At 66.8% G+C, this 54,921-nt stretch carries 58 protein-coding genes and 6 pseudogenes (2 of these 64 running past the window's edge); 34 read left to right on the top strand and 30 right to left on the bottom strand.

Annotation, left to right across the window (positions count from 1 at the left end; translation table 11 throughout):
* The 3 genes from G8760_RS11570 to G8760_RS11560 all read right to left on the bottom strand — a co-directional run.
* Positions 1-1,884, bottom strand: partial view of a GNAT family N-acetyltransferase gene (locus G8760_RS11570; protein WP_166351006.1) — the 5' portion only. The gene continues 192 nt to the left of window position 1, outside the view; 1,884 of the gene's 2,076 nt are visible here — the first part of the coding sequence; its start codon is at positions 1,882-1,884; the stop codon falls past the left edge of the window.
* 70 nt (positions 1,885-1,954) lie between these two features.
* On the bottom strand, positions 1,955-2,347 hold the full coding sequence (locus tag G8760_RS11565; protein WP_166351004.1) for a hypothetical protein: 393 nt from the start codon (positions 2,345-2,347) through the stop codon (positions 1,955-1,957).
* Positions 2,348-2,403: 56 nt separating this feature from the next.
* Entirely contained in the window at positions 2,404-2,775 is a 372-nt protein-coding gene (locus G8760_RS11560) for a transposase (RefSeq protein ID WP_166351002.1), read from the bottom strand.
* A gap of 83 nt (positions 2,776-2,858) precedes the next feature.
* Between G8760_RS11560 and G8760_RS11555 the strand changes: the two genes are divergently transcribed.
* The 4 genes from G8760_RS11555 (at position 2,859) to G8760_RS11540 (ending at position 4,174) form a co-directional block, all read left to right on the top strand.
* On the top strand, positions 2,859-3,080 hold the full coding sequence (locus G8760_RS11555) for a hypothetical protein (RefSeq protein ID WP_166351000.1): 222 nt from the start codon (positions 2,859-2,861) through the stop codon (positions 3,078-3,080).
* Entirely contained in the window at positions 3,077-3,484 is a 408-nt protein-coding gene (locus G8760_RS11550) for a type II toxin-antitoxin system VapC family toxin (RefSeq protein WP_166350998.1), read from the top strand. The genes G8760_RS11555 and G8760_RS11550 overlap by 4 nt, the downstream gene beginning before the upstream one ends.
* A 109-nt stretch (positions 3,485-3,593) precedes the next feature.
* Positions 3,594-3,902 (top strand): transposase, encoded by a 309-nt coding sequence (locus G8760_RS11545; RefSeq protein WP_166350996.1) that lies wholly within the window; start codon positions 3,594-3,596, stop codon positions 3,900-3,902.
* Positions 3,899-4,174: a hypothetical protein gene (locus G8760_RS11540; protein WP_207782252.1), complete on the top strand. Its 276-nt coding sequence runs from the start codon at positions 3,899-3,901 to the stop codon at positions 4,172-4,174. The genes G8760_RS11545 and G8760_RS11540 overlap by 4 nt, the downstream gene beginning before the upstream one ends.
* 103 nt (positions 4,175-4,277) lie before the next feature.
* On the opposite strand, the gene G8760_RS11535 is transcribed toward G8760_RS11540, so the two are convergent.
* Positions 4,278-5,240, bottom strand: coding sequence for a phosphotransferase (locus G8760_RS11535; RefSeq protein ID WP_166350994.1), 963 nt, complete (start codon positions 5,238-5,240; stop codon positions 4,278-4,280).
* Positions 5,241-5,806: 566 nt separating this feature from the next.
* Here G8760_RS11535 and G8760_RS11530 point away from each other — a divergent pair.
* A complete protein-coding gene (locus G8760_RS11530; RefSeq protein ID WP_166350992.1) occupies positions 5,807-6,199 on the top strand; it encodes an MBL fold metallo-hydrolase in 393 nt (130 codons plus the stop codon).
* A gap of 2 nt (positions 6,200-6,201) precedes the next feature.
* Here the strand turns inward: G8760_RS11530 and G8760_RS31100 are convergent.
* Positions 6,202-6,429 (bottom strand): annotated as a pseudogene (locus G8760_RS31100) (Fic family protein); the annotation flags it as partial.
* A 49-nt stretch (positions 6,430-6,478) separates the two neighbouring features.
* Between G8760_RS31100 and G8760_RS11520 the strand changes: the two are divergent.
* Positions 6,479-7,195 carry a VOC family protein gene (locus G8760_RS11520; protein WP_166350990.1) on the top strand — a complete coding sequence of 239 codons (717 nt, stop codon included), beginning with the start codon at positions 6,479-6,481 and terminating at the stop codon, positions 7,193-7,195.
* 157 nt (positions 7,196-7,352) lie between these two features.
* Here the strand turns inward: G8760_RS11520 and G8760_RS11515 are convergent, their stop codons facing one another.
* From G8760_RS11515 to G8760_RS11505, 3 genes are all read right to left on the bottom strand, one after another.
* Positions 7,353-7,622, bottom strand: coding sequence for an antitoxin VbhA family protein (locus tag G8760_RS11515; RefSeq protein WP_166350988.1), 270 nt, complete (start codon positions 7,620-7,622; stop codon positions 7,353-7,355).
* A 568-nt stretch (positions 7,623-8,190) separates the two neighbouring features.
* Complete coding sequence (locus G8760_RS11510; protein ID WP_166350986.1) at positions 8,191-8,637, bottom strand: MarR family transcriptional regulator; 447 nt, start codon at positions 8,635-8,637, stop codon at positions 8,191-8,193.
* Between the two features lie 184 nt (positions 8,638-8,821).
* The gene (locus tag G8760_RS11505; RefSeq protein ID WP_166350984.1) at positions 8,822-9,115 is read right to left on the bottom strand and encodes a putative quinol monooxygenase; all 294 of its coding nucleotides are present in this window, start codon (positions 9,113-9,115) and stop codon (positions 8,822-8,824) included.
* Between the two features lie 423 nt (positions 9,116-9,538).
* On the opposite strand from G8760_RS11505, the pseudogene G8760_RS11500 reads away from it, so the two are divergent.
* Positions 9,539-9,961: pseudogene (locus tag G8760_RS11500) on the top strand (PIN domain-containing protein).
* Between the two features lie 193 nt (positions 9,962-10,154).
* Positions 10,155-10,298, top strand: a pseudogene (locus G8760_RS30805) (polysaccharide deacetylase family protein); the annotation flags it as partial.
* Positions 10,299-10,332: 34 nt separating this feature from the next.
* On the opposite strand, the gene G8760_RS11490 reads toward G8760_RS30805, so the two are convergent.
* A complete protein-coding gene (locus tag G8760_RS11490; protein ID WP_166350982.1) occupies positions 10,333-10,701 on the bottom strand; it encodes a MerR family transcriptional regulator in 369 nt (122 codons plus the stop codon).
* A 50-nt stretch (positions 10,702-10,751) separates the two neighbouring features.
* Here G8760_RS11490 and G8760_RS11485 point away from each other — a divergent pair, with 50 nt between their 5' ends.
* Positions 10,752-11,837 (top strand): alkene reductase, encoded by a 1,086-nt coding sequence (locus tag G8760_RS11485; protein ID WP_166350980.1) that lies wholly within the window; start codon positions 10,752-10,754, stop codon positions 11,835-11,837.
* Positions 11,838-11,851: 14 nt separating this feature from the next.
* On the opposite strand, the pseudogene G8760_RS11480 reads toward G8760_RS11485, so the two are convergent.
* The 3 genes and pseudogenes from G8760_RS11480 to G8760_RS11470 form a co-directional block, all read right to left on the bottom strand.
* Positions 11,852-11,992, bottom strand: a pseudogene (locus tag G8760_RS11480) (transposase); the annotation flags it as partial.
* A gap of 12 nt (positions 11,993-12,004) precedes the next feature.
* Positions 12,005-12,180: pseudogene (locus G8760_RS30800) on the bottom strand (tyrosine-type recombinase/integrase); the annotation flags it as partial.
* Positions 12,181-12,196: 16 nt separating this feature from the next.
* On the bottom strand, positions 12,197-13,123 hold the full coding sequence (locus G8760_RS11470; protein ID WP_166350978.1) for a helix-turn-helix transcriptional regulator: 927 nt from the start codon (positions 13,121-13,123) through the stop codon (positions 12,197-12,199).
* On the opposite strand from G8760_RS11470, the gene G8760_RS11465 reads away from it, so the two are divergent.
* Together G8760_RS11465 and G8760_RS11460 are read left to right on the top strand one after the other, a co-directional pair.
* Positions 13,122-13,433, top strand: a complete 312-nt coding sequence (locus tag G8760_RS11465) for a putative quinol monooxygenase (RefSeq protein WP_207782250.1) — start codon at positions 13,122-13,124, stop codon at positions 13,431-13,433. The two genes, G8760_RS11470 and G8760_RS11465, sit on opposite strands and share 2 nt — an antisense overlap.
* Before the next feature lie 5 nt (positions 13,434-13,438).
* Complete coding sequence (locus G8760_RS11460) at positions 13,439-13,759, top strand: putative quinol monooxygenase (protein WP_166350976.1); 321 nt, start codon at positions 13,439-13,441, stop codon at positions 13,757-13,759.
* A gap of 420 nt (positions 13,760-14,179) precedes the next feature.
* On the opposite strand, the gene G8760_RS11455 is transcribed toward G8760_RS11460, so the two are convergent.
* The 8 genes from G8760_RS11455 to G8760_RS11420 form a co-directional block, all read right to left on the bottom strand.
* On the bottom strand, positions 14,180-15,802 hold the full coding sequence (locus G8760_RS11455; RefSeq protein WP_166350974.1) for an ABC transporter permease: 1,623 nt from the start codon (positions 15,800-15,802) through the stop codon (positions 14,180-14,182).
* A 6-nt stretch (positions 15,803-15,808) separates the two neighbouring features.
* Positions 15,809-16,726, bottom strand: a complete 918-nt coding sequence (locus G8760_RS11450; protein ID WP_166350972.1) for an ABC transporter ATP-binding protein — start codon at positions 16,724-16,726, stop codon at positions 15,809-15,811.
* 2 nt (positions 16,727-16,728) lie between these two features.
* A complete protein-coding gene (locus G8760_RS11445) occupies positions 16,729-17,118 on the bottom strand; it encodes a hypothetical protein (protein ID WP_166350970.1) in 390 nt (129 codons plus the stop codon).
* A gap of 91 nt (positions 17,119-17,209) precedes the next feature.
* Positions 17,210-18,367 carry a sensor histidine kinase gene (locus tag G8760_RS11440; RefSeq protein ID WP_207782249.1) on the bottom strand — a complete coding sequence of 386 codons (1,158 nt, stop codon included), beginning with the start codon at positions 18,365-18,367 and terminating at the stop codon, positions 17,210-17,212.
* Between the two features lie 99 nt (positions 18,368-18,466).
* Positions 18,467-19,132: a response regulator gene (locus G8760_RS11435; RefSeq protein WP_166350968.1), complete on the bottom strand. Its 666-nt coding sequence runs from the start codon at positions 19,130-19,132 to the stop codon at positions 18,467-18,469.
* Between the two features lie 79 nt (positions 19,133-19,211).
* The gene (locus G8760_RS11430; protein ID WP_166350966.1) at positions 19,212-19,550 is read right to left on the bottom strand and encodes a hypothetical protein; all 339 of its coding nucleotides are present in this window, start codon (positions 19,548-19,550) and stop codon (positions 19,212-19,214) included.
* 29 nt (positions 19,551-19,579) lie between these two features.
* On the bottom strand, positions 19,580-20,851 hold the full coding sequence (locus tag G8760_RS11425; RefSeq protein ID WP_166350964.1) for an MFS transporter: 1,272 nt from the start codon (positions 20,849-20,851) through the stop codon (positions 19,580-19,582).
* Positions 20,852-20,962: 111 nt separating this feature from the next.
* On the bottom strand, positions 20,963-21,574 hold the full coding sequence (locus G8760_RS11420) for a TetR/AcrR family transcriptional regulator (protein WP_166350962.1): 612 nt from the start codon (positions 21,572-21,574) through the stop codon (positions 20,963-20,965).
* Positions 21,575-21,659: 85 nt separating this feature from the next.
* Between G8760_RS11420 and G8760_RS11415 the strand changes: the two genes are divergently transcribed.
* From G8760_RS11415 to G8760_RS11375, 11 genes are all read left to right on the top strand, one after another.
* Entirely contained in the window at positions 21,660-22,565 is a 906-nt protein-coding gene (locus tag G8760_RS11415; protein WP_166350960.1) for an LLM class flavin-dependent oxidoreductase, read from the top strand.
* A gap of 54 nt (positions 22,566-22,619) precedes the next feature.
* Positions 22,620-23,066, top strand: coding sequence for a YybH family protein (locus G8760_RS11410; protein ID WP_166350958.1), 447 nt, complete (start codon positions 22,620-22,622; stop codon positions 23,064-23,066).
* Position 23,067: 1 nt separating this feature from the next.
* The gene (locus G8760_RS11405; protein ID WP_166350956.1) at positions 23,068-25,086 is read left to right on the top strand and encodes a hydantoinase/carbamoylase family amidase; all 2,019 of its coding nucleotides are present in this window, start codon (positions 23,068-23,070) and stop codon (positions 25,084-25,086) included.
* A complete protein-coding gene (locus tag G8760_RS11400; RefSeq protein WP_166350954.1) occupies positions 25,083-26,276 on the top strand; it encodes a M20 metallopeptidase family protein in 1,194 nt (397 codons plus the stop codon). Before G8760_RS11405 ends, G8760_RS11400 begins: the two co-directional genes overlap by 4 nt.
* Positions 26,273-27,136, top strand: a complete 864-nt coding sequence (locus tag G8760_RS11395; protein ID WP_166350951.1) for a DUF1028 domain-containing protein — start codon at positions 26,273-26,275, stop codon at positions 27,134-27,136. The genes G8760_RS11400 and G8760_RS11395 overlap by 4 nt, the downstream gene beginning before the upstream one ends.
* On the top strand, positions 27,133-28,017 hold the full coding sequence (locus G8760_RS11390) for a dimethylarginine dimethylaminohydrolase family protein (protein WP_166350949.1): 885 nt from the start codon (positions 27,133-27,135) through the stop codon (positions 28,015-28,017). The genes G8760_RS11395 and G8760_RS11390 overlap by 4 nt, the downstream gene beginning before the upstream one ends.
* A gap of 474 nt (positions 28,018-28,491) precedes the next feature.
* On the top strand, positions 28,492-30,051 hold the full coding sequence (locus G8760_RS30255) for a hypothetical protein (protein ID WP_246222506.1): 1,560 nt from the start codon (positions 28,492-28,494) through the stop codon (positions 30,049-30,051).
* Positions 29,988-30,125, top strand: a complete 138-nt coding sequence (locus G8760_RS31095; protein ID WP_425502312.1) for a response regulator transcription factor — start codon at positions 29,988-29,990, stop codon at positions 30,123-30,125. The genes G8760_RS30255 and G8760_RS31095 overlap by 64 nt, the downstream gene beginning before the upstream one ends.
* Positions 30,126-30,307: 182 nt before the next feature.
* Positions 30,308-31,669, top strand: a complete 1,362-nt coding sequence (locus G8760_RS11380) for an FAD-binding oxidoreductase (protein WP_166350945.1) — start codon at positions 30,308-30,310, stop codon at positions 31,667-31,669.
* Complete coding sequence (locus G8760_RS29820; RefSeq protein WP_207782248.1) at positions 31,666-31,803, top strand: hypothetical protein; 138 nt, start codon at positions 31,666-31,668, stop codon at positions 31,801-31,803. The genes G8760_RS11380 and G8760_RS29820 overlap by 4 nt, the downstream gene beginning before the upstream one ends.
* Before the next feature lie 85 nt (positions 31,804-31,888).
* A complete protein-coding gene (locus G8760_RS11375) occupies positions 31,889-32,875 on the top strand; it encodes a class I SAM-dependent methyltransferase (RefSeq protein WP_207782247.1) in 987 nt (328 codons plus the stop codon).
* A gap of 143 nt (positions 32,876-33,018) precedes the next feature.
* Here G8760_RS11375 and G8760_RS30795 read toward each other — a convergent pair.
* A pseudogene (locus G8760_RS30795) lies at positions 33,019-33,248 on the bottom strand (type 2 periplasmic-binding domain-containing protein); the annotation flags it as partial.
* 39 nt (positions 33,249-33,287) lie between these two features.
* Here G8760_RS30795 and G8760_RS11365 point away from each other — a divergent pair.
* The 5 genes from G8760_RS11365 (at position 33,288) to G8760_RS11345 (ending at position 38,608) form a co-directional block, all read left to right on the top strand.
* On the top strand, positions 33,288-33,479 hold the full coding sequence (locus tag G8760_RS11365) for a hypothetical protein (RefSeq protein ID WP_207782246.1): 192 nt from the start codon (positions 33,288-33,290) through the stop codon (positions 33,477-33,479).
* 101 nt (positions 33,480-33,580) lie between these two features.
* A complete protein-coding gene (locus tag G8760_RS11360) occupies positions 33,581-34,543 on the top strand; it encodes a DUF3500 domain-containing protein (protein ID WP_166350942.1) in 963 nt (320 codons plus the stop codon).
* Positions 34,544-34,893: 350 nt separating this feature from the next.
* Positions 34,894-36,351 (top strand): FAD-binding oxidoreductase, encoded by a 1,458-nt coding sequence (locus tag G8760_RS11355; protein WP_166350940.1) that lies wholly within the window; start codon positions 34,894-34,896, stop codon positions 36,349-36,351.
* Positions 36,352-36,434: 83 nt separating this feature from the next.
* Complete coding sequence (locus G8760_RS11350; RefSeq protein ID WP_166350938.1) at positions 36,435-37,268, top strand: MFS transporter; 834 nt, start codon at positions 36,435-36,437, stop codon at positions 37,266-37,268.
* A gap of 206 nt (positions 37,269-37,474) precedes the next feature.
* Positions 37,475-38,608: a response regulator transcription factor gene (locus G8760_RS11345; RefSeq protein ID WP_166350936.1), complete on the top strand. Its 1,134-nt coding sequence runs from the start codon at positions 37,475-37,477 to the stop codon at positions 38,606-38,608.
* Positions 38,609-38,745: 137 nt separating this feature from the next.
* Here G8760_RS11345 and G8760_RS11340 read toward each other — a convergent pair whose 3' ends face one another.
* Positions 38,746-39,993 (bottom strand): outer membrane protein assembly factor BamB family protein, encoded by a 1,248-nt coding sequence (locus G8760_RS11340; protein WP_166350934.1) that lies wholly within the window; start codon positions 39,991-39,993, stop codon positions 38,746-38,748.
* Positions 39,994-40,130: 137 nt separating this feature from the next.
* Between G8760_RS11340 and G8760_RS11335 the strand changes: the two genes are divergently transcribed.
* The 4 genes from G8760_RS11335 to G8760_RS11320 are packed head-to-tail and all read left to right on the top strand — an operon-like array spanning position 40,131 to position 43,513.
* Positions 40,131-40,433: a hypothetical protein gene (locus tag G8760_RS11335; RefSeq protein ID WP_166350932.1), complete on the top strand. Its 303-nt coding sequence runs from the start codon at positions 40,131-40,133 to the stop codon at positions 40,431-40,433.
* Positions 40,430-42,391: a hypothetical protein gene (locus tag G8760_RS11330; RefSeq protein WP_166350930.1), complete on the top strand. Its 1,962-nt coding sequence runs from the start codon at positions 40,430-40,432 to the stop codon at positions 42,389-42,391. The genes G8760_RS11335 and G8760_RS11330 overlap by 4 nt, the downstream gene beginning before the upstream one ends.
* A 14-nt stretch (positions 42,392-42,405) precedes the next feature.
* The gene (locus G8760_RS11325; protein WP_166350928.1) at positions 42,406-42,975 is read left to right on the top strand and encodes a hypothetical protein; all 570 of its coding nucleotides are present in this window, start codon (positions 42,406-42,408) and stop codon (positions 42,973-42,975) included.
* A 4-nt stretch (positions 42,976-42,979) separates the two neighbouring features.
* Positions 42,980-43,513 carry a hypothetical protein gene (locus G8760_RS11320; RefSeq protein ID WP_166350926.1) on the top strand — a complete coding sequence of 178 codons (534 nt, stop codon included), beginning with the start codon at positions 42,980-42,982 and terminating at the stop codon, positions 43,511-43,513.
* 63 nt (positions 43,514-43,576) lie between these two features.
* On the opposite strand, the gene G8760_RS11315 is transcribed toward G8760_RS11320, so the two are convergent.
* The 5 genes from G8760_RS11315 to G8760_RS11295 form a co-directional block, all read right to left on the bottom strand.
* Positions 43,577-43,858 carry a DUF4274 domain-containing protein gene (locus tag G8760_RS11315; RefSeq protein WP_166350924.1) on the bottom strand — a complete coding sequence of 94 codons (282 nt, stop codon included), beginning with the start codon at positions 43,856-43,858 and terminating at the stop codon, positions 43,577-43,579.
* 91 nt (positions 43,859-43,949) lie between these two features.
* The gene (locus G8760_RS11310; RefSeq protein WP_166350922.1) at positions 43,950-45,320 is read right to left on the bottom strand and encodes a DHA2 family efflux MFS transporter permease subunit; all 1,371 of its coding nucleotides are present in this window, start codon (positions 45,318-45,320) and stop codon (positions 43,950-43,952) included.
* On the bottom strand, positions 45,317-45,652 hold the full coding sequence (locus G8760_RS11305) for a VOC family protein (RefSeq protein WP_166350920.1): 336 nt from the start codon (positions 45,650-45,652) through the stop codon (positions 45,317-45,319). The genes G8760_RS11310 and G8760_RS11305 overlap by 4 nt, the downstream gene beginning before the upstream one ends.
* A gap of 152 nt (positions 45,653-45,804) precedes the next feature.
* A complete protein-coding gene (locus tag G8760_RS11300) occupies positions 45,805-47,094 on the bottom strand; it encodes an RNA polymerase sigma factor (protein ID WP_166350918.1) in 1,290 nt (429 codons plus the stop codon).
* Positions 47,091-47,471, bottom strand: a complete 381-nt coding sequence (locus G8760_RS11295; RefSeq protein WP_207782268.1) for a YciI family protein — start codon at positions 47,469-47,471, stop codon at positions 47,091-47,093. The genes G8760_RS11300 and G8760_RS11295 overlap by 4 nt, the downstream gene beginning before the upstream one ends.
* A gap of 144 nt (positions 47,472-47,615) precedes the next feature.
* On the opposite strand from G8760_RS11295, the gene G8760_RS11290 reads away from it, so the two are divergent.
* Complete coding sequence (locus tag G8760_RS11290) at positions 47,616-48,221, top strand: phosphatase PAP2 family protein (RefSeq protein ID WP_166350914.1); 606 nt, start codon at positions 47,616-47,618, stop codon at positions 48,219-48,221.
* Positions 48,222-48,371: 150 nt separating this feature from the next.
* On the opposite strand, the gene G8760_RS11285 is transcribed toward G8760_RS11290, so the two are convergent.
* From G8760_RS11285 to G8760_RS11275, 3 genes are read right to left on the bottom strand one after another with little or no spacing between them, the layout of a single operon-like run.
* Complete coding sequence (locus tag G8760_RS11285) at positions 48,372-48,869, bottom strand: pyridoxamine 5'-phosphate oxidase family protein (protein ID WP_166350891.1); 498 nt, start codon at positions 48,867-48,869, stop codon at positions 48,372-48,374.
* 31 nt (positions 48,870-48,900) lie between these two features.
* The gene (locus tag G8760_RS11280) at positions 48,901-50,562 is read right to left on the bottom strand and encodes an MFS transporter (RefSeq protein WP_166350889.1); all 1,662 of its coding nucleotides are present in this window, start codon (positions 50,560-50,562) and stop codon (positions 48,901-48,903) included.
* Between the two features lie 10 nt (positions 50,563-50,572).
* A complete protein-coding gene (locus G8760_RS11275; protein WP_166350887.1) occupies positions 50,573-51,124 on the bottom strand; it encodes an NADPH-dependent FMN reductase in 552 nt (183 codons plus the stop codon).
* 202 nt (positions 51,125-51,326) lie between these two features.
* Between G8760_RS11275 and G8760_RS11270 the strand changes: the two genes are divergently transcribed.
* The gene (locus G8760_RS11270) at positions 51,327-54,671 is read left to right on the top strand and encodes an AfsR/SARP family transcriptional regulator (RefSeq protein WP_166350885.1); all 3,345 of its coding nucleotides are present in this window, start codon (positions 51,327-51,329) and stop codon (positions 54,669-54,671) included.
* An 82-nt stretch (positions 54,672-54,753) separates the two neighbouring features.
* Positions 54,754-54,921: the beginning of a nitroreductase/quinone reductase family protein gene (locus tag G8760_RS11265; protein WP_166350883.1), read on the top strand. The gene runs 270 nt beyond the window's last position; 168 of the gene's 438 nt are visible here — the first part of the coding sequence; it begins with the start codon at positions 54,754-54,756; its stop codon lies off the right edge, out of view.

Here is a 54,921-nt window from a genome sequence, read left to right as displayed (position 1 = left end):
TTCGACGCTCTCTTGGCGCCAGACGCCCAGATGCTGAAAACGGCTGTGCAGCTCTCGCGGGTCGCCGTCGACAACCGTGTCCAGCTGGGAGCAGGCGATGACACTTGCTGGACGGGACACGCCGCGGCCTCCTTCGCTCATGTACCACAGCAGCCGCGCTGGTGCCGCCGGCCGGGCACCACCCGGACTTCTATAGTACACACGTTCGATAGCGAGGCCGAGGGCGTCGTTCCGGGGAATCAGCGTGTTCGGCATGCCGAGCAGGTCGGCTGAGAACCTTTGTTGAATGGGTATGAGGTAGTTCGCAAGGTCGCTGTCGACAATCTTCACCGGCCACCAGGTTCGCTCTAGCGTGGCGGCGGCGACGGCAGGCATGCCTGATCGTAGGGATGCCGGCTCGGGCACACCGGCGCGGCGCGCCGCGCCGGCGGCATCGTATTCGACGCTGTCGGCTGGCCCGGCCGTTCCGAGGACGAAAGTGTAGAGATCGTTGTTGTCTGCGGTGCGAAAGCCGTCGACGATCGCTGCCATTTGTGCGTGCCGCGACATGTGCGGGTCGGTGATCCGAAGAATCGGTGTCCGTGCGCTGTGGGCTCGTTCGCGTAGGCGGAAGAGCAGTTGTCGTGCCAAGGTGTCGCCAACGGCGTTGTTAGAGACACGGAGGAGTGGTACCTCTAGCGTGTAGCCGAGCTCAATCGCGCTGAATACGGCAACCAGCTGTCCATTGCTATCGTAGACGCCCATCCTGTCGTGGCCTGCCATCCCCAGCGCGCGCAGCTTACGAAGAAGTTGCTGCGGACGCTCACCGTTCGCGATATCGGCCAAGGCTGTTGCTAGACCGTCCTGCCCACTCCCTACCAGGCGTTCTGAGTACGACGTGTTCAGTAACGCAGCGGGGCGATATGCCTCGGCCCGTGCGAGCTCGTCAATATGGATGATCACATCGACTGGCCGCACGATGCGCAGTCCGAGGCGCTCGGATGGCGGACCTAGTAGCGTTGTAAGCCGCTGGTCACGGGTGGTGAGAACGTTCAGGCCCGCTGCAGCCGCTTCGGCGACGTGGCGCACGTCGAGCTCGTCCTGGGGGCCATGGGGGTAGCCCGGGTCGGCTATCTGCGCATCCTGACGCAGCTGGTCCTCGATGTCGGACACGCGGCGTTGGCCGGAGCTGTTGACTCGGCGGAACTGTTGAGCGTGTTGCGTGCATGCCGCTCGTAGTGGTCCTTGCATCTCGTTGATCTCGATATCTAACGCTGCTGTCCGCACCAGCTCGAGCTGGTCGGTGAGATGATCGGCGCGCAGGGCGCGTGTCTCATCTGCGTCAGCTCGGGTTGGGTCGACGAAGTCCCTTAGGACGTTGAGATCGATCGCCGCCCGTACGAGCGTTGTCGCGGGCTCGGTGCTGAACAGGTTGGGATGGCCGTGGTCCAGCCACCAGCTGACTACTGGATAGCCCTCCTTGCTTCGGCCCGGTTGCTCGCTGAGCTGAGAGAAGCCAAGGCTGATCCACAGCTCGCCGAGACCGTAGTCATGTCGGCATCGAGCGAGAATACCGAGGTGATCCGAGTGCTCACGTCTGATGTGTTCGACAAGCCGGCGTGCAATACCATGTCCACGAAAGTCGACCTCGACACAGAGATGGCTGAGGCGCACTCGATTTCGTGCGAGGCCGAACAACGCATAGCCGACGACTCGATTGCCCAGCCGAGCAAGGACGAGACACCCCCTCAAGGTGGCATCGTAGTAGGCGGCAAAGGGCATATGTCCAAGCGTCGAACGTGAGGCATTTCCCAGCGCGATGGCAGCCTCGATCGCGGCGACATCCTGTGCGCCTGCCACGACAAGCTGGATGTCCTCCTTGGCCGCCTCGTGATCTTGCTCCATGCCCCCGATTCTCGCCGATCCGAGGCACTCGCGGAAGATGCGAGTGTCGGCCACGTGCGGCGCCAGCAGCTTAGGTGTCACGTCGCCGATACCGCTCGTGCGCGACGCATGCGCAAGCGTGACCGAACGTGCAGGTCAGGCGGTCAGGTTGAGGATGGTGTGCGTGTGGTAGCTGGTCAAGTCCCTCCTCGGACACTCGAATTTTGTTCGACACGCAGGGCGTGTTGCTGCGCGGCTGGCAACGAACCAGCCGCTGCACTGCGTCACGGCCTGTGTCGTGCCCGGCCCGGCGAGCGGTCTTGGCCAGCTTGCGCCGTCCATAAAGCTTGCGGTTCTTGGTCCACAGATCGAACAACGCGTTGGCCGCATAAGCGTCGGCCAGCTCGGCCTCGGTGGCTCCGAATCCACGGGCCGCGTGCGCGTAGTAGGTGCTCGAGGCGATCTGGACTCCGTGCTCGCCCAACACAGAGATGATCGGCTCGACCCCGAACCTGGGTGCGTTTCGACGGATGTAGTCGACTACGACCCGAGTTTGCGGTCGAGCTCCGCCGAGGCGAAAAACGCCGACGCGGTCTTGAGGATCTCATTGGCCCGCTGCAGACGCGCGTTCTCAGCCCGCAGACGAGCGTTCTCAGCCCGCAGACGAGCGTTCTCAGCCCGCAGACGAGCGTTCTCAGCCTCCAACGACTCACCAGCCCCAGCCGGGTTCGCGCCGGCCTCTCCCAGATCCCGACGGATCCAGTTACGCAACGTCGCCGGGTTGATCCCCAACAACGCGCCCACCTCCTGGCGGGCCCTCAACTGCGAGATACCACCCTCGGCGATCCGATCGGCATACATCCTCACCGCACGGTCCTGGGTCTCAACGTCATACTTCCTCGGCGCCGGCATGATCACATTCTCCTTGTTAGATCATGCCCTCCGATAAACCCAGGCCGATTCACTGGGTTGGCGGATCGTCGTATCATCGTGGCATGACGGTGCTGACGGTTGAACTTGACGAAGCCGTAGTCAACTGGCTCCGCCGCCGGGCTGAACGGGAAGGCGTGGAGCCGGCGGTGTCGGCTGCTCGTTTGCTTGAGGAAGCGTCGGCGGAACCTGACCCGTTGGAGTTTGTGGCGTCCTTTGATTCCGACGAGGTCGTGGCTCGTGACGCCGACGCTTTCCTCGCGGAGCACGGCTTTGGTCAGTCGTGATTGTTGATACGGGTCCGCTCGTCGCCGCGGCGAACCGGAAGGATCCGGATCATGAGGCTTGCCGCGAGCTTCTGGCGAACTCATCCGGAACTCTGGTCGTTCCAGCTCTGGTTGTGGCTGAAGCGACGTTCATGATCGAGCGTGCAGGGGGATCGACGGCAGAGGCCAGGTTCTTGCGGTCACTCCAATCGCGACGTTACAAGATCGAACCACCGACCGACAGCGATCTCGGACGATGTGTCGAGTTGGTCGAGAAATACGCGGACCTTCCGCTGGGCGGCACGGATGCGTCGGTGGCGGCGCTTGCCGAGCGTCTCAATGAGACGACAATTGCCACTCTCGATCATCGTCATTTCACGGTCGTTCGTCCCAAGCACGTCCCGGCATTCACTTTGATGCCCTAGTTAGGAACGTTCACCGCGGGACCGGTTGCGCTTGGTGCACGGGTCTGCTGCACGGATAGCTGACATCTGATCTGGCTTGCCCGAGGGGTGGGCCTGGAAGGATGTTGCTGTGCCCAAGCCTTACCTGAGCGAGTTCCGTGACGACGTGGTCCGCGTCGCACGGAGCCGCGAGCCCGGAGTGACGATCGAGCAGATCGCCCGTGACTTCGGTGTTCATCCGATGACGCTGCAGAAGTGGCTGCGTCGCGCCGACATCGACGAGGGCGCCAAGCCCGGCCAGACCCGCACTGAGTCCGAGGAGCTTCGTGAGGCGCGCAAGCGGATCCGGCTGCTGGAGCAGGAGAACGAGGTGCTGCGGCGGGCGGCGGCGTATCTGTCGCAGGCGAACCTGCCGGGAGAAGGCTCTACCCGCTCGTGACAGAGCTGGCCGGCGCAGGGATCCCTGTGACGGTGACGTGCCGGGTGCTTAGGCTCTCCTGCCAGCCCTACTACCGGTGGCTGAAGGATCCCATCACCACGAGTGAGGTGGTGCAGGCGTATCGCGCAAACGCGCTATTCGACGCCCACAAGGATGACCCCGAGTTCGGGCACCGGCTCCTTGCCGACGAGGCCCGCGACGCCGGCCAGGCGATGGCGGACCGCACGGCGTGGCGGATCGCATCGGCCAACGGCTGTGTGTCGCCGATGTGAGCCCTGGGGCATATTCGGTTGCTGTGAACTCGTGACAGGAGCGTGTTATCAATTCACGGCAGCGTTGGAGCTTTACGCTGGTGTCGTGCAGCAGACCCTGCCATTACTGGAGTGCGGAGAGGATTGTGTCCCGGTTCGACGTGATGAAGTGTTGGTCGGCGGCGTAGATTCCTACGTGGTTCTCGCGGATGTGTACCTCTACGGTGGGGTCGTCGGCTGCGGAGCGGGTGAGGATCCAGTGCTTCATTCTCTCGAGGCGGTCTGTCACGAGGTCGGGTATCAAGGTCCGGTGTTCGCTGGGATAGCGGCGTAGGATTCGGCGGAGGCGGCCCAGTCTGTTGACCGTAGTGTCCCACCCGCCGGCGTTGAGGTTGGTGTCTGCGCACAGCGGCGCGAGGCGGTATGCGAGGTAGGCGATGTCGTCGATTCGGCGCCCGGGGCCAGCGTGGTCGAAGTCTATGAGTCCGACCGCGCGTGATCCTTGGTAGACGATGTTGTACGGCGCGGCGTCCCAGTGGCAGATGACTTCGTTGGTGGTGCCGGCCACGTGGTGATCGACCCATCCGTCGGGGAGGGCGAGTCCTGCTGTGGCGTCGTGGAATCGTAGTAGTAGAGCGACCGAGGTATCGAGAGCTTCGGCGGTTTGTACGGCGGGCTTTATGGGGTAGGTTCCTGCCTCTCCGTCGATGAAGCTGAGGATTTCTCGGCCGCTTTCAACGCCGAGTAGGCGTGGGCTGCCGGTGAATCCGTGACGTTCGAGATGTTGAAGTAGGGCGTGTACGGCAGGCGTATGTGGTCCAGTGTTGCGACGTACTGTGGCGCCGAGTCGTGTGACGCGGTTGCTGTTTCCGCCGGCGAGGGTGACTTCGGTATTCGCAGGATCATCGGCCATGGAGTGCCACTCAATCATGTATGTGGCCGGAAAGCCGGGGACAGGGCTAGAAGCTAGGCAGGGAAAAATGGCACCGGGGTACGGCATCCCCTGGTCTGAGACGGGTGCCGCGGTCCGGTCCGCAGATCCACGATGGTGTGCGTGTGGTAAGTGGACAAGTCCCTCCTCGGACACGCTTCGAGTCTCTGACCTGCAAGGATGCTTGATTGTCCGGCGTATCGCCGACTTGTACCCCACGCAGCTACTTTGTAACCTGCGGCGGGTCCAGCGCCTCGTGTGGGGAATCCGCCAGTGGGAGGCTTGTGCCCCGGGGCGATCGCTGGTCCGGTGCAGTCCTGCGCGACGACGTTCTCCGAGCCACCACCATCGGCGTCGCCCGCCACATGCACCTATTGGGCAGATCGATCCACATCGAATTGAATACCGGCATGGGTCAGTCCTGAATCGTCTTTGGACGTCCCGGTCTGGAACTTCCTCATGCCGGTGCGTGGCCGCGCGATGCTCGGGATCAGTGCCCTGTGGTACGAGCGCGAGCACGTCGGGCTAGGCGTGGGATGCCCGTCCCTCGCGGAGCGGTGAGAACGCCAGAAGGAGACCCTGCAGATCGTTCAGCAGATGTGGAGCCAGGAGGACGGCGTCTACTCCGGAGAAGCACCATCGGGTGGCCGTCAACGTGAATGTGAGGGCCCATAAGGCGGCGTCGTTGATGTGGCTTTTAGGTGGTGGTGCACTCAGGAGTCATGGAATCCGTCGTCGCATCCGATGGAACACCAGCCGCGGCGCACCCAATGGCCGCCGGGCTCCTCGACCATCAGAGTCAGCCGATATGCGCGTCCCGTTACCGGAGGGTGGGCGAGGACGGCGCCGGCGTGCTGTTCACCGGGGACACAGTCGCTGTCAATCCCGACGGTGAATCGCTGGCCTTCATGCGGTCATACCCGAACCGCATCCCGCTGTCATCATCGGTCGTGTTGCGCATCGCTGATCATCTAGACCGCTACGACTTCGACCGGATCTACGGCAATTTCGGCCGTGCGATCACGCACGACGCCAAAGCCCGCCTGCGCAGCTCCGCGTTGCGACACGCAGCCTGGGCGCGAGGCGACTACGACCATCTAACTGGCCCAGGCTGACGTCACGGTAGGAGATCTTTCCGAGGAATCGCGGCTACCGGGGACTCGACCTGGATAGATGTGTGTTCGTTTGCGCTGGGTCGAGTTGTGACCAGTTGATGGGGCGGCCGGTGTCGTGGCTGAGCTGGCCGACGAAGGCTCGGTGTTCGGCCGTTGCCCTCGCAGAATGGGTGGAAGGTGTTGACCTGGGCGAAGTAGTGGGTGAGTCGATCGACGAATCTCTCGCGCTGGAGCCCGCGTAGGTGGTGTTCTTTGGCAGGTTCGTTGTAGCTTGCGACGGTGCAGTCGACACTGGTGGCGGTGACCTACGGCGCCCAGGACCCAACGCGCGTGGCGCAGTTCTGGGCCGGGCTGCTTGGGCGTGAGCCGGTTGAGGATGGCGACGGTGTGCTTCTGCCCGGTGCCGATGGGCAGCTCGGCCTGCGTTTTGTTGCCGATGGAGTGCCGCCGGCTGGTCAGCACCGAATTCATCTGCACCTGACCAGCACGAGCCTTGCTGACCAGCAGCACACCGTGGCCACCGCGGTGGAGCTGGGCGCGAGCCATCTGGACGTCGGCCAACGTCGCGATGAAGGACACATCGTGTTGTCCGATCCCGAGGGCTATGAGTTCTGCGTCATCGAGCCGGGCAACCGATTCCTAGCCGACTGCGGCCGTCTCGGTGAGTTCACGTGCGACGGCACCCGCGCGGTCGGAGCTTTCTGGAGCAAGGCCCTGCGCTGGCCGCTGGTGTGGGACAAGGGTGCGCAGACCGCGGTCCAGTCCCCGCAAGGCGGCACCAAGGTGTCGTGGGACGCGTGGCACCGCGCGCCGGACGACCTCGGCCCGCAGAGAAGCGGTCGGCAGCGCTTCGAACTCGTGGCGACCGGCGGCGACCTGGAGGCTGAGGTCAACCGGCTCGTGGGGCTCGGGGCCCGGAGCCTTCGGTCGAACGATCGTGGGGTGATCGTCCTCGCCGACCCTGACGGACGCGAGTTTCGCCTCCGCGCACCCTGAATGCCGATGCTGCTGGTCACGTATCGATCTGAATCGTCGCGAGGATGTCGCCGCCGTCTGCAACTGTTCGGCGTCGCTGATTTCGAGACGGTTGAGGAGGACGCTGCTGTCGGGATCGAGGTACGGGTTAGTCACGGGGCGCGGTGAAGTTCGTGGATCAAGGTTCGCACGTGCTGGGGGGTGATTCTCCGCGGATCCAGAGTTGGGTGATCGCGTCTGCCTCGGAGCTGGGGGTTAATCCTGCGGCGCGCAGGGATGCGGTAGCTTCGGCTGCGGCTCGATCTCGTTCGGCGGTACGTTCGTTGTAGACGTCGATCGGCATGACGACGGCTTCGGTTTTGCGATGTGAGTCGACGCCGATGGGGGAGTGGTCCCCTTTGCGGAAGCGGGCCAGTAAGCCGGGAAGTTGTTCTCGTGCTTCCCGCACGGACAGGGTCTGAAGCCTCGTCTCTCAGGTGTATCTAATTGGGGTCATGTTTGTGTACACATTTTGACGCGTTTGTGGCCGGGAGGTCGTCGGATACGCGGAAACGTATGTCACTCCAGGGAGAGGGCGGCGGTGTGGGTGAGTCTAAGTGGACGAGTCGGTCCTCGGACCCGCCGTAGGTCTCTGACCTGCATAGATTTAGGTGTTTTTCCGGTGTGGGGGTTTGGCCCCCGCGTGCATCGTCGTCCCTGACGTCGGCGTGACTGCAGGTCGTTCGATCAGGGTGGTGTCCGCCTCGAACGAGTCGTTCGGGGTGCACTCCAATGCGGTGCACACGGCAGCAACTTCCTTCCGCACCCACCCCTCGGGCAAGCCAGATCAGATGTCACCCACTCGTGCCGCAGTCCCGTTGGTGAAAAGGCCCGTGACTTGCGCTTGCTCTGGTTCACCTGGGTTGGGGTGGCCGGCAATGAGCGTCTGCCGTGTGCACACCCCCGCAGCGCCGGCTCGAGAACTCGCGTGCTGAGGTGTGCGTGTTAGAGCCCGTGCCAGACGCGCGATGGGGACGTCAATGGTCGTCGACTGCTTGCATGAAGGCACTGATCAACTTGAAGTATCCTCGTAGCACCTCATCGAGCGCGTGCTTTCCGCGTTCCGTCGGTGTGATGACCTTCGACCTTTTGTCTTGTCCGCCCTGGGTTACTGTAATGAGGCCATCGCCCTCGAGGGTCTTAATGGTCCGGGTCATCACGGGTTTGGAGACGTCGAGGCGTTCGCCTATCTCACCCATTGTCAGGCTTGCCCTATCGGGCTCGCGATCAATGACGATGAGGATCAAGAACCGAAGCAGGGATAGGTTGAACCCGCTGAAATATGCCTCCAGGTCGCGGATGAGCAGGCTTGCTCGGCGCATCATGGTCAACGCATCTTCCACCGCTTGCACATCCATGTCCGGGTAGCGCGAGCCATAGCGGTCCATCATCTGGCGCGATGGGAGTTCTTTGAGGAGGAACATCACCGGCTCCGGGCAATCTCGCCGATCAGGACGGCTGAACTGTTGAGCGAGCCCGGGTGTCGGGGACGTTTCTTGGCCTGCCGCCGCCTAAGTCTCCCGGCATATGCAGTCAGGGTGCTCCCGGACTCGATGCAGATGGTGGTCTTTCGTTCATCCATGGGATGTCGCACGGATTGCTCCACCTTCAGGCCACATGCTGCATCTTGGTCACTTCGACCGCAGTGGCCAGCCAGTCCTGATAGAGCTTGAAGACCGCCTGAGTATAGCTCTGGCGATAATGCGCATCCAATGCGGCTTCGTCGGTGAACTCCTCGTAGAGGTAGAGATGTCCCTCATCACGGTTCTCCAGCAGACTGAATGCGTGGCAGCCCTCCTCCTCCCGGGTCTGTTCCATGATGTTCGCGAGCGCATCCCTGGCTAAAAGATAATGCTCCGGGTTCGGCGTGATCTTCGCGAAGATGAAGAGGTGGTTGTTCACATGGACTCCATTAGTAAGCATGCTAACAAGTTTCAATCACGTGGCCAGCTGTGTCAACCCGTCGAATGTGACAGATCACAGCGCTGCGGCGGGCTCTGCCCTCAGGATGTACTCGTCTCCGGTCTCATCGGATGTGTGGAATAGGTGCGCGCCCGTGTCGGCAAGGGTGTCCACAAACCGTCCGGGTTCGTAGATCGTCACGCCCCAGGCGAGGCAACCGTGCCCAAGCAACGTTCTGCTGATCCCAGACAGTTGGCCTGCCCTAGCTCATGATCGAGCCCCGCCTCCGTGACTACTCGTCCGGGCAGCGCCCAAGCCACCGGAAACCAACGGTGTGCTCCGCCGGTATGGTGAATCGGCCCGGGTTTGTGCCGCAGCTTTCTGAGTTGGAAGGGTGTGCATTGTGCTGGCTTTTCGTACCTTCTGCTCGACACCAACGTCGTCTCTGAACTGCGTAAGGCCAGGGCTGGCAAGGCAGACAAGAGCGTGACCGCTTAGGCGGCGCACGTGCCGGCCGCGAAACTGTTCGTCTCGGCGATCACGATCCAGGAGTTGGAGATCGGGGTCCTCCTTGCTGAGCGGCGTGACTCCACGCAGGGTGTGGTTCTTCGTGCGTGGCTCGATGATCATGTACTGCCTGCTTTTGAGGATCGGGTCCTGTCGGTTGATACCGAGGTGGCTTGGCGTGGTGTGCACCTTCATGTCCCTGACCCGAGGCCGGTGCGCGACGCGCTGATCGCGGCGACGGCGCTGGTGCATGGTATGACGGTGGCGACGCGAAACGTCTCCGATTTTGAGCCGACCGGAGCCGAGGTCTTCGATCCGTGGACTGTTCAGGCCACGTGACCGGAGAGGACTGGGTCGGCTCGTTCGCGACGTTCCAGGTTGCATGTCTCAGACCTGCATGAATGCGAGTAAATTCGACCCGGTGGGGGCTTGAATCCCCGCGCGCTTCATCGGTCTTGCGGACGCTCGCTTGCAGATCCAGTTTTCCCTGCCTAGCTTCTAGCCCTGTCCCCGGCCTTCCGGTCTACGCCGCCTCCATCCGTTCGTGATCGGCCAGCCGTTCCGGCACAAGTACCTAGACCAGGCGCTCGAATACGTAGTGAACCACCCAGGGGTGTGGGTCACCACGAGCGATGAGATCGCCGATGACTATGCGGCGGCTGTGACAGGCATCTGATATCCGGTCTGTCCGGACGGCCACGGACCGGCGCTCAGGCCGGGTTGTGGCCGGTGGCCGTCTTGATGACGTCGTCTAGGACGTCCCTCGAGCGGTTGAGGTCGTCGATGGCGCGGTCGAGGCGCGCGCGTTGCTCGCGCAGCTCCTGCTCCAGCAGCGGGGTGGCGTGGGCAGCGGGGCCACCGTCGACATCGCGCATGCAGGGGAGGAGGTCTGCGATCTTGGACGAGTTGAGTCCGGCCGCGAAGAGCTCCTGGATGCGGATCACCCGATCCACGCTGCTGGGCAGGTACTCCCTGTGTCCGCCGGCTGTACGGCTGGATTCCAGAAGGCCCTGTTCCTCGTAGTATCTCAACGACCGTTCGCTGACGGCGGTGCGTTTGGCCAGCTCGCCGATCCTCATGTTCGCTCCGGCTTGAATCTGACATTAATGTCAGAGTCTACCGTGGGGGCATGACACCCGCTACGTTGTTCACCCCGGCCAAGGCAGGCCGGCTCACACTGCGTAACCGCATCGTCATGGCTCCGATGACCAGGCTGCGCGCCGCCGTCGACGGGACACCGACGCCGGAGATGGCGACCTATTACGCGCAACGGGCGAGCGCGGGACTGATCGTGTCCGAAGGGATATGGCCCTCGCCGGCGGGGCAGAGCGAGTGGCGGGTGCCGGGCCTGTCCGAAGAGCGGCACGTCAACGGCTGGCAGGTCGTCACCCGAGCAGTCCACGACGCCGGAGGCACCATCGTCGCGCAGATCATGCACGGCGGGCGCAACGGGCACCCGAAGGCGCGGATCGACGGGTCGGTCCCGGCGGGCCCGTCCGCGGTGGCCAAAACCGAGCCGGTCCATTTGGCCGATGGGACGAAGGGCGCGCCGGTCACCCCACGGGAGATGACGCTCGACGACATCGAGCAAGCGGTGACGGACTACGTGAGCGCAGCCGTCAACGCGGTGCGAGCGGGCTTCGACGGGGTGGAGATTCACGCCGCCAACAGCTACCTGCCACACCAGTTTCTCGCCGACAACACCAATATGCGCACTGACAACTACGGCGGCTCTATCGCGGGCCGGATCCGTTTCCCCCTCCGGGTGCTCCGAGCGGTGTCCGACGCCGTCGGAGCGGACCGGACCGCCATCCGGCTGTCGCCCGGCAACCCGCAGTTCGAGATGCGCGAGCTCGACCCGGCGCCCGTCTACCGCGCGTTGCTGCACGAGTTGAACGATCTGGGGCTGGCCTACCTGCATCTCACCGACGCTGATGACTATCCGGCCTTGCACGACCTCCGGCCGCGTTGGGCGGGAACGCTGGTGGCCAATGTCGGGGAGAACCGGGCGGCTACCACCCGATCGGCCGCTGAGCGGCCTCTGGCGCAGGGTTTAGCCGACGCGGTCTCCTTCGGGCGTGGGTTCCTGGTCAACCCCGACCTTCCATACCGGCTGCGACATGGTCTGAGCTGGAACGAGATGGACACCGCGCATCTCTACACGCCGGGGCCTACGGGCTATACCGACTATCCGTCTCTGCGTTCGGCCGGGTGAGGTCAAGTCCCCGGTAGTGGTAGCGCGCGGCGTCCTTCGGCCCATTCGTCGGCTTGTTCGGCGAGGACGGCGCCGACGAGGCGGATGATGGCGTCGCGGTTGGTGAAGATCCCGGCGCTGTCGGTGCGGCGGTGGATTTCCTGGTTGAGGCGCTCGTTTATCCGGCCCTCGTGGCGGGCGCAGTAGCCGTGCGCGACTCGGGTCTTGAGCATCTCGCTGGCCAGCCAGGAGATCTTGTCCGGCACGATCGGTCGTCCGACAGGGGTGAGGGTGAGCTGGCGGCGTATCTTGCCCATCGCCTCGTCGTAGGGCCCCGCAGTGTTGGTGATGCGAGGGCGGCGTAGGGCGGGCAGGGATGCCTACGGCTCGCCGGCTCCTGTCTCGGGGGAGCCAACCGGTGTGTAGGTGATAAGTCGCTGGTCGGCCGCGGACGGCGCGAGCAGCGTGTCGTACCGGTATTTGATGAGTTGGTCACCGCTGCGGAACACCTTGACACCGGTGGATTTCTCGCGAACATCGTGCTGGCGCCACCACCGTGTGAACTCCTCGCTGCGCCGGATCAGACGGGTGACGAGCCGCTGCACGTCCGGCAGTTCGAGATTCCGGGCCACGGAGGCGCGGAAGTTGGCGACCGTCTCTTCGGCGACGGCCGGCCACTCGGCATAGCGCCCCCGCATCCGAGGATCCAGGAAGGTCAGTTCGACGAGGTTGCGCCGCTCTGGCGGAAGCTGGTCGAACGGGACCAACAATTCGCTCAGCCCGTCGTTCCAGGCGAGCACGTCCCACTGCCTTCCCAGCACCATCGCCGGCGTTGTGGGCGGAAGCGCCCGAAGGACGCGCAACAGCGCGGCGTCCGGCTCCTCGTGCGGCGTGGTGGTCAGCGGCGGCCGCTCCGCCCGCGCGAGCGCATACAAGTGCGCCCGCTCGTCGGTCGACAGTTCGAACGTCCGCGAAAGCGCATCCAGGACCGACGGAGATGGGCGCTCGGCCCGAGCCTGCTCCAGGCGGATATACCAGTCCACGCTCACCCCGGCGAGCGCCGCGACCTCCTCACGGCGCAGCCCCGGCGTCCGGCGCCTGCTTGCTGGTGCCGCCACACCCACTCGCTCCGGGTCCATGGCGGCGCGCCGCCGCTTGAGGAAGTCGGCCAGCTGACGGCGGCGTTCCAGCGACCTGGATTCCAGGGTGGCACTGCCGGTCCCAGGATGTTCTCGGCTCTTCCTGGTCGGCGCCTGCGCGCCAACGATGGGATCGGTCAACAGGCCACCCAACAAGTCAGGAGTCATGATCGTGTATCACATCGCAGTCTACTTCGACGTCCCCGAGGACCGCCGCGACGCGTTCATCGCCGCAGCCCTCGAAGACGGCCGCAACTCGGCCGCCGACGAATCCGGCACGCGCCGCTTCGAACTCATTGAGGACGAGGAGCGCCCCAACCGGTTCTACCTCAACGAGGCGTACGACGACCGTGCCGCGTTCGACGTGCACGCCAGGGGGCCGCACTTCGCACAGTTCTTCTCGCTGATCGAAAACTACGCCCAGGGACCGACCTGGCTGATCAAGGGCACACGCATCGAAGACCCCGAGGCGGCCTGAGCACCATGTCCGAGTTCACTCTGATCGCTGGGTTCACCGCAAAGCCGGGCCACGAGCAGCGGTTGCGCGACGAGCTCAACGCCATGATCGCACCATCGCTCGCCGAGCCCGGCTGCCTCGCTTACCGACCGCACGTCGACGCGACTCACCACAACAGGATGATCATCGTCGAGGAGTGGGCGAGTCAGGCCGCGCTCGACCACCACTTCACCACTGCGCATTTCCGGCACGTGGCGGCCGTGCTGGACGAGATCCTGGCCGAGCCGTTCACGCTGGCCCGGCTGGTCCGCGTTGACGATTGCGCGGGCGGAAGGGCGGTGACATAAGGATCTTCGATCTGGCGGGTCACGGCTGCCACAATCGGCACCTGCACAGGCGTGAAGCGTTCCGGGTGGTCTACGGCAGATGCTGGCGTGCGCATCCGCTATGGTCGGCCCCGGCCGCGTGGGTGACGGCGCGGTCGGGCCCAGCTACGACGGCGCAGGCCAGAAAGGCTCGACAGCCTCGCTCCCGCCCAGGCAGCGGAAGCTGTGGTGCGTTTCGCCACGCTCGACTCGGATGGGCCAACCGGCGGATTCCACAGCGATGACGGCCCGATCCCCTGATAGCGCCCAAGGGGTCGGACCGGAGCGAGACGTTGTGGCCCTACCTCGATCGACGAAGGTCGGAGTGCGCCTGACCCCGGTAGTCTTCACCGAGCGGCGTCACTGACGCGGCGGGCAGCCTGGATAGTGTTTCGGGGCACTTTAGTCTCGGTCGAACCGACGCAGCGCGTTGGTCATGACGACGACGACCAATAGGGCCGACGTGACCAGAAATGTCATGGCTACCTGGACGTGCGCGGAGTCGCTGCCTGCGCGTAGGGCGCCCATGTAGTCGAAGACGGCAAGGCCGTTGGCCACCGTGTACCACAGCGGTAGATAGATGGCCTGGAAGAGGCGGTGGGTGCGGCTCAGCGCGCCCAGCGCCAACGCCAGGGATGGGATGAACAGGGCACCGCCTACCCAGGCGGCCACCCCGGCCCACTCGGCCGCCGCCACCAGTCGTAACAGCGGTCCGGATCCGACCACGGCGGTCAGGGTGAAACCCGCGCTCCATTCCGCGGCGACTCGGCGGCGTACCGCGGGGTAGGCGCCGAGCAGGCGTCCTACCCCGTGCTCGTGGCTCTGGGTGCCGAGGCGCGACCAGATCAGCATGGGCCAGACCCAGGCGAGCGGGAGCATGACCCGGGTGACACCGTCAAGCGGCGCGCTGAGCCCGGCGAGCAGGAGCAATGCGGCTCCGGTCCACCACCACCAGGACACGCCCTGCACCAGGACCCGGATTTCGCCGAGCCACATACGAATCGAGACCGAGCCGGTCTCGGGGCGGGTACGCACGACGGCCGCGACGTCGAGTCGCTGGTCCGCCGGGTGCGACAGCTCGTCGACGACGACCGGCTCAGGTGCGTCGGCGGGCGTGGCACCCTGGCGGCCGGCACCCGGAACGAGACGGAGCCCGCGCGGACTCTGGAGGGATCTGGCGGGGTCGAAGCGGCCGAACCACAGGGCCGGCAGCAGTGCGATGGCCGCGGCGAGTAGCACCATCGCCAACCGGTCCAGCACATAGCCCGCGTTGGGGGTGAACCCGTCCCAGACGAACAGGCTGAGCGGATCGTCCAGGTAGGTCAATCCGAGACTGAAGTCCCCGCTGACTTCCAGGTCTTGGGCGACCATGTCCTGGTGGATCGCCTGGACGACGCTGTTCACGCCGATGCCGTCGAGAGGCAACCCAGGCCCTTGGCCGGCGGTGGCGATGACGAGCCACATGCAGAACCAGAGCACATTGCCGAGACCCGTACGCAACAAGGGCAACGACTCGAAGAGAAGCGCGAGCGCAGCCGTCAACGCCACCAGGGGCAGTGCCACGAGAAGGAAGGGCTGCCAGAGGGCGATCAGGTCGACCTGCCGGGACTCGCCGCGGGCCAGTTGCATCACCAGAGCCGTGCAGGCGAGCACGCCCAGCATCGACCCCAGCAGCAATAGGTTGCTGAGGAACTTGCCGGCTAGATAGGTCGAGGTGCGTAGTGGTGCGGCGGCGAGCAGGTGCCCTACGCGGGTACTGCGGTCACGTTCGATGGAGTTCCGGACGATGTAGAAGCCACAAAGGGTCAGCCATAGGCCGCTGGCCAGCGCCGTCACCGTTCCGACGTAGGCGCTGTTGTAGATGCCTCGGTGGTCGCCGAGCTGCATGATCATCCACTTGGCGTCTGGGCTGGGCACCGCCACGTAGCCGAGAAGGGCGGCACCGAGCAGGATCACCACATAGGCCGGTCGGCGCACCCGGTCCCGGAAGTCGGCGACGGCGAGCCCCGCGAGCATTCGCGTCATGGCCGGTCACGCGGTCCGCGCGGGGTGCCGTTGTTGCTGCCCGCCGAGCCTCGGCGGGCCCTCCGCGCCCCGGACAACAGCGAGATAGGCGTCCTCGAGATCGGGGGCCAGCGGCTCCGCCTCACCCGCCGGGCGTTCCTGGGCGAGGAGACGTATCCGGACGCCCTTGATGGTCCGCACCATCCGGATGACCGTGTACTGCGACTGGATCAGCGCGACGGAGCCGGGGTCCACCAGCATCTCCCACACCTGTCCGGCAGCCGAGCGCAGCAGCTCCTCGGGTGTGCCGCGGCTCTGCAGCCGCCCGCCTGCGACCACCGCGATGTCGGACGCGACGGACTCCACATCCGAGACGATGTGGGTGGAGAGCAGGACCACCCGGTCAGCGGCCAGGTCGCTGAGCAGATTGCGAAACCGGACCCGCTCCTCCGGGTCGAGCCCCGCGGTGGGCTCGTCGACGATGATCACCTGCGGGTCGCCGAGCAGTACCTGGGCGATGCCGACCCTACGTAATTGGCCGCCCGAGTACTTACCCAATGGACGCTTCACCACCTCGGTGAGGTTGACGAGTTCCAGGAGCTCGTCGATGCGCGGTTTGGCCGATTTGGCTGACAGGCCCTTAGCCGAAGCGAGGTAGAGCAGAAACTCGCTCGAGGTCAGGTTGGGGTAGACACCGAAGTCTTGCGGCAGATAGCCCAGCGCCTTGCGCAACGCCTGTGGCCGGGCCACCGCGTTCTCTCCGTGGAAGAGCAGCTTTCCGCTGGTGGGCCGGGTGACGGTGGCGGCGATACGCATCAGCGACGACTTACCCGCGCCGTTGGGGCCCAGCAGCCCGAGCATGCCGGGCTGGAGGCTGAGGGTCAGGCCGTCCACCGCGCGTTTGCCGCCCCGGTAGACCTTGGTGATGTCGAGGAGTTCCAGCATGGTTACTTCGTCTCCAGTTCGACGCCGTCTTTGACGACGGTGAGCCCTTTCGGGATCTCCACCTCGAACTTCGCGTCGCAGATGGCAATGCCACTGCAGCCGGCGTCGATCTCGAGGGCGTCACCCTCGAGCTCCCACACCAGGCGCTGGTTGCCGGCCCTGGAGTCGAACCAGCGGGTGACCTTGATGTCGTCCCGGTCCGTCACGATGACCTTGGTGGCGACCTCGTTCGTATCGAGATGCAGGGTGTCGCCTGAGTACGAGAAGGTCTTCGACTCCGGATCCGCCGAGGAGGCGTCCACACCGCAGCCGACGATGCTCAGCGTGGTGGCGAGCGCCGCCACCGCGGCGATGGTGGCAGGCTGCTTCGAGCGCGTCGTCCAAGACGCCATGGTTCCTCCTGAGGTGTGGGTTGATGCACTGCCTCAGAGCATGGCGAGTCGGGGAGGGCACGCACATCTGCCGATCGGCAGATATCTCGGATCAGCGAGGCGCGGGGAACAGGCAGGTGACCCGCCAGCCGTCGTCGTGGGGACGGGCGTCCAGCGCGCCGCCCAGGGCGCTGACCCGGGCGGCGAGGCCCGCCAAACCGGTGCCGCCGGCCTGCCGGGTGGTGGGGGCCGCGCCACCCCCGTCGTCCACGATGGTGACCTCGACTGCTCCGTCGTCGGTCCTCCGGGCGACGACGTCCACCCGGCCCGCGCGCGCGGCGTGCCGGCGGACGTTGGTCAGCGCCTCCAGGACTACCCGGTACGCCGTGTCCTGGATCTCCCGAGAGACGGCGTCGAGCAGGCCAGGCGGCAGGGACAGCCGCACCTCGGCCGGGGACGTCGCGGAGAACCGGTCGACCAACTCGACCAGGTCCGCCGGCCCGTGCTGCCGGGTAGACGGCGGCTCACCGCGTTCCTCTTCCGCGGCGCGCAGCGCGGCGATGGTCTGGTCCGTGGAACCCAGGGCCCGCTGTCCCGCCTGCTCGATCCGGGCGAGGATCTCTCGGTACTCCGTCGGCGCCAGGTCCTCGAACTGTGCGGCCTGCGACTCCACGACGATGCCGGTCACCTCGTGCGCGACGAAGTCGTGCAGGTTGGCGGCGACCTCGAGCCGCTGCTGCCGTCTGGCCTGCTGGACGGCACGGACCCGACGGTTCTCCAGCGCACGCAGATACAGGCCCACACCCGCGGCGCAGGCGGCCGGTAAGACGGCCACCGCCACCACGAACACCGACTCACGCAGCCCGGAGGACGGTTCGTGGAGAGTGAAGCGCAGCGGGAGCAGGATCGCGGCTGCGCCGGTGAGCGCGCCGATGGCCGCCACCCGCGGGGTCGGCACCCACCGGATCACCCGCACCAAGAGCACGAGCAGCGCGGCCAGCTCGAACGGTAACCACACCAGCGCGTGCCCCGGCTGGCCGAAGTAAGCGAGGTTCAGCGCCAGCGAGAGGGCGGCGGTGCAGCCGGCGGCGACGCTGAGCGTGACCCGGCCGATCGGCCACGCCAGGATCGCGACGGCGAGGACCAACGCGGCCGTTATCGCCAGCGGATAGGTACTGGGGGGTGTCATGACGGCAGGCACCAGCATCAACGCAGCTGCCATCGCACTCACGCGCCGACGGCCGCCACGGATGGTGGTTTCGTAGGTCATGGAAGCGAGGCTACGCACAGTTTCCGGACCGTGAGCGGTGAGCACACGTATGGATTCCGCGCATCCGCCGAACGGCAGATCCGTGGCCGCGGGCCTCGCTCAGCCTGGTGTCCGGCCAGTGGCGTACCCGAGCTCCCAGGCGCGAACGGCTACCCCCACCCGGTTGCGCACCCCCATTTTCCGCTGGATGCTCGCCACGTGGGTCTTGACCGTACCGGCCGAGATGAACAACTCGGCCGCGATGTCGGAGTTCGTCAGTCCCTCGGCCACCTTGCCGGCGATCTCGATCTCCCGCTCGGTCAGGGCCGAGTCCCGATACTTGCGCCTGGTCGTCGCGGCGCCGGTGACGTGTTGCAACAGCCGTACGGTGACGGATGGGCTGATCAGACTGTCGCCCGTCATCGCCGCTCGTACCGCCTCCATGAGCAACGTCGGCCCCGAGCGCTTGAGAACGAACCCGGACGCCCCGAAGCGCAGCGCCGGGTAGACGTACTCGTCCAGGTCGAACGTGGTGATGACGACCACCCGGATCGGATCGCGCACCTCTGGTCCGGCGAGCTGGCGGGTCACCGCCAAGCCATCCATCCGCGGCATCCGGATGTCCACCAGGGCCACGTCTGGCTTCAGCGTGCGAGCCAACTCCACGGCGTCGACGCCATTGTCCGCCTCCCCGACGACCTGCATGTCGGTCTGGCTCTCCACGATGCGCCGAATGCCCCGTCGGACCATCTCCTGGTCGTCGGCGATCAGTATGCGGATAGTCACAGCAGGAGATTCTGCCGTATGACGTCGGCGCGCCTCGGCTGCTTCGGGGCCGCAAGGAGCCGGCCCCTATTCGCGCGGGCTAGGGGTGTCGGGTGCCGGTAACGGCGCCGTTGGGCATGAGCATTCCGGCTTTGGCTGATCCGGTCAGGGTGTCGCCGGCAACGGTGACATCGAAGTCGAGGTGGACGGAGACCGGCCGGGTCACGTCCGCGCCCCAGGTTGCTCGCAGCGTTCCGCCCTCGCCGGGTTTGATCGTGACGTTCGACAGGGCGACTGTCTCCGCGTTGGCGGTGCTCGTGCCGTGGACCCGGCCGTCGGTTTCGGCGAACTCGAAGACGATAGAGATCGGTCCGAGCGGGCTGGCGAGTGTGGCGTGCCAGGTTCCAGTGAGGGCGTTCAAGGCGTTTCCTTCCGGCATGGTGTTTCCTTCCGAGTGTGCGGCAGGGGTCAACGTGTCGCCCGGATGAGGACGACGATCGCGCCGCTGGCCAGAACGGAGATGCCAGCGATCACGAACATCAGCACGTATCCGGACAGGCTGATCAGTCCGGCGGCAACGGCAGGGCCGATGGCGATGGCGATCAGGGTGGCGACATTGATGAGGCTGAGGTCGCGCGCCCGGCGTTCTTGGTCGGGCAGGAGCTGGATGACCATCGCCATGCTGACGGCCTCATAGGCGCCGAACCCGATTCCGGTCAGTGCCGCCAGCACGAGTACGCCGTTCCAGCTACCGGTGAAGGCGCCCAGGAAGGCACCGCCGGCGAAAATGATGGTGGCGCCGACGATGTAGACCTTGTGGCGGTGGGTCCGGTCGGCGAGTGTCCCGGCGGTCAGGGCGGCGATGATGACACACGGGGTATAGATCGCGGTGAGGATGAGGACGCCTTCATCGGTCGAGCTGTTCGGGTGCAGCCGTTCGTATCGGATGACGTCCTGCAGGTAGTAGAACAGGTACGACAACGCGGCGTTCTGCCCGAGTGCGAACAGGAACCGGTGGATCCAGGCGAGCGAGAAGTCGCGGCTCTGGGGCAGGGCGCGCAGCAGGCGGGGTGCCGTGGACTTCGGGCGTGCGGATGGCTGGGTGCGATCCGGGCGTGCGGATGGCTGGGTGCGATCACCGCGGAGCGTGAGCAGGAAGAGCAGGTGCGATGTCGCGATGATGGCGGCCAGAATCGGGTAGGTGAGCCGGGCTGAGCCGGTGAACGCCTGGACTGCGGTTCCTAGGACGGGGGCGACGGCCCACGAGATCCCGAGGCAGGCCGAGGCCACCCCGCGCCGGTCGACGGGGACCAGGTCGGGGATGGTCGCTGTCAACGGGGCCATGAGCATGTTCGCGCCCAGTTGCAGCATGCTCCACCACAGCACCAGCTCGGCAAGAGATCCGGCGTTCCCGGCGGTCAGCGAGGCGGGGAGGATCACTGCCAGCCCGGCGATGATCCAGGGACGACGGCGGCCGAGGCGGCTGCGGGTGGCGTCGCTCAGCCGCCCGATGAGCGGGTTGCCGACGATGCCGACCACACCACCGATGCCGGTGACCATGGCCAGGGCGAAGATGCGCTGCTGCGGCGCAAGTTCGGCCACCTGGGAGGGGATGGTGGACAGGACCGGGCCGAGGATCATCGCCCACAGGCTTGTGCTCGCCATGGTGAGCGCGGGGTAGTAGGAGGCGCTCAGCCGGGCGGGTGTGGGCGCGCTGGTACGAGCGCCGGACGCGGTCATGGATTCCCCTGCCTTTATATTGGCCAGGTGGCCAATATAAGCCGCCGGATGTGAGCCGTGTCAATGGTCAGCGTCGAAGATCCTGGCGGCTAGGTGAGCGGCGACCGGGGTTCAGTCGTCTAGTTCGGGCACCGCGGCGCCGAAGGCGCGCAGTGTCATGTCGATGATGTCGCGCTGGCGCTGTGGGTCCTGGCGTTCTGGATAGAGGGCAGTCTGCACGCCGAGGCCGTCGATCATGGCGACGAATGCCTCGGCGACCCGGCTGGCGTCGTGTGTGGTGTCCAGTTCGCCGCGGACCTGGGCGTCGCGGACCAGGACCTCTAGTGCACGCTGCCATTCCGCGTAGGTGTGCCAGCGCTCGTCTGCGACGGCCGGGTTGCCGAGTGCGTACCCCCAAAGGGCGAGCTCGATCTGTTCGCCGGTGCGGCCGGCGTCGTCGGCGGGGAGTGCGGCCAGCAGGGCCTGGCGCAGTGCTGCCGCTCCGTTGAGGCCGGTGAGCTCGGCCTGAATGCGTTCGGCCAGCAGGTTGTAGGAGCGCTGTAGGGCGGCGCGCAGAATCTCGTCCTTGCTGTCGAAGTAGTGCGCGATGATGCCGTGCGACACGCCGGCCTCGCGGGCGATCTCGCGAGTGGTTGTGCCGGGCAGGCCGGCATTCGCGACGACGCGCAGGCAGGCGTCGACGAGTTCGAGTCTGCGGGCGGCGTGGTCGACGATCTTCGGCATGGTCAACGAGGGTACCGGTGTGAGTTGACCGCGGCTGCCCAGTGGTTTATTTTGGCCAAATGGCCAATAAAAGGCGGGTGGTGTCATGCGCATCAGCGTGAGTTTCAGCGGGTTCGCCCCGATCAACACGTCGCTGCAGGTTGCCGAGCAGGCGGAACAGGCCGGGCTGGACGGCCTCTGGTACTGCGAGCACGTCGGATTCCGCGACGCGATCGTGCCCGCCGCGGTGATGATCAACAAGTTTCCGGGGCTCGACGTCGGCGTCGTCGGCCCTGCACCGGTCAGCCGGCACCCCGCCGTGCTGGCGATGGAGCTGGCCGGGCTGTCCGAACTGGGGCCGGGCCGGGTCCGCGCCCAGCTGGGTCTCGGTGATGCCCGCCTGGTCTCCCGGATCGGAGGCGAGACCGGCTCGCTGGCGCACGTGCGCGAATATGTCGGCGCGACCCGCGGCGCCCTCGCGGGAGAGGCACTCACCGGCACATTTGCCCGCCATGTCTTCGACGGGTATCAGACGATGCCGCAAGCGGTTCCGCCGGCGCTGGACGTGATGGCGATCCGCCCGCGCATGTTGGAGCTATCCGCCGAGATCGCTGACGGTGTATCGCTGTCGACCGGCGCTTCGATGGAGTACCTCGCCGCTTCTGTGGAACGCGTCGAACGGGTACTGACGGCCAACGGGCGGGCGCGCGAGTCATTCCGAGTGACCGCCCAGGCATTCGGCGCCATCACCTCAACGGCTGCCGAGGCCGCCGACCGGCTCCGGCCAACCCTGGGGATCTTCTCGCCGCAGGTGCTCGACATCATCGCGCCCGGCTGCGACCCCGCCACCGACGTGGCCCGGATGGCGGTGGCCTGCACCCCCGACGACGTGGCCGCACGCATCAGCGAATACCGCCAGGCAGGCGTGGACGAGATCGCCATCGACCTCGCCGCCGCCCCGGACGAAGCGCCCACAGCCCTGGCCGCACTCGCGGCCGCCCGCGCCGGCTGACCCCCGGGATGAGCGGAGACCGAAGGCACTCGCGCAGAGAACGAAGGGACAGGCATGACCGACATGACCGCTGATCTTGAGGCCATCAAAGCGCTACACGAAGGCTGGGTGCGAGCCAACAGCGACGCCGATGACGAATGGCTGCGCGAAAACGTCCATCCCGGCCTGGTGATGTGGAACACCGTCGGGTCGAACTTTTTCGGCCGGGATGCCCTGATCGAGCTGTGGAAGACGCTTCGGCAGATCGTGGCCGACGCCGGTCGCGGTCCCGGGCTGTCCGAAGCGTGGGACGAGGGCTACATCATCGAGGGCGACCTCGCCGTGGTCCACTGCATGAGCCGGCTGGCGGTCGATTTCGGCTCTGACGCGGGTGCCGAAGCCGGTGGTGCGCTTGACCAGGTTTATCGCTGCACCGAGGTCTACCGCCGCGAAAACGGGCGCTGGCTGATGGTGCACTACCACGGCTCGCCCCATACGCCGGGCCTGCTCGGAGGGTCCTGATATGACATTCGTGCCTGTCGAGTGTGCCGGTGCCAGCGGCGTGGTCGCAGGCTGGGAACGGTCAGCCATGCCGGACGCGCACGTTGTCGTCACCCTGGTGCACGGCATCAACGGCATCGCCGATGAGTGGCGAGGTTTCGCCGGCGTGCTGCCAGACACCTTCCGCGTCATCGCCGTCGACCTGCCTGGCCACGGTGGATCGCAGCTTGGCGGCGAGTTCGACCTGGACGGCTGCGTGGACGCCGTCGTCCGGATGCTGCGTGCCCGCGGCGTCAGCCGCACACACGTGCTGGGGTCGTCGTTTGGTGGCGGTGTGGCGCTTGCCCTTGCGGCGAAACATCCCGAGCTCGTGCGGACTGTCGCGACGGTTGGGACCGGACCGGGGGCGGAGCGGGACATGTTCGCTTTGATGGCCGCTGCCGTTCGGGAACGTGGACCGGCGGAGTTCTTCGCCGAGACGATCCGGACCTACTCGTACCCGCCGGGAACACCGGACCAGGTGATCGCCGCCGCCGCCGGGCGAGCATCCCAGCGTGACGTCGACGAGGCGGTGGCGATTCTGGAGGCAGGGTTCTGTACGCCGCTGACGCCGATCGCGGGTTTGGTGAGTGTGCCGCGGCTGATCATCGGGGGAGCGGCCGATCGGACCAATGGTCCCGACCGGGTCCGGGCGCTGGCCGCGGCCTGTTCCACCGAGGCACATATCGTGCCCGGCCTCGGGCACCTGCCGCACGTCGACCGATCCGAACGGCTGGCCGCGTTGCTGCGGGCCTACTGGGCGCTGCCGGTTGATCCGACGCGTGTCACCCGGGACCTCGCCGCGCTGGAAGCCCGCACCCGAGACGCCGGCGGCGTGCAGCGCCTGTGCTGGACCCCGACGTGGCAATCGGGGCGCGAGCTGTTCGGCCAGCTGGTGTCCGACATCCCCGGTGTCACTCTCGCGCAGGATGCGGCCGGCAACCTGCATGCCACACTCGCCGGCCGATCTGAGCGCACACTCGTCCTCGGAAGTCACCTGGATTCGGTCCCCGACGGTGGCAACCTGGACGGCGCCTACGGTGTCATGTCCGCACTCGAAATCCTGCGGACCCTGGCCGCGGAGCCGGATCCGCCCGCTCTCACGATTCGGGTGACCGACTGGGCCGACGAAGAAGGTGCCCGTTTTGGGCGCAGCCTGTTTGGTTCGGGGATCGCCGCAGGATCCCTTGACGTAGAGGCGTTTGCCCAGCTCAGCGACCGAGACGGGAACACGCCCGCCGACGTGCTCCCCGCATACGGCGTCGAACTGGAGCGGCTGAGCGAGGCACGAGCGACGATGCGAGACGTCGTGGCCTACCTTGAGCTGCACATCGAGCAGGGGCCGCGGTTGGAAGCCTCCGGCAAGTCATTGGCAGCCGTCACCGGGTCGCTGGGTGTCGAGCGGCACCGGGTGACTCTGCGCGGCACCCCGTCACATGCGGGCGGCACACCGATGGACGTGCGTCGCGACCCGGTCACCGCCGCCGCGCGGTTCCTCGTGTGGGCACGCGACCTGGCTCTGGAAACCGGTGGGCTGGTGACCTGCGGGGCGATCGACGCGTCCCCGGGTACTCCCACCGCGGTGGCGGACACGGCTGTGTTCACCCTCGACGTCCGGCACGAGGACGCGCGGCGGCTGGCCGATCTGTGGCAGCGGCTGAGCGCCACCCTCGATGACATCTGCGCAGCCGAGGGGGTCGTGGTGGAGTTGGAACAGTTATGGCGCACTGACCCGGTGCACTTCGATCCGAAGCTCGTCGACGCCGCGGCCGGAGTCGTCGGTGTGCTCTGCGACAGTTCGCCACGGCTGGTCAGCGGCCCGCTTCACGACGCGTGTGAGATGGCCCGGTCCGGTGTGCCAACGGCGATGCTGTTCGTGGCGAGCCTCGGCGGGGTCAGTCACTCGGCGCAGGAACGCACCGACATCATCCATCTTCATGAAGGAGTGCGCGCACTGGCCGCGCTGACCACCGCCGTCGTCGCACAAGGCGAACCGTCATGATCACTGAACCCACGGCTGAGAGCGCACTGCGGCACGAGGCCGAGATGATGACGGCGAGGCTCGTGCAGTGGCGGCGCGACCTGCATCGGCGCCCCGAACTGGGGCTGCACCTACCGCTGACGCAGCAGTACGTCCTCGACGCGCTCGCCGGCCTCCCCTTGACCATCAGCACCGGGCAGCAGCAGAGTTCGGTTCTGGCTCGGCTCGATGGCACCGGTAGCGGACCGACGATCCTGCTCCGGGCCGACATGGACGCTCTGCCCGTCGACGAACCCGCCGGAGTGCCGTTCCGCTCGCGGCACCCGGGTGTCATGCACGCATGTGGGCACGACGCACACACCGCGATGCTGCTGGGCGCGGTGCACCTGCTGGCCCGACGTCGCGACCGGTTCGCCGGGACCGTACTGTTCGCCTTTCAGCCGGGAGAGGAAGGCCACGGCGGAGCACGAATACTGCTGGACGAAGGCGCCGTCGACGGCGTCGACGAAGCCTACGCATTGCATATAGCGCCACCCTTGCCAACGGGGCTGCTGGCGACGCGGGCTGGCACGATCATGGCTTCAAGTGATCCGTTTGAAGTCGTCGTGTCCGGCAAGGGTGGTCACGGCTCCGCCGCGACCCGGGGTGGAGCCGTGACAGCGGCCGCAGCGGTGACGACGGCCATTGCGGACCTGGGGCAGACGATGGTGAAGGCGGCCGAACCTGGCATCGTGTCGGTGGGTGTACTCCGGGCCGGTGCGGCTCCCAACGTGCAGCCGACCCGGGCGTCGCTGAGCGGCACCCTGCGTGCCTACACCGACGGCGCACGACGTGATGCGCGCGAGCGGCTGCGACACCTCGTCGAACGGGTGTGCGCGGAGCACGGCGTGGCAGGCAGCGTCGCCTGGCCAGGGCCGAACGCTCCAGCGACCGTCAACGCCGAGGCCGCCTACACTCGCGCGTGCGCCGCTGCCCAGCACGTGGCCGGAGAGCATGCGGTGCTGACATTGCAGGAGCCGGTCGCCGCGGCCGAAGACTTCGGACTGATCGCCGAACACGTGCCGGCCGCCATGGTCTTCGTCGGTGCGGGCGCCGCCGACGCGGGTGACGTTCACGCGCCGACCCTGCGGATAGACGAGAAGTGCCTGCCGATCGGCGCCGCCCTGTACGCCGCGATCGTGGAGGAACGAGACGGACCGGAGCGCCCATGACCTACTCGATCGTCGCCCGCAACGAGACCACTGGTGAACTTGGGGTGGCCGTGGCTTCGCACGCTTTCGCGATCGGACGCGACGTCGTCTTCGCCCGCCCCGGCGTCGGCGCGGTGGCCACTCAGGGCGTGCCCGATCCGGGGCACGGCGAGCGACTGCTCGACCTGTTGGCCGCCGGAGCTTCCGCGGACGAGGCGCTGGCGGCGGTCACTGCCGCCGACGGCGCCCAGCAGTTGCGGCAGACCGCCGTGGTCGGCGTGCGCGCATCGCCGGCCGTGCACCGCGGTGCGCTGTGTATTCCTCACGCGGGACACACGGTCGGCGGTGGCTTCGTCTGCCAGGGAAATCTGCTCGCCGTGGACCGTACGTGGGAGAAGATGGCCGCTGCCTATCGCAACACCTCAGGGGAGTGGGAAGACCGGCTGCTGGCAGCGTTGGAGGCCGGTTTGAGCGCGGGCGGCGACCTGCGTGGCCAGCAGGCCGCGGCCATCCTCGTCGTCGGGCCCGAGCCCGGGTCACGCCCGCGGACCAGCCTGCGCATCGACGACCATGCGCAGCCCCTGGCCCAGTTGCGGCGCCTGCTCGATCTTGACCGGGCCGACCGGCGGCTGCGGGCGGCGATCAGCGTGGTGACCGGCGGCCCCGGAGATCGACGCCGGGCCATCCAGTCGCTGCGGGAAGTACAGCGGGTCTTCGGCCCGGCCAACCGCGAACCGGACTTCTGGGCCGCGATGATTGCTGAGATCGCCGGCGGCGCGGACACCTGCCCCGACGACGATCGCTGGCAGGAGCTCCGTCGTCGCCTGCACAAACTCATGTCACCGAGCACATCTGAACTGTCCGAGGAAGAGAAGCCATGATTCAGATCTCGAACCCCAGTGATGTCGCCCCTTTGACGGACGTGATCGTCGGCCCCTCCAAGCGATTCGGGTGGTGGGACTTGATCTGGGGATCCCTGCGCTACCCGGACCTGGCCAGCCTGCGATACGCGTCGAACAACCGCGTACGTGTCCCCAAGCATGATCTCGCCCAACGCCAGCACTCCGCCTTCGTCAAGGTGCTCCGGGACGCCGGAGCCACTGCGCGCACGTTGGAAGACCTGTCCGACGTGTCGATCCAGCTCTACCCACGCGACCTCGCTTTCGCCGTCGACGATGTACTTTTCCTGGCCCGCTCGCGCGACCCGATCCGGCGCAAGGAACAGCGCGCACTCGACCCGCTGCTTCCCAAGATGTCGCGGGTGGAGCGCCTGGACGGCGGGCTCATCGAAGGCGGCGACGTCATCGTCACCAACAGCGACGTTCTGGTTGGGCTCAGCGAGGCCACCAACCTCGCCGGCGTCACCGCACTGCGCGAGGCGTTCGCCCGGACCGGGATCACACGTGAGGTTGTGCCGATCGAGTTCTCCGGGCGTGGGGTTGTGCACCTAGACACGAAGTTCACGATGGTTGGGCCGCAGCTCGGGTTCGTCCATTCCGCGGCCCTGACACCCTGCGCGCGCCGGCAACTGGCCGACCGGTTCGAGCTGATCGAGGCGACCGGCGACGAGGCGCGCAGCCTCATGGTCAACACGGTCGCGCTCGCACCGGACCGGATCGTGATCGACCAGCGTGCGCACCGACTGGCCGACGTGCTGCGCGGGAACGGCATTGAGCCGGTGGCGCTGGACTTCTCCGAGGTGACGAAGTTCCCCGGCGGATTCCGGTGTGCAACGTTGCCATTGTCCCGGAGCCGAAGCTAGTGTCGTGCACCGGAAATCCGTGCGCCTGAATTTGGCGCCCAGGCGACGCTGGGGCTGTGAGAACGAACCGGGTGTCGAGTGGCGTCTTGCGCTGGACGTTGGATGTTGAGGGTGGCTGGGCTGGGGGGAGGAGCTGTCGCTGGTTCTCGAGGTTCGGTAGCTGGCAGGCTCTCGCATACCTCAAGAGCGAGGCGGGTCCCCCGCTGCCGGAGGCGTCTCAGGGGCACGGGCCTTAGCGCGCCTCCTTCCTCGGCCTTGCCAGTCAAGCGCCCGGCCCCGCCTACTACCCGACGCCCCACCCCGGCGAACCGGACACGCTGAGCGAGGCCCGGCATGGTCGATCTGCACCACCTGCTCGTAGGACAAGGATCCGATGTGGGTGCCCGGGTTGGTGGCTACGTGTGGTCATGGCACTGTCGGTCCTGACTGGGCAGATCGGGCTAGAGTGAGGCCTGGCGTTGGTAGGAGGCGGACGTGCGTGAGACGTTGGCTGCGGCCTGGGAAGCCCATCGCCGACGTGACTGGCAGGCTGCTCGCAGCGGCTTCATTGAGGCGGCGACTGTTGAGCCGCTGTCGGCTGACGGCACATTCGCGCTCGCCGACGCGGCTTGGTGGCTTGGCCTGGTCGAGGAATCGCTGGCGGTGGGGGAGCAGGCGTACCGTCGCTACCTCGACGGGGATCGGCCCGAGCGGGCCGCGATGGCGGCCATTCATATCGCCGTTGACTTGCTGCTGCGCGGCGACGGCGTGCTCGGGGCCGGATGGATCCGCCGGGCTCAGCGGCTACTGGAGGATCAGCCTGAGGCGCCAGAGCGCGGTTACCTCCTCTACCTGACAGAAGTTGAGGCAGGCCTGGGTGGGCCGGAGTGTGACCAGGTTGCGGCTGCAGCTGTCCGTGTCGGTGCGTTAGGCCGGGAGTGCGCCGATCCGAACCTCGTGGCCTTGGGCATCCTCGGTGAGGGGCGGGCTCTTTTGAAGCAGGGCCGGACGGTGGAAGGATTCGCGCTGCTAGACGAGGCGATGGTAGCGGTGCTTACCGAGGAGTTGAGCCCTGAGTGGGCCGGCAACATCTACTGTCACCTGATGGCTGCGTGCCACGAACTCGGGGACGTCCGGCGCGCCGCGGCGTGGACCCGAGCGACGACGGAGTGGCTCACCACATTGCCCGCGGCGGTGTTGTTCACGGGGATCTGCCGGGTGCACCGGTCTCAGGTGTTGCAGGCGACCGGGGGATGGGACGAGGCCGAGGAGGAAGCGGCCCGGGTCTGCGAGGATCTCGAACACATCCACGTCGCGAGTGCTGCCGAGGCGCACTACCAGGTCGGCGAGCTGCGCCGGCTTCGTGGCGCCTTTGATCAGGCCGAGGACGCCTACGAGCAGGCGCGCGCCCGCGGGCGTGACCCGCAACCCGGCTTGGCGTTGCTGCACCTCGACCGGGGGCGGCAGGGGCTGGCAGCGTCGGCGATCGCGAGCTCGCTAGCAGGCAACGACGACCAGCTGGGGCGGTTGCGGCTGCGTGCCGCTCAGGTCGAGATCGCGCTCCGCGGAGAGGACGTCGAGCTGGCCGAAGAGGCGGCTGAGGAGGTCGCGGCTATCGCCGAGCGGTTTGGTTGCGACGGATTCGTCGCGACGTCGCAGGCCGTCCGCGCCGCCTGCTTGCTCGCGCGGGAACGGCCGGAACCGGCGTTGGCTCTCTTGCGAGCTGCGTGCTGGACATGGCGCGAGCTGGGGTTGTCCTACGACGCCGCCCGAGCAGGGGTACTGCTGGCTCGAGCGTATGCCGCGGTGGGGACCGGGACGGCGCGGCGCGGGAGCTCGAGGCGGCTGGCCGGGTGTTCGAGCGATTGGGTGCGGTCAGCGACACCAGGGTCGTCGCGAGTCTGCTGGGCGAAACTCGCAGTGCTGGCGGGCTCACAGCTCGAGAGATCGAGGTGCTCGCCAAGGTCGCGGCCGGGAGCACGAATCGTCAGATCGCCGAACGATTGGTCATCAGCGAGCGGACTGTGGAGCGTCACCTGTCGAACATCTTCGTGAAACTGGACTGCGGCTCGCGTACCGCCGCTGCCGCGTACGCCCACGAACATGGCCTAGCACCCCGGGCCGGGTAGTAGCGAATTCCTCCCCATCGGTCTGATCTCCCTGGAGCGCCGATGGCCGCAGACCTGCCAGGGCGACGGTGGATGTGGGTGGTTTCACTCACATACGCGTTTGGCGGTTGGGTGGGATGCCCGACGACGGCCGGACGTGCGTCCTCGTAGCGTCGATTCATCCAGAGCGAGGGGAGAATCACATGACGAACGACCTGCGCGAACGCGTCCGGGGAGAGGTCATCGAACCGGACGACGACCGCTTCGACGGCGCTCGCAAGCTCTACAACGGAATGATCGACAAGCGTCCGCGTGCCATCGTGCGGTGTACGAGTGTCGCTGACGTGATGGACGCGGTGAACTACGGCCGTGGCCTCGGCCTACCGATCGCGGTGCGCGGTGGCGGCCACAACGGCGCGGGATTCGCTAGCTGCGATGACGGGTTGGTGATCGACTTGTCACCGATGAAGGGGATCCGCGTCGAGCCGGACGCGCGCACCGCGTGGGTCGAGCCAGGCTGCACTCAGGGGGACGTCGACCACGTCACCCACGCTTTCGGGCTCGCCCTCCCCGCCGGCATCGTGTCCACGACCGGTGTCGCCGGGCTCACGCTCGGCGGCGGGCACGGCTACCTGACGCGGCAACACGGGCTGACCATCGACAATCTGCTCGAAGCCGACATCGTCTTGGCTGACGGACGGTACGTCACCGCCAGCGAGAACGAGCATGCGGACCTGTTCTGGGCGTTGCGCGGGGGTGGCGGCAACTTCGGCGTGGTGACTGGTTTCCGGTATCGGTTGCATCCGGTCACGACGGTATATGGCGGGCCCATCTTCTACGACATCTCCGACGCCCGTGAGGTGATGCGCTGGTACCGGGAGTTCCTGCCCAAGGCGCCCGGGCGTTTCTCCCCGTTCCTCGGGCTGAAGAAGGTGCCGTCGGTGGACGCGTTCCCGAGGGAGCTGTGGGGCCGCCAGATCTGCGCGCTCGTCTGCTGCTTCAACGGTCCTGCTGACGAGGCTGAGCAGGTGATGGGTCCGCTCCGGGCCGACCTGCCGGATCCGCTGCTGGATGGGTGCGCGACTATGCGCTACCCGGATTTGCAGCGCATGTTCGACCCGCTGCTTCCGTCGGGCTTGCAATGGTATTGGAAGGGCGACATCGTGCGCGAACTGCCCGACGAAGCCGTCGACCTTCACCTTGAGCATGCGGCCAAGGCGCCGAGTGAGCTCTCACTGATGCACCTCTACCCGATCGACGGTGCGGTGCACAGCGTCGGCGCGCAGGAGACCGCGTGGCAGTTTCGCGACGCCACGTGGTCGATGGTGATCGCCGGCATCGACCCTGATCCCGCGCTGGCCGGCGACCTGACCTCATGGGCGCGGAACTACTGGGAAGCCGTCCACCCCTACACGGTGGGCGGCGCGTACGTGAATTTCATGATGGACGAAGGCCAGGACCGCATCCGCGCCACCTACGGGGACAACCATGCCCGCCTCGTCGAGGTCAAGCGCACGTACGACCCGACCAACCTGTTCCACGTCAACCAGAACATCCAGACATGAGATACCGGGAGGCGGGAGCCACCGGTTTCCGCCCACAAGGAGGTCCTGGATATGAGCGCCTCGGCGACGACGAAGACCGGCTCGACCGGCGACGCACACTCAACCGGCAACACGCCAAGGAGCAACGTGCCTAGGAGCAACGTGCCTGGGAGCAGCGGCTCCGATCCCGATCGCCTCCAGGCTTTCATCGAGCGCTATAGCGCCGATCAGGCGGCGACAATGCACGCAGCGACTGTCGTGGTCGGCGACCGGCTGGGACTCTTCGCACAGCTGGCGGCGATCGGCCCCTGCTCGGCTGACGAATTGGCCACCGCCACCGGATGCCATCCCCGGCTCATACGGGAGTGGCTTTCGGCGCAGGTCGCCAGCGCATACTGCGAATACGACGCGCAGAGCGACACCTTCTGGCTCACACCCGAGCAGGCTACCTGCCTCGCCGACGCCACGAGCCCGACCTATCTTCCCGGCGGGGCGATCGCTGCCAACGCCAACCACCAGGACGTCGACCGAGTGGTGCGGGCGTTCAGCGGGAATGGCGGTATCGACTGGCAGGAACACCACCCGCACCTCTTCCTCGGGACCGAACGGTTCTTCGGGCCCGTATACCGGGGCAATCTCCTCCAGCACTGGATCCCAGCGCTCGAGGGTGTGCACAACAAGCTCGTTACGGGGGGTCGGGTCGCGGATCTTGGATGCGGCGACGGGGTTGCGCTGATCCTGATGGCGCAGGCCTACCCGGCGTCGACCTTTGCCGGCTTCGACTCCCACGCCGGCTCGATCGAGGCGGCTCGGGAGGCCGCCGCCAAAGCGGGCGTCAGCGACAAGGTCACGTTCGAGGTCGGCGATGCGTCGGGTTTCGACGGTGCGGATTATGACCTGATCTGCGTGTTCAACGCCCTGCATGAGTGGGGTGACCCGCTCGGCGCGGCCCGCCGGATCCGCGGTGCGCTGGCAGCCGACGGGACGTGGATGTTCACCGAGCCACGCACCGACGAGGAACTCACGGAGAGTGTACGTGCGCGGACGTTCTTCTCGGTGTCCACATTCGTGTGCACGCCGAGCGCCTTATCTCAGGGGGCCGACGATGCGCTCGGAGCTCAGGCCGGTGAGCCGCGCCTGCGGCAGGTCACCGAACAAGCCGGCTTTACCCGGTTCCGCCGCGCTACACAGACCCCGTCCTTCATGGTGCTTGAGGCCCGTCCGTAACGTGCGAGACCAAGAGTGTTGGCGATCTCGGTCGTGTACTGTCCGTACGAGCCGCCCGGTGCACATGTGTGGGAGTTGCGTGACGATGTCACGTCGTATGGCGCCTGGTGTGCCGTTCTGCCCCATCCTGCCGTCCACTTGGATTATTCAGTGGAGAGATCCAGCATCTTCAGGAACGCGGTGGCTGCTGGAGTGCGGCCGATTCCAGCCCAGATGAGGTATTCGACTCGTGTGGGTGCGTCGGTGACTTCGATTGTGGTCACGCCGGTGAGTTGGGGCACGTATGCCGAGGGGAGCATGGCGATTCCAGGCCCTGTCTGACGAGTCGAGCCATCATGAAGTCTACGGTGGTCACCTCGAATGCGAGTTCGCGGACGTTGACGCCGCTGCTCCGGATACCTTCGAAGCCGCCATGTCGCTCAATACCATGGGCTACAACATCTCGATCGCACTCGGCGCGCTCCTTGGCGGCCTGTTCGCCAACAACGTCGGAATCACGGCCGCGGTGTGGTTCGGCGTCGCGTTGACCGCGATGGCACTGCTGTGCGCGGCTAGGTCGCACCGCGATGCCCCGACGGGGTCTCTGCAAGAGATGAATTGGTGACCAATCCGTGAGGCCGGTTTCCCGGCTATCCGTCACCACGTGCGAGGAAACTGTGAGCACAAGCCACCACAACATTCACTATGGGCATGAGGAGAGCGAAGATGGGACCGTTCGCAGCCGAGGCTCGGGCGATGTCGAATGTCGCGACGGCGCTGTTGAGGTCGCTCGGCCCGGTGCAGAAAGCTGCCGCTATCGCCCCTGTCGGCTCCGCTGACTACCACTCCTGGAGCTATCTGCCCGGTACGAGACCCGGCGTAATGCTGGGTGAAATGATCGACTATCAACAGAGTCTGGCCATGGAGCTGCTGGATGCGGGTTGTAGTCCGATCGGTGCTCGAACTGCGTGCGGGATCATCGAGCTGGACGCGATCCTACGAGGCGAGCGAAGGCGCGGACAATATTGGATCCGAGTCTTTGGTGCGCCTGGCGACGGGCGTCCGTGGGCCTGGCGGATCAATGGGCATCATCTGGCCCTACACCTGACCATCGTTGATGACGACGTTGCGGTGCCGCCCAACTTCTTCGGAGCCGAGCCGGCCACCGTTGCGCATGGTCCGCACCAGGGCCTGCGTACCCCCGTAGGAGAGGAGGAAAATGCCAGGGCTCTGCTGGCGAGTTTTGACGACGATCAGCGGCAGGTGGCCATCGCCACCCAGGTAGCGCCCTCGGACATTCTTACTCGCGCGGATCCAGTTGCGGATCCAGGTGTCCTTGCGGAAGGGCTGACGTACGCCCAGATGTATGGTGAGCAACGACGACTCGTAGAGGCGTTGATTCGGCTCTACATCGACCGAGCACCGCACCGCGTTGCGGGATCGTATTGGCGCGAGCTGGTCGCCGCCGGGATGGATGCCGTTGCTTTCCGATGGGCCGGATCCGACGAGCGCGGCGCGGGTCACTATTACGCTGTGAACGGGCCGACGTTTCTCATCGAATACGACAACACCCAGGACAACGCCAACCATATCCACTCGGTATGGCGAGACCTCAGGCGTGATTGGGGCGAAGACCTATTGGCCGCTCACTACGCCAACCATCATCACCCAGACGGTGACCCGGGTTGACCAGTGCGCTGAATGTCTAGGACGTCGAAGCGGTCGGTGCAGGGATCCATGAGCCGGCGCCGATGGGGGATGGGGTGGGGCGGCTCTCCGCCCGGTCCGGATGAACCGGCTGGAGGCAGCACTTCGGGCGCGCGGCTGTTGGAGCCATAGGGCACCACCCACTGGCCGCTGACTGGTGGTAACAGGTTGGGAGGAGGGACTTTGCCACGACTTTCCCATCGCCCGCCCTGTGTGGGCGGCTGGAGACCGGGGGTGCGCACATGACCCCCCATGTGGGGGATGGGGCACGGCAGGGCGCGCACGGAGACTGAACGCGAGCAGATGCGTTGACCACCCTGGAGGGCCGAGTCATGTCCACCGTTCGCAACCGTGCCGGGCAGGTTCCGGAAGTATCACCCGATGCCGTGGCCGGCCTGGCAAGGCAGGTGCGGGGTGCAGTACTCGAACCGCACGAAGAGGAGTACCAGGCGCATTCCGCGCCGTACAACCTCGTCGCCGCGCACCGGCCGGACCTGATCGTCGTACCCTCAGGCGCCGACGACATCCAGAAGGCCGTCGGATTCGCCGCCACCTACGGCCTGCCCGTCGGCGTGCAGGCTACCGGGCACGGCCCGGCCGCGTCGTCAAGCGGTGGACTGCTCGTCAGTACCCGGAAGATGAACGCGGTCACCATCGACCCGCTCGCCCGGACCGCGTGGACCGAGGCCGGTGCGCAGTGGCACCAGGTCATCGCGGCCGCCGCACCGCACGGGCTGGCCCCGCTCAACGGTTCCTCACCGAACGTGGGTGTGGTCGGCTACACGCTTGGCGGCGGCCTCGGTCCGATGGCCCGCACATACGGCTACGCGGCGGATCGGGTGAACCTGATCGAGGTGGTCACCGCCGACGCTCAGCGCCGGGTGGCGACGCCGGTCGACGAGCCGGACCTGTTCTGGGCGCTTCGAGGCGGCAAGGGCAACTTCGGCGTTGTGTCCGCGATGGAGTTCGGCCTCGTTCCGGTGGACCGGCTCTACGGCGGCGGATTGTTCTTCCCAGGGGAGTTCGCGGCGACGGCGCTGCACTCCTGGCGGGAGTGGACGGGGCATGTTCCAGCGGAGATGACGTCGTCGCTGGCGCTGCTGAGACTACCCGACGCACCTGGCATCCCGGAGCCGTTGCGTAATCGGCTGACGGTGCACATCCGGATCGCGTACGTAGGCACGGCCGCCGACGGTGAGCGGTTGGTGCGGCCGTTGCGAGACATGGCACCACCCATGATGGACAGCGTGGGTGACATGCCGTACACAGCGGTCGGGAACATCCACAACGACCCGGTGGATCCGATGGCGTATCACGAGGACTCCATCATGCTCCGAGAGCTGAACGGTGCGGCGGCCGAGCGCCTGCTCACCCTGGCCGGACCGGGCGCGGACACCGCCAGCGCGGTGGTGGAGGTGCGCCAGCTCGGGGGAGCGGCGGCGCGAATGCCCGACCCGCCGAACGCGGTCGGCCACCGCGACGCCGCGTTCGTCCTGGCGACTATCACACCAACGGCCGCATTCCACGACGGCCCGGCAGACGGTCCCGACGACGGTTCCGACACCGACGGTCACGGCGGTCGCCCGGAGTCGTTGCTGGATCGGATGGCCCAGTGGGGCACCGGCCTGAAGTACGTCAACTTTCTCGCCGGACCGGATGCCGCCGCCGGCGTTCGCCTGGCCTACGACACGGCTACCCACGCCCGCCTGACCAGCATCAAGTCCAGGTACGACCCGCACAACATGTTCCGGCACAACCTCAACATCCACCCAGCTGGCGGGCACGACTGACACAGCGGCCCCGGCCGCCGCCGAGATCCAAAGGCGTCGTCGCCGCCGTCGCACCCCCGAATCCGCGTAACCAAAGGAATCTCATGGTCATTGGCTCGTCTTCGCCTGCCCAGGCCGCCGGATCCGCTCCTCCCACGATCAGCGCCCGGTCGGCGGGTATTCGGCTCGCCGCCCTGTTCGGTCCCGCCATCTTCGGAGTGACGGCCGCCGGGGTGGCGCTTCCGGATGTGGCCATCGCCATGGATGCCCAGCTTTCCGCCGCGGCCTGGGTGCTGACGGCGCATGCGCTCGCGCTTGGCGCCGGAACCGCCCTGTTCGGCCGGCTGTCGGACTCCCGGGGTGTCCGATTGTCCCTGATCATCGGGTCCGTGGCGCTGGCCACCGGGGCGGTGGTGTGTGTGGTCGCGCCGAGCCTGGACGTTCTCGTCGCCGGCCGGTTCATCCTGGCGGCGGGCTCGGGCGCCATGTCCTCCAGTGCCCTCGTCCTCGCCGCCGCGGCGGAACCCGCGCACCGGCCACGAATACTGGCCATCGTCGGAGCCGGCATGGCACTGTTCTCGGCCGGTTCCGTGCTCGCGGGCGGAATGGTGACGGACTGGATCAGCTGGCGGGTGACGCTGGTTCTGCCGGCGCTCTCGCTGTTCGCGGTGCCATTCAGTCTGCGCGAGGCGGCCGCCCGGCCGGGCAGCGGTAGGCCCGTCGACTTTCCGGGTGCGGCGATGCTGACGGCCGCGGCTGCCGCGGCCCTCACGTTGATCCGGGCGTCGAGCCTCGATCTGGGCGCGGCCGCCGTGACCATGACCGCTCTGCTGCTGATCTTCGCCACGACCGGACTGGTGTTATGGACGGCGGGCCCGTCATGCTGGTCGCCGGTACGTCGCTCGGCTTCGCCGCCTTCGCCGTCACTCAAGTCGTGATGATCGCGCTGATGTCCACCCGCATTCCGGCGGCGGGGCGGGGAGGGTTCATCGGGATATTCCCGCTGCTCGCGGCCGGCCTGGCGCTGCGCGATGCCAGGGCGGCCCGATGATTCGTCGAAACCGTCCGGTTGGGAATGGGCCGGTCCGGCCATCCGTTGTCCTGGAGAACGGCGCTGCGAGCGAGGCGAGGACGGCAGGCGACGATGGCCGTGGCGAACAGATCGACGGGCGCACCGACGCGAGCCGGCCGGGCGCGCGGCCGGACCGAACTGTTGTCGCGCATCTCGGGGGCTCCCGATGCGGTGCGGATGTTCGCCGCCGCGGCCGGGCAGCTACGCACACTGGTTCCGTACGATTCCGCCGTGTGGCGGGTCACCGATCCGTTGAGCGGGATCATGACCGCACCGGTGCATTTCGAGAACATCGACGGAAAGGACTGCGCTCTCTATTGGGAGCACGAGCTGTCCGCCGAGCGTGGCAACCGGTTCCGCGACCTGGCGCAGGCTCGCGTCCCGGTGGCGGGTCTCTGGCAGACCGGCGACGGCGGCTCCCTATCCGCAAGCGCCATGTATCACGACTTCATGCGTCCACGCGGCGTCCACGACGAACTGCGGGTGGTGCTTCGGACACGTGGGCACATCCAGGGCTACGTCAGTCTGTTCCGGGAGCAGGGCCGGCCCGTGTTCACCGCCGCTGACAGCGAGTTCGTCGGGGGTCTGGTGCCGCCCCTGGCCCAGCGGTTGAGGTCGTACACGCTGCCGCTCGGGCCGGTCCCCGGGAACGACGCACGGGGGCCAGGCCTGCTGCTGTTCGACCGGTCGGGCTCGCTGCAGTCCGTCAACGACGCAGGCTGGGAATATCTCGGTGAGCTTCCCGACGGGCCGTCCACCGTGACCACGGACGGCCAGCGGGTGCCGGCTTGGATGTATATCACGATGATTCAGGCACGCGGCCGTGGTGAGCGCGGCGATCGCGGCGGCGCCCGGATCCGGTTGCGGAGCCGCTCCGGGCGGTGGCTGGTCTGCCAGGCGTCGTGCCTGCGTGGTCCGGACGACGACGTGCGCTCGCTCGCGGTCACGCTCGAGCCGGCGCCGTTGACGGAGATCATGCCGTTGGCCGCGGGTGCCTATGGGTTGTCCGAACGCGAGCTGGAGGTGACCTGGCTTCTGGCCCACGGCCGCACGACGGAGGGGATCGCGCAAAGCCTGTTTCTTTCCACGCATACGGTGCGCGATCACCTGAAGGCCATATTCGAGAAAGTCGGTGTGTCCAGCCGCAACGAGCTGGTGAGCACATTGTTTATCGCGCCGGTTCTGGGCGCCCGTACGGCAGAGTGACGACGATCCCACTCTCGCTGATGTCTTCGCCGACGAGGGGATCAAGGTGGTCGCGGCCGGGCGTCGGCCGGTCACTGACGGGCTGGACGTGGAAGCGGTCGAGGTGAAGACTGGTGCGGCCGGGAGGTCAGGCCCGTTCACGGCTCGGCGAGGACGATGCAGAGAATGTCGCAGCCGCGCCGCATCAGGTCCGGCTCGGCGATCGTCACGGTCACCGTCCCCTCTCCGGCCCGGACGAACTGCACGCGCAGTTCGGTGTGGTCGAGAACCGTGTCTTGCGCGCCGTAAGCCGTGAGGTGCTCGTCGAGATCGATGCTGACGCGGCTGAGCTCGTCTCCGCTGGCCGCGTCGTAGACCACGAGGACCCGATATCCGTCCTGCCCGTGTTCGGTACGCAGCGCGTAGGCCACGTCGTCGTAAATGTGGATGCTTCCTTGGCCCCGCCAGGTGCCGTCGGTGAGAACTGTCCAGGCCGGTGCGTCGTCGGTGACATTCCACGCCGAGTAGACGATGTCGCCGTCGTCGACGGCCAGGGGACTGTAGGCGACTAGGACGTCACCGTTGCCGCCCCGGTAGTAGGTGGCGGTGTCCTCCGTGTCGGTGAACACCATTGACACCTCACCCGTGTCGGCTGAGTAGATGGTGGTCTGGTCGTGCGGCTCGACGATGGCGAAACGCCCGTCGCCGGCGTGCCGCAGATCCATCCCCGGCTCGACCTCCATCCAGGTCTCGTTCCCATCGGCGCCGACGCGGAGCACGGCGCGCTCGTCTGACTCGCACCACGTTTCCGCCACGATGGAATGGCCCACCGCGAGGACGGCGTTCGTGGCCCCGGCGGCTTCGCAGCCGTCGGGCACGGGCACCGTCCACACCTCTTCGCCGTCGCGTAGGTCATATGCGGTGATGGTGGGCCTGTCGGCCACTGCGACGACTGTTTCGGCGACGCGGATCTCGGAAAAGCGGTCCAGGTCTGTGCGGGCGTGCCAGTTCGGCTCGCCGGTCCGCGGGTCGAGTTGAACGAGCAGGCCGTCGTCCCAGAGCACGTGGACAACGCCTCCGGTCGTCGACACTCGGGCAGTGGTGTGTCCGTCGCGGCCGTAGCTCCAATATTGGTCGCCGGTCCGCAGATCGGAGGCGACCAGGCCCGTGCCCGGTTCTCGCTGCACCGCAAGGCCGTCGACGATCCACGGATCGTCCACCAGCGTGAGTACCTGCGACGGGTTCGCCGGGGCACCGGTGCCGACTGGCTCGGGGTACGTTCCGGTCGGGCCACTGATCTGCTCACCGTAGCGGTCCGCGGCGAGGACCGCGTAGACACCGACGCCAAGAGCGACAACGGCGATGACGGCGACCCCGATCAGCCGCTTGCGCGTCCACCATCTCATATCAATCGACGACCCTACCGGAAGGTCAACTCAAGCGTGGCCATAGTCCACGCGGAGATCGACGGGTCTGCGAATCGGTATACTGTCGCGATTTGCGGAGCTTTCCGCGTGATCGTCAGAGCTAGAAGGTACGGCATATGACTGTAGAACAAGACGACATGGTGCCCAACCCGGAGCACACCGCGCTGAGCGAGATACTCAGCATGGCTCAAGGGTTGGAGGAAGACATCGCGGAAGCGCTCGACGACGCCTTCCGGATCATGGACAGCGGCGAGGCCTGGACCGGTCCCACTACCGCTACGACTTTCCTCGAAGATCTCGGCTATCGCAAGGACGACCTCCCACGGCTCGCCGAACGCCTGGTGGAGGACATCCGCACCAGGCTGCAGAATGTCCCGGCGGAGGTTCACCCCGACAGGTTGGTGAATCCGCCGGTATGAGCGACGTATCCAGTGTGAGTGTTGAGGGGTTGACCGACCTCGTGTCGGCCATGAACCGCGGTCACCGCGCGCTGAGCACGGATCTTGATCAGCTGCGCTCCAAGATGCGGAACTGGGATGTCACGATGACAACGCTCGACGACATCGGTCGCATCGGCGAGTGGGTGGATGACCAGGTGCCGGGATTGGAACGGCGCCGCAACATGGCCGCGGGTCTCACCGGTGATCAGCCCACGTCCACGATGGTGGACTTCGACGAGCCGTTGCGTTTCAACAGCCCGGAAGAGGCCGAGCAGTACGGTCGAGAGCTGGCCGAGATGCTCGAGAACGGCACCATCGACGCGGGTACCTTCGATGAGCTTTTCCAAGAGCTCGAGCCTTACGTCAACGACCCGGACGTGATGGCCGGCTTTTACCTTGAGCTTGGGCCCGAGGTAACCGAGATGCTGCCCGAGATGCTGTATTCCAGCGGCGTGGACGGCGGCGCCCGGTATCTTGAGCTGTTCAGCATCGGATTGGGCACCGCGCTGAACACCACCAACCACACGAGTTCCACGTCGGACTACTACTCCGAACTCTCATCCTTCCGTCAGCACTTCACCCAGCCCACCGACAATCCCGCCATGGCCTGGAGCCGCCTGGCCCTGCTCCAGCACGGCGACTTTCCTCCGCGCTGGCTCGCCGACGTCGTGCGCAACAGCGTGCTGGACCACTTTGAGGGCGAGGACTGGGACCACACCGACTACCGCGGGTCCATGTTCCCCAAGCTCGGGCTTTCCGAGGACACACTCGCGCTCGCCTTCAGCGCACTCGGCAACAACCCCTCGGCGGCTCGAATCGCGCTGGATGAGAAGGCCGGCATCACTCTCGAGGAGTACACCAACCGCGTCTATGGCCTGGCCGGAAGCATCGGCACCGGTGACGACATCGCCGCGGCCTTCGGGCAGGCGCTCGCGGCGGGCTCCGGCGCCCTCGACGATCCGCCCGACAAGGGTTACCACGCGTCGAACTTCGCCTTCCAGGTGATCGTCGCGCTGGGCCAACATGAGGACACCCCGTGGGGCATGCGCGAACCCATGGGCCAGATCGCGGCCGCCTACGCTGAGGAGTTCCTGGCTGGTGCGTATGCGCACGACGCCATGTTCCGGGAATCGTCCATGGACATGCCGGAGAACTTCACCCTGCCGCCCGGCATGGATCCGACGTTCTTCCTCAGCCCGGAGGACGTCTACCGCTTCCTTCACGGTTTCGCTCACGACGACGCCCACTCGGCAGCCTTCGATGCCGCGGTGCAAGAGCTTTACGAGACCCTGCCTATGCAGGCGCTCGAGGCGGATCTCGCGGCCACGGCAGCGGGCAACACCGATCCGGAGTATTTCGAGGTAACCCTGCGGATGTTCGGCACGCTCGCCGGGTTGCAGTATGAAACGCAACGAAAGGTGCGGGGTGACAAGTTCGACGCGGAGAAGGAGTTCCGCGACAACTTCGCCTTCGGGGGCTCGGCGGTGCTCACCCTGCTCCCCGTCAGTCCGAAGGGGATCCTCGACCTGGGCTGGAAGGTCACCCAGGTGGCCACGGCCGGCGGATTGAACGGCTGGGCCGACTCGGGAACCGACCCGCGTGACGAGCTTGAGGAGCTCAACTACCAGGCCGGTGTCCTGCACCGGTACATGATCGCCGAGATGATGATCGACGCGGGTTATCCCTACACCGAGGACATCCCGCCGAACCTGCTCGACGAGAACGGCAACCTGCTGCCCCCTGAGGTGATCGCCGAGGATCTCAGCAGCGGTGGGCTGGCTCAAGAGTTCATCAACTGGACCGACAGCAATAAGGACACTCACCCGGAACACCCGAGAACTCGCCCATTCGACACGAAGTTCGACTCCGGGTGGGACGCGATCGGCAACGGTCGCGGCGATGCGTCGGACAGTATCGCCAACCAGGTGGAATGGTAGGGGGCGTGCGACGGATGGCTCGGATAGCCCTGCCGGTGCGCGACGGCTGGCGGCGATACAGCTACGCGGCGCTGCTCGCCGGTGCGATGGTGTTGGTGGTGAGCTGCACCGGAGATTCCGACGTCAACACCGACGAGCTCGGCGACATGCTGCGCCACGACGGTTCGAGTCTCGTCGACCTCATCCAGGAGAACGACGACCGCGTGGGCGAACTGATTGGCGAGAACATCACCCACGATGCAAGCACGGACGAGCAGTGCGGGAACGACGGTGTGCGGCGGATGTGGTCTACCGAGTTCTCGCTCGAGACCGCCGGCGACCCCACGGATCCGCAGCAGGTCAACACGGTGTACAACGGCTATGCCGACTTCCTCGGTATGCGTTTCCGCGAACTCGGCTACGCCGCGACAACGCCGCCGCACGGAGACGGCCTAGACTCCCGCCAGGGCCAGTATGAACGCGCTGTCGACGAGCAGGATGTCACGCTGACGTTCGTGGTGACCTATGGCCTCACCGCGGATCAGCCCGGCGACGTTGTTACCACCGACGTGACCATCGAAGGCGTCACGCCGTGTTTCGAGTAGCGTCGTGACCTCCGGGCGGGGGCAAGCATTCTCGGCGGTGGTCGCGGTGATGGCGCTCGTGGGCTGCGGCGGAGGCGAGTCCGGCGAGGATCCCGGCGGGAACGATACGACGGCGCTGGTCGAGCTCGATGTCGTCCTCGACGCGGAACTCGGTGTCGGCGCTCCGGCTGGACCCGAGTACCCGCCGGATACGTCCGGCGTGGTCGCCGAGTACACCGTCACCAACAATGCCGATGTCGCCGTGCTCGTGGTAGAACGACGACCACCGCAGCTCACACCCACGGTCGATGTCCCACTTCCGGACACCGAGGAGTCCAGCTGGGTGTACAGCGACGACGCTGGGACCATGCTCGTCACCAAAGAGATCTTCGCCATGAGCCGTAGCAACGGCACCGACAGCAACACGGGTACCGCCTATCGGGCGCCCGCCGTGCGGCTGGAACCCGGGGAGAGCGTGGACGTGGTCCGCGACGTCGTCGACACCGAACTGGTACCTCTCGCTGACGCGGTACGTGAGCATCTCGAAGCGTCGGAATAGGAAGACACGCCCCGATGAACTCGCAGGAGTCGACCTTTCAGACGCCCCCACCGTCCTGACGATTCATGACCAGCGGCCGCGTGGGAGGGTACATCGTCGCTGGTCGCGCGGGTCATGGCGGGCCATGGTGCGGGCGGCGTCGTCCAGCGCCCAGAAAAGTTGCAACGCCAGCCCTCGGTCGCACCGTGGGTGACGAACGACCGCCAGAGGCACGACGTAGCCGTCGTCCCAGTTGCACGTGTCCATCAACTCCCGCAGGGCGGTCTCATCCGGCAAGTCCGCGACCAAGGCTCTCGTCTCCGGATCGTTGGGCGCGCTGAGGATACGTGCGATGTTGGGACGCATGTGCTCTCGCCCGCTACCCGCCTGACGGGAAGATGTACCGACATTGCGGTGGCAGCGGCAACCGCAATGTCGGTACGTCAGCAAGCCCCGTTCACCTGGGCGTTGGCTGCTCCCGCACTCCCAGCGCGATCACCGCACCCAGAACGGACAGTGTCGCACCGGTGATCAAGGCTGGGCTGAGCCCGTCGATGATTCCTTCCAGGCTTCCCAGGTTGCCATTCGCCAGGAAGACACCCCCGATGGCCGCGATTCCGACGGCGCCCCCGACCTGTCGGCTGGCGTTGGTCATCGAGGACGCGACGCCCATCAACGCGGGTCCGGCGGTGTGCATCGTGGCAGCCGCCACGGTGGGGAACACCAAGGAGATGCCAATCCCGGCGATGAACAGCGGTGCCAGCAGCGTCGTGTACTCGGTGCCGGGCTCCACGATCAGGCCGAACCAGCCCAGTCCGATGCCTTGCAGGATCAGGCCGGCCACGATGAGTGGTCGATTGCCGACCGATTCCGCCAGTCGCCCTGCGATCGGCGATACCAGGATCGGAGTTGCCGTCCAGGGGAGGAGGCCAAGCCCGGATTCGGTGGGGGAGAAGCCGCGACCCACCTGGAAGTACTGGGTGATGAGCACCCCTCCGCTGAACAGTGCGGCCCCCATGAGGAACGCGCTGGTGTTGGCCGAGGCGAAGGTGGGCTTGCGAAGCAGCGCCAAGGGGAGCATGGGCTGGCTGGCTCTGTTCTCCCACACGACGAACACCAACAGGACGGCTACGCCGACGGTGAGCTGCACGATCGTGCTGGACTCGCCCCATCCACGACTCTCCGCGCCCTGCACCGTGCGGACGATCACCAAGAGTCCGATGCTGACGAGCACCAACCCGACGAGGTCGAGCCGCTGACGCTCACCTCGTGATTCGGTCATCTTGAGCTGGGACAACACCAGGGTGATGACGCCCACCGGGACGTTGATCCAGAAGATCGACTGCCAATTGAACACCTCGGTGATCGCTCCACCGATCAGCGGCCCAACACCCACCCCCGTGCCGACCACGCCGCCCCACACCCCCATCGCGACCCCGATCCGCTGTGGTGGAAACGCAGCCCGGATCAAGGTCAGTGTCACGGGGATCACGATGGCGGTGCCGAGCCCCTGCACAGCGCGAGCCGCGATCAACACCTCAGCGTTGGGAGAGGTCGCCGCGGCGATCGATGCGACCGTGAACACGATGACGCCCAGGTTGAACATCCGTCGGCGGCCGAACCGTTCACCGAGTGCCCCGCCGAGGAACAGCCCGACAGCGACGGCCAGGGCGTAGGCATTGATGACCCATTCCAGGTCGGTGAATCTCGCTCCGGTGTCTTCGCCAATCCGGGGCAGGGCCGTGGTGACGGCCAGCAGGTCGACCGATTCTATGAATACGGCGACGCAGGTGATGCCCAGTGTCCACGAGGCTGTGCGGCTGTTCATGCTCCTGGCTCGTAGAGTCCGAACGTCGTGCCCTGATCGTCCTGGCAGAGCGCCATCCGGCCAACTCCGGGAATCTCCATCGGGTCGGGTGCGGTGCCACCGAGCTCCTTGACCTTGGCCACCGAGGCGTTGATGTCCTCGGTGGAGAAGTACGCGACCGGATGGGATCCATCTCCCGAGGTGATCGCTCCGCCCGGGTTCGCGCCATCAACCATGTGGTAGCCCTGGCCGCCGAAATTGGAGAACGTCCATCCGAACAGGCCCGAGTAGAAGGCGCGGGCCTTGTCGGTGCTGGCTCCGGGCAGCTCGAACCACACCAGATTCGTTGTCATGTGTACTCATTCCTTCCAGTGGTAGGCGTTCCTGCGTCGTCGTCGGCGGGCTATGTGCCGCACCCACCGTCAAAACCAAGGACGCAGCGACGTCCGTCGACTCGACAGGCGCCAGAGAAGGGCGTCGACGCCGCAGGCCCGGAGGCGCGGGATCAGACCTTGAGGGCAGCGAGGCGAGATCGCAGATGTCGCTCTTCCACTGGGTTGGTGACCGTCGCCAGGGCGCGTTCGAAGGACGCTCGGGCCTCGTCGACCCGGTTGGCGCGGAGGAGCAGTTCGGCACGGGCGGAGTGAAATGGATGGAAGTTCTCAAGCTCGGTGATGTCGTCGAGCAACTCCAGGCCCTGTACTGGTGTGGTGGCCATTGCCACGGCGACGGCACGGTTGAGGGCCACCACGGGTGATGGGTCGAGTCGCGCCAGTGCGTCGTACAGTTCGGCGATCACCGGCCAGCGTGTCGCCGCCGATGAGGGCGCTTGGGCGTGCTCCGCCGCGATCGCCGCCTGCAGCTGGTATACCCCTGGGCGGCCGCGCCGGGTGGCCAGGCCCAGCAGGTGCCGACCTTCGTCGATGTCGCGTTCGTCCCAGTGTTCCCGGGTTTGGTCGGCCAGGAGCACCAGCGCGCCGTGCGGCCCGGTTCTGGTGTGGCGGCGGGAGTGCTGGAACAGCAGCAGCGCGTTGAGACCGAGCACCTCGGGCTCGTCCGGCATCAGTGTCGCGAGCAGCTTGGCGGCGCGAATCGCGTCCTCGCACAGGTCGGCTCGGAGCAGAGTCTCATCGGCTGGCCCACGGACGTAACCGTCGGTGAACATCGAGTAGATGACGGCCAGCACGGAGTCGAGCCGCTCTGGGAGGTTGTGGTCGGCCGGCACGGCGAAGGCGATGCCCGCGTCGCGGATCTTCCGTTTGGCTCGGACGAGGCGCTGAGCCATGGTCGTCTCGGACGTCAGGAATAGCCGGGCGAGTTCGGCGGCCGTCAAGCCGCACACGGCGTTCAGAGTCAGAGCCACGCGGGCGGGCATGTTCAGCGACGGATGGCAACAGGTGAACAGCAGCGCCAATCGCTCGTCTCCGAGGGCGCGTAGCTCGGACCCGCTGGTGAGTTCCGGACCCGGTGCCGGGGCGGTGAGGCCGGCGGTCGGGTCGAACGACAGGGCCTCGCGGGCCTTGGCCTGCTTGGACTCGTCGCGGCGAATGCGATCCAGCCCGCGCCGGCGGGCAACCGTCAGCAGCCACGCCAGGGGGTCGTCCGGTACCTGGCCATCTCCCCAACGCTTGAGCGCGACCTCCATCGCGTCGGCGAGAGCGTCCTCGGCGATCTCGAAGTCACCCAGCGCTCGGACCAGGCCGGCTAGCAACCGCGCCCGGTGCTCCGCGAACACCACAGCGACCGCCCTGGCGGCTGCGTGGTCGTCCTTCGGTTCCCCTGGGGTCGGGGTCACTCGTTCATCGCCTGCTGGAGACCGTCGACGGGGTCATACCACTGGGGGACGACCCGAACCGGCCGGACTTCGACACCTGCCTCGGCGGCCATCGGGCATGCCGCGGCCAGCTCCAGTGCCTCGTCCAAGTCATGGCATTCGAGGAGGAAGTACCCGGCGAACCACTCCCGGCTCTCGGCGAAGGGGCCATCACGCAGCAATGTCTCACCGTTCCTTACCTGGACGGTTGTTGCCGCGTGAGTCCCCTGCAGCGGGTCTGCACCGCGGAACACGCCACGCTCACGCAGCATCTGCACGTAGTCCAGCACAGCGTCGCGTTTCGCGATCGCCTCCGCGGAATCTTCTGGAGCCCACTCGCAGTCGTACAACAACACCATGTATCTCACTCGTGCCTCCTTGCCCGAGGTGCACAACACATAGTCCCTCGGATACAAGGACGCCGGACAGCGGTGCAACTCGACAAGCTGGCACGCCGTCGCCGGCAGAATCGACGCTATGGCCGACGTTCGGAACACCAGCACATGAGCCAGAGTGACACCACCCCTGCTCGGTCAGCGCGTGTCGCCGCCTTATTGACCAGGGTCTTCGCGCCAGCACACCTCGTGATCGGTGTGCTGCCCGTTGTCGGGGCAACGAGTGATTCGTCAGTCGTACGTGGCGTCGGCTGGGGTGTGCTGGCTGCGTTCCTTGTTGGCGTCGTGCCCTATACATGGGTGCTGTATGCGGTACGGCGAGGTCGATTCAGCTCACCCCACATTCCCGACCGTGCCCAGCGTCTTGTCCCGCTGGCCGTCGCCGGGGCGGCCGCCGCCGGCGGGCTTCTCACCCTGATGATCCTGGGTGCGCCACGGCAGCTGATCGCGCTCCTGGCGGCCATGCTGGCCGGCCTCGCCGTCACCACGACCATCACGCTCAAGTGGAAGATCTCCATCCACACCGCGGTCGCCGCCGGCACCGCCACCATCCTGACCATCGTCTTCGGCCCGGCATTGGCCGCCAGCGCGATCATCGTGGTCGCCACCGGCTGGTCCCGGATCCGGTTGCGAGACCACACCACCGGCCACGTCATCACCGGCGCGATCGTCGGCACCGTTGTCGCGGCGGCCGTCTTTCTAGGGCTTCGATGACGCATCGGGATGGGCGAACTCGGCCCGAACCGAGCCCGAAGTGGTGCGTTGATGGGCGGCACGAACGCGAGAACACAGTCGTGCTCGCCCGTTGCGGCCGGCACGGCCACACTCCCAACAAAGCCGCCAGGGGTGAGGTTCGCGGCGCGGCTACGCGGGGGAGCCCCACTGGCTTGCTGGCCGTCCGGCCGCCAGATCCCGGCCCCAGAGCACCTGTACTCGCCAGGGATCCAGGCGCAGGACCTGGTACATCGGATCGTGCGGGCCGCCGTTCCAGTACGCCGCGGGGTCGTAGCCGACCCCCGGCGGGCTACCTTGCTGGTAGAGCTTCCAGACCGTGTCCTTCACATCCTGGTTGCTGATCCAGCTCGCGACGGTGTCGACGGCCGCGGTGTTCTGTGCCGGGCTCCAGTACGAGAGCGTGGCGTGCGGGTTGCTGGCGAGGTGGGCGACCTTCACCGGAGTCCGGTAGGTGGCCAGCCAGCCGACCAGTTGGCCATCGACCACCTGCCAGATCGGCAGCAGCACGCGGGCGCGCGGGCGGCCTTCCGGGTCCACCGTGGTCATCGTCGCGTAGACGACATCGCCGACAATGTGCTCGAAGTCCGCCCGGATCTTGCTGAACGAATCCACCTGACGTACCGGCATGAGAGTTCTCCTTGGTTCGACGTTCGGGTCTTCACCGGACACTCGCGGGGACCCCGGCGTCGTCGTCGCTGCCGGTCGGCGGCTGTGCCGGTGTTGGAAGGCCGTCGGTGTCCTCCGCGGTAGGAGCGCTGTCGGTGTCTGCCTCGGTGACTGGAGCGTCGTCGCTCGTCGGCGGTACCCGGCGCAAGATCGTCATCGACAGCACCGCGGCCGCGAGGGCGAGTACAGCGGCGATACCTGCCGCCACGTTCAATCCGTTGGTGAATGCCGCCCGGGCGGGATCGAGCAGGGTGTACGCCGCCGAGGCCGGCAGTTCGTGAACCGCTGCGAGCGCTCCCGGCAGGGTGTCCCGTGCGCCGTCGGCCGCAGCGTCGGACAGCCCGGCCGGAACGTCGCCCGCCATGCCGGTCCGATAAACCGCTGTGCCGATGCTGCCCAGGATGGCGATGCCGAGCGAGACGCCGAGGTCGCTGGCCGTCGTGTTAACCGCCGACGCCGCTCCCGCCTTCTCTGGAGGGGCGGATCCGATGACCAGGTTGGTGGTCAGTGCCATCGTCGGCGCGATGCCCGGGTAGAGGATGTAGAAGCCGACGATCAGCAATGTCAGCCCCGATGGGCTACCCACTTGGGTGAGCACGCCATAGCCGATGGCCGATAGGAGTAGGCCGGCGGCGATGATGGACGACGGCCGGAACCGGCGGGCCAGCATTGGCGACACAGTCGACGCCACGACCAGCAGCAACGCCGCTGGCAAGATCCACAGCCCGGCCTGGAGCGGCGACTGTTCGGCCACCAGTTGCAAGTACTGGGTGAACAGGAGGTACACACCGCCCAACGCCACCGCTGCCAGCAGGAACACACCCAAGGCGCCACTGAAGATCCGGTTGCCGAACAGTCGCACATCGAGGAGCGGGTTGGTCAGGCGAAGCTGCCTGCGGACGAAGACGACGGCCACGGCCACACCCACGGCAAGTGCGAGCGCCGGCACCACGAAGGTCTCCGCCTTGGCCAGTTCCTTGATGCCGTAGACGAAGGGGAACAGCGCCGCCATCGACAGCGCGACGCTGGGGATGTCCAGGCGTCCCGCGTTCGGTGCGCGGTACTCCGGGACCAGCAGTGGGGCCGCGATCACCACGAGCGCCATCACCGGAACGCCGACGAGAAGGGCGGCGCCCCACCAGAACGCTTCGAGCAGGAGCCCGCCCACCAGCGGCCCGACGGCGACACCAACGGACACCGACGCCGCCCACATACCAATGGCAGTGGCCCGTTGCCGGGCGTTCTGGAACATGTTGCTGATGAGCGACAGCGTGGCCGGCATGACGGCCGCCGCGCCCAGGCCCATGACCGCACGCGTGGCGATCAGCAACTCGGCACTGTTCGAGAACGCCGCCACGGTCGACGCCGCTCCGAAGGCCACCGCTCCGAAAAGCAGCACCCGGCGACGTCCGACCCGGTCGCCGAGGGTTCCCATGGCGACCAGGAGCCCGGCCATCATGAAGCCGTAGATGTCGTTGATCCACAACACTTGTGAGCTGCTGGGCTGCAGGTCTGCCGCGATCTGTGGGGTAGCCAGGAACAGCACGGTCATGGTCAGGAAGAGCAGGATGGTCGGCAACAGCAAGGTGGCGAGACCGAGCCATTCCTTGGCGCCAGCGCGCTGCGCGGGCGTGGCCGTATACGTGGAAGACATGTGGAACCTTTCAGAGGTTGTCGTGAGATATCCGCGCATGGCGGGCTGCTGCCACGAGTGCCGCGAGTAGTCGGTCCGTGGTGTTGGCTTGGTCCGGATGGCAGTGTGTGCTGCAGCCGAGCCGATCGGGACAGACACCGGTAGTGCCGGTCACCATCGCCTGTTGGCGGCCGAATGCCGCACGGATGTGCCGTAGTGCCTGTGGGTCTGGGTGGGCATGGCTGTTCGTGACGAGTGCGACGGGTTTGCCGGCCCACGCCGTCGTACACCACTCCAGCGCATTGCGGACTGGGCTGGGGATGCCCTCGAGGCGGCCGAGCAGGACCACGATGAACCCGTCGGCATCCAGCAGCCACGGCACGAGGTCGTGTACAGCTGATGGCTGTGCTCCCTCGTCCGGCAATATGGCTGCCCGGTGGTCCGGAAGTCGGGCCGTCTCGAGGTCGATGAAGTCCACGTCGACCGCGTCGAGCAGGCCGGCCCGCCGGGCCAGCCAGTTCCCTACGGGCAGCTCTGCCGGCACGCTGGTCAGAACGGAGATTCGTACGGCCTGGTGCGCCATCGCCACTCCCTCCCTTCTATCCGGAGCTGTTTGGGTCCGGCCGCTCGGGCGGTGACCTGCCTTCGGCGACCGGTGGACGAGATTCACTGTGCGCGGCGGCGCTTCGGATGCACTCCGGACAGACTCCAGATCGACTACAGCCGCGGGAAGGCGGGAGGCGTCCGCGCCAGCGCACCAGGGAGACATCTGTAGTGTCAGCAGCATGCGTTTTGGGGTGCTGGGGCCGCTGGCGGTGTGGACGGCGGAGGGCCGGCTGATCCGCGTACCCGAGGTCAAGGTCCGCATCCTGCTGACCCACCTGCTGATCAGCAACGGCCGAGTGGTGCCGGCGGACCGGCTGATCGACGACATGTGGGGTGCCAACCTGCCGGCGAACCCCAACGGCGCGCTGCAGACCAGGATCTCCCAGCTCAGACGGGTGCTCGACGACGCGGCGCCGGGCGGGCGGTCCGTCGTCGCGTCCCAGGCCCCTGGCTACGTTCTCGACGTTGACCCCGATGACATCGACACCGGCCGGTTCCAGGCGCTCGTCGCCCAAGCCCACGCCGCCGGCGACGCACGGACGAAAGCTTCTGTGCTGGCTGATGCCCTGGCGTTGTGGCGAGGGCCGGCACTCATCGACTTCCGCGACGAGGACTTCGCTCGCCCGGAGATTGTCCGCCTCGATGAGCTGCGCCTGACTGCCGTCGAGGAGCAGGCGGAGGCCAGGCTTGAACTCGGCGAACACACGCTGCTGGCCGACGAGCTCAGCGAGCTGGTGGCGCAGCATCCGCTCCGGGAGCGGTTGCGCGGCGCTCAGCTTCGGGCGCTTTACCGTGCCGGCCGGCAGAGCGAGGCATTGAACAGCTACCGCAGGCTCCGCGAAGAACTCGCCGACGAGCTCGGCGTGGATCCGAGTCCCGAGCTCAACACGCTGTATGAGGCCATACTCCGCCAGGATCCGCAACTCGCCGCGCAGCCGCCCGAACCAGCGGTGCGGCCGGTCTCGGGCAATCTGCCCTCGGTGCTGACCAGCCTGGTCGGCCGCGACACGGCGGTGGACGAGGTCAGCAAACTGCTGGATTCGGAGCGCCTCGTCACCCTCACCGGACCTGGCGGGATCGGGAAGACCAGCTTGGCGATCGAGGCGGCCCACCGGGTACGGGACTCATTTCGCGACGGAGCGTGGCTGGTGGAGTTGGCCGGTGTCGGCCAGCCGTCCGGGCCTGATCATCGCACCATCCCAACGGGCCCGGCACCGGGTCTGTCGGCCGTTGCCGAGACGGTGGCTGCTGCGCTCAACCTGCGGGACGAATCCCGCACGCCTAGCCAGGGAAAAGCAACGGACCCCATGGTTGAGGTCTCGCAGCTTGCGGAGGCGCTGAAGACCAAACACGCTCTCGTGGTCCTGGACAACTGCGAACACGTAGTGGATGTGGTGGCCGCGCTAGCCACCACCCTGCTGCGCGCGGCGCCTGAGCTGCGCATCGTCGTCACCAGCCAGCGTTCCCTCAAAATAGCCGGCGAGCGGCTGTGGACAGTGCCACCGCTGGCGCTGCCTGAACCACGGGGTGACCTCCAGTCGTTGCAGGCATCCAGCGCCGCCCAACTGTTCGTGGCCCGAGCCGCGGCCGCCGCCCCCGGGTTCGTACTGGACTCCACCAACGCCGAGGCGGTCGAGCAGATCTGCCGCCGACTGGATGGGCTGCCACTCGCGCTGGAACTGGCGGCTACCCGCGTGCGGGCACTGGGTGTGCATGAACTGGCCGCCCGCTTGGACGACCGCTTCCGGGTACTCGGCGCCGGTCAGCCGCGGGCCCAGACTCAGCATCGAACCCTGCGAGCCATGATCGAGTGGAGCTGGAGCTTGTTGAGCCCAGCTCAACAGACGGTGCTACGCCGCCTCGCCGTGCACGCCGACGGCTGTACGCTGCGCGCCGCCGAAGCCGTGTCCGCCGGTGCCGACGTGGCCGGTGCGGCCGTCGTTCGTGAGGATGCCGTCGACGTACTCTCCGACTTGGTGGATCGGTCTCTGGTGGTGGTCGCCGAGCACAGCGCCGGTGACGGGCCACGCTATCGGCTGCTGGAGTCGGTGGCAGCCTACGCCGAGGAACGGCTGCGCGCCGCCGGCGAGGCCGAGCCGGTCCGGCGTCGGCATCGTGAGTATTACCTGCAGCTCCTTACCGCGGCCGGTGCACACCTGCACGGCCCGGCCCAACGCGAGTGGCTGCCGCGGTTGGACACCGAGTCCGGTAACCTCCGTCATGCGTTCGACAGCGCAGTGACCGACGACGATCCGGGCACCGCTCTGCGGCTTGCCAACCGGTCGGCGTGGTACTGGGTGTTGCGCGGTCGGTTCCGGGAAGGTCGTCGTTGGCTGACAACGGCGGGCTCGATGCCGACCGCGGACCCACAACTGGAACCGGCCCGCACCACCGCCCACCTCTGGCAGGCCGCGTTCACCCTCCGGCTCGGCGAGCCGGCCGCTGCCCCCGAGGCCGCCACGGCCACGGCGGAACCCCGCGATCTCGACGAGCTCGCTGGTCGGGCGCGAGCCGAGTGGTTTCTCAGCTTCGCCCGCATCGGCATCGGCGACGCGGCCGCCACCGAGGAGTTGACCAGGCGCGCACTGACGGTGTTCCAGGCCATCGGCGACCAATGGGGCACCGCCGCGGCGCTGGGCACGCTGGCCCAGCAGATGATGCTGCGCGGAGAACTCACCCAGGTACGCGAGCATGGTGAAACGAGCATGGAGCTGTTCACCGAGCTTGGCGATCGGTGGGGACAGCTGCACGCTTCCTTCGCGCTCGGCTCCCTGGCACAGGTGATCGGCCGGTACGACGAGGCCGCACGCCGGCATCGGGACGGATTCCGCATCGCCGAGGAGTTGGAGCTGGGCACGGAGGTCAGCGACAAGCTCGTCGCGCTAGGACGGGTCGCACTGTTGAAAGGTGATGACGTCCAGGCCGACGAGTTACACCGGCAGGCCCGGGAGCGTGCGGTCGAACAGGGATACCTCGTCGGCCAGCTGTTTGCCGATACCGGCCTCGCGCTGTCCGCTCGCCGGCGAGGCGACCTGGATACGGCCGAGCCGATGTTGCTCTCCGTCCTCGATGGGGAACGGCGTTTAGAGTCCGACGCGGGCGCCGCCTTGATCTTGGCCGAACTCGGATTCGTCGCTGAACAGCGCGGTGACCAGCAGGCCGCCCTGTCGTTTCACCTCGACGGGTTGACGGCTGCCCGTCGAACCGGTGACCCGCGGGCCGTCGCCCTCGCTCTCGAGGGACTGGCAGGGGCGTTGAGTGTTGGTGCGTTGAATGTGAATGCACCAACCGGATGGGCAGCCCGTCTGCTGGGTACCGCGGCGGCCGTCCGCGAGTCCACCGGTGCACCGTTGCCGGCGGCGGAACGGGGCGACGTCGACCGGATCGCGGCGTCGCTGCGTGCGGCACTGGGAGGCGACGAGTTCTCCGCGGAGTTCGAGCACGGGAAGGCCATGGAGCTGGGGGAATGCTTGGCCGCGGTGGATAGCCGCTGGCCGTCCGTCGTCGGCCCGGAGTCTGTCTGAAGAAGATCCGAAGCCGGGCCCCGCAGGGTTGCGTCTATCGAACGTCGTCAATCCCGACGACGAGCAGACGAAAGGACGCGATATGTCTACGCAGGTCACTGACAGCCCGGATCCATCCGTCGCCGACCACGTCCGTCGTTACCTCGCGACTGACGGTGCCGATGGGTTCCTCGAGGGCGGCAGCACCAACCTGGTGTTGACCACGGTGGGCCGTAGCACCGGGCAACGGCGGCGCACCGCGCTCTTCTTC

The sequence above is a fragment of the Phytoactinopolyspora limicola genome, from assembly GCF_011320225.1.
GTDB lineage: Bacteria > Actinomycetota > Actinomycetes > Jiangellales > Jiangellaceae > Phytoactinopolyspora > Phytoactinopolyspora limicola.
This window is presented reverse-complemented; position numbering and strand designations above follow the sequence as displayed.

Coding starts and splice junctions, on each gene's coding strand:
- G8760_RS11560 (WP_166351002.1), bottom strand. CDS start 2,775: ATGCCGGCGCCGAGGAAGTATGACGTTGAGACCCAGGACCGTGCGGTG.
- G8760_RS11555 (WP_166351000.1), top strand. CDS start 2,859: ATGACGGTGCTGACGGTTGAACTTGACGAAGCCGTAGTCAACTGGCTC.
- G8760_RS11530 (WP_166350992.1), top strand. CDS start 5,807: ATGGAATCCGTCGTCGCATCCGATGGAACACCAGCCGCGGCGCACCCA.
- G8760_RS11510 (WP_166350986.1), bottom strand. CDS start 8,637: ATGTTCCTCCTCAAAGAACTCCCATCGCGCCAGATGATGGACCGCTAT.
- G8760_RS11490 (WP_166350982.1), bottom strand. CDS start 10,701: ATGAGGATCGGCGAGCTGGCCAAACGCACCGCCGTCAGCGAACGGTCG.
- G8760_RS11485 (WP_166350980.1), top strand. CDS start 10,752: ATGACACCCGCTACGTTGTTCACCCCGGCCAAGGCAGGCCGGCTCACA.
- G8760_RS11465 (WP_207782250.1), top strand. CDS start 13,122: ATGATCGTGTATCACATCGCAGTCTACTTCGACGTCCCCGAGGACCGC.
- G8760_RS11470 (WP_166350978.1), bottom strand. CDS start 13,123: ATGACTCCTGACTTGTTGGGTGGCCTGTTGACCGATCCCATCGTTGGC.
- G8760_RS11460 (WP_166350976.1), top strand. CDS start 13,439: ATGTCCGAGTTCACTCTGATCGCTGGGTTCACCGCAAAGCCGGGCCAC.
- G8760_RS11455 (WP_166350974.1), bottom strand. CDS start 15,802: ATGACGCGAATGCTCGCGGGGCTCGCCGTCGCCGACTTCCGGGACCGG.
- G8760_RS11450 (WP_166350972.1), bottom strand. CDS start 16,726: ATGCTGGAACTCCTCGACATCACCAAGGTCTACCGGGGCGGCAAACGC.
- G8760_RS11445 (WP_166350970.1), bottom strand. CDS start 17,118: ATGGCGTCTTGGACGACGCGCTCGAAGCAGCCTGCCACCATCGCCGCG.
- G8760_RS11440 (WP_207782249.1), bottom strand. CDS start 18,367: ATGACCTACGAAACCACCATCCGTGGCGGCCGTCGGCGCGTGAGTGCG.
- G8760_RS11430 (WP_166350966.1), bottom strand. CDS start 19,550: ATGCCGGAAGGAAACGCCTTGAACGCCCTCACTGGAACCTGGCACGCC.
- G8760_RS11425 (WP_166350964.1), bottom strand. CDS start 20,851: ATGACCGCGTCCGGCGCTCGTACCAGCGCGCCCACACCCGCCCGGCTG.
- G8760_RS11420 (WP_166350962.1), bottom strand. CDS start 21,574: ATGCCGAAGATCGTCGACCACGCCGCCCGCAGACTCGAACTCGTCGAC.
- G8760_RS11415 (WP_166350960.1), top strand. CDS start 21,660: ATGCGCATCAGCGTGAGTTTCAGCGGGTTCGCCCCGATCAACACGTCG.
- G8760_RS11410 (WP_166350958.1), top strand. CDS start 22,620: ATGACCGACATGACCGCTGATCTTGAGGCCATCAAAGCGCTACACGAA.
- G8760_RS11405 (WP_166350956.1), top strand. CDS start 23,068: ATGACATTCGTGCCTGTCGAGTGTGCCGGTGCCAGCGGCGTGGTCGCA.
- G8760_RS11400 (WP_166350954.1), top strand. CDS start 25,083: ATGATCACTGAACCCACGGCTGAGAGCGCACTGCGGCACGAGGCCGAG.
- G8760_RS11395 (WP_166350951.1), top strand. CDS start 26,273: ATGACCTACTCGATCGTCGCCCGCAACGAGACCACTGGTGAACTTGGG.
- G8760_RS11390 (WP_166350949.1), top strand. CDS start 27,133: ATGATTCAGATCTCGAACCCCAGTGATGTCGCCCCTTTGACGGACGTG.
- G8760_RS11380 (WP_166350945.1), top strand. CDS start 30,308: ATGACGAACGACCTGCGCGAACGCGTCCGGGGAGAGGTCATCGAACCG.
- G8760_RS29820 (WP_207782248.1), top strand. CDS start 31,666: ATGAGATACCGGGAGGCGGGAGCCACCGGTTTCCGCCCACAAGGAGGT.
- G8760_RS11375 (WP_207782247.1), top strand. CDS start 31,889: ATGCACGCAGCGACTGTCGTGGTCGGCGACCGGCTGGGACTCTTCGCA.
- G8760_RS11365 (WP_207782246.1), top strand. CDS start 33,288: ATGTCGCTCAATACCATGGGCTACAACATCTCGATCGCACTCGGCGCG.
- G8760_RS11360 (WP_166350942.1), top strand. CDS start 33,581: ATGGGACCGTTCGCAGCCGAGGCTCGGGCGATGTCGAATGTCGCGACG.
- G8760_RS11355 (WP_166350940.1), top strand. CDS start 34,894: ATGTCCACCGTTCGCAACCGTGCCGGGCAGGTTCCGGAAGTATCACCC.
- G8760_RS11350 (WP_166350938.1), top strand. CDS start 36,435: ATGGTCATTGGCTCGTCTTCGCCTGCCCAGGCCGCCGGATCCGCTCCT.
- G8760_RS11345 (WP_166350936.1), top strand. CDS start 37,475: ATGGCCGTGGCGAACAGATCGACGGGCGCACCGACGCGAGCCGGCCGG.
- G8760_RS11340 (WP_166350934.1), bottom strand. CDS start 39,993: ATGAGATGGTGGACGCGCAAGCGGCTGATCGGGGTCGCCGTCATCGCC.
- G8760_RS11335 (WP_166350932.1), top strand. CDS start 40,131: ATGACTGTAGAACAAGACGACATGGTGCCCAACCCGGAGCACACCGCG.
- G8760_RS11330 (WP_166350930.1), top strand. CDS start 40,430: ATGAGCGACGTATCCAGTGTGAGTGTTGAGGGGTTGACCGACCTCGTG.
- G8760_RS11325 (WP_166350928.1), top strand. CDS start 42,406: ATGGCTCGGATAGCCCTGCCGGTGCGCGACGGCTGGCGGCGATACAGC.
- G8760_RS11315 (WP_166350924.1), bottom strand. CDS start 43,858: ATGCGTCCCAACATCGCACGTATCCTCAGCGCGCCCAACGATCCGGAG.
- G8760_RS11310 (WP_166350922.1), bottom strand. CDS start 45,320: ATGAACAGCCGCACAGCCTCGTGGACACTGGGCATCACCTGCGTCGCC.
- G8760_RS11305 (WP_166350920.1), bottom strand. CDS start 45,652: ATGACAACGAATCTGGTGTGGTTCGAGCTGCCCGGAGCCAGCACCGAC.
- G8760_RS11295 (WP_207782268.1), bottom strand. CDS start 47,471: ATGGTGTTGTTGTACGACTGCGAGTGGGCTCCAGAAGATTCCGCGGAG.
- G8760_RS11290 (WP_166350914.1), top strand. CDS start 47,616: ATGAGCCAGAGTGACACCACCCCTGCTCGGTCAGCGCGTGTCGCCGCC.
- G8760_RS11285 (WP_166350891.1), bottom strand. CDS start 48,869: ATGCCGGTACGTCAGGTGGATTCGTTCAGCAAGATCCGGGCGGACTTC.
- G8760_RS11280 (WP_166350889.1), bottom strand. CDS start 50,562: ATGTCTTCCACGTATACGGCCACGCCCGCGCAGCGCGCTGGCGCCAAG.
- G8760_RS11275 (WP_166350887.1), bottom strand. CDS start 51,124: ATGGCGCACCAGGCCGTACGAATCTCCGTTCTGACCAGCGTGCCGGCA.
- G8760_RS11270 (WP_166350885.1), top strand. CDS start 51,327: ATGCGTTTTGGGGTGCTGGGGCCGCTGGCGGTGTGGACGGCGGAGGGC.